The 57,671-nt window shown below is 40.6% G+C and carries 57 protein-coding genes and 1 riboswitch (2 of these 58 only partly in view); of the genes, 21 read left to right on the top strand and 36 right to left on the bottom strand.

Annotation, left to right across the window (positions count from 1 at the left end; translation table 11 throughout):
* The 11 genes from pcaF to E0H87_RS10590 all read right to left on the bottom strand — a co-directional run.
* Nucleotides 1-381, bottom strand: the start of a protein-coding gene (pcaF, locus tag E0H87_RS10640) for a 3-oxoadipyl-CoA thiolase (protein ID WP_131323577.1). 825 nt of this gene lie to the left of the window's left edge; only the first 381 of its 1,206 coding nucleotides appear in the window; the start codon lies at nt 379-381; the stop codon falls past the left edge of the window.
* A gap of 517 nt (nt 382-898) precedes the next feature.
* Entirely contained in the window at nt 899-1,552 is a 654-nt protein-coding gene (locus E0H87_RS10635) for a 3-oxoacid CoA-transferase subunit B (protein ID WP_131323576.1), read from the bottom strand.
* A 13-nt stretch (nt 1,553-1,565) separates the two neighbouring features.
* The gene (locus tag E0H87_RS10630) at nt 1,566-2,246 is read right to left on the bottom strand and encodes a 3-oxoacid CoA-transferase subunit A (protein WP_131323575.1); all 681 of its coding nucleotides are present in this window, start codon (nt 2,244-2,246) and stop codon (nt 1,566-1,568) included.
* 27 nt (nt 2,247-2,273) lie between these two features.
* On the bottom strand, nt 2,274-3,500 hold the full coding sequence (gene benE / locus E0H87_RS10625) for a benzoate/H(+) symporter BenE (RefSeq protein WP_131323574.1): 1,227 nt from the start codon (nt 3,498-3,500) through the stop codon (nt 2,274-2,276).
* A 52-nt stretch (nt 3,501-3,552) separates the two neighbouring features.
* On the bottom strand, nt 3,553-4,338 hold the full coding sequence (benD, locus tag E0H87_RS10620; RefSeq protein WP_131323573.1) for a benzoate diol dehydrogenase BenD: 786 nt from the start codon (nt 4,336-4,338) through the stop codon (nt 3,553-3,555).
* Between the two features lie 293 nt (nt 4,339-4,631).
* The gene (gene benC, locus E0H87_RS10615) at nt 4,632-5,648 is read right to left on the bottom strand and encodes a benzoate 1,2-dioxygenase electron transfer component BenC (protein WP_131323572.1); all 1,017 of its coding nucleotides are present in this window, start codon (nt 5,646-5,648) and stop codon (nt 4,632-4,634) included.
* Between the two features lie 90 nt (nt 5,649-5,738).
* Entirely contained in the window at nt 5,739-6,248 is a 510-nt protein-coding gene (gene benB, locus E0H87_RS10610) for a benzoate 1,2-dioxygenase small subunit (protein WP_131323571.1), read from the bottom strand.
* Complete coding sequence (benA, locus tag E0H87_RS10605) at nt 6,245-7,642, bottom strand: benzoate 1,2-dioxygenase large subunit (RefSeq protein ID WP_131323570.1); 1,398 nt, start codon at nt 7,640-7,642, stop codon at nt 6,245-6,247. Before benA ends, benB begins: the two co-directional genes overlap by 4 nt.
* 83 nt (nt 7,643-7,725) lie before the next feature.
* A complete protein-coding gene (gene catA / locus E0H87_RS10600; protein WP_131323569.1) occupies nt 7,726-8,646 on the bottom strand; it encodes a catechol 1,2-dioxygenase in 921 nt (306 codons plus the stop codon).
* A 133-nt stretch (nt 8,647-8,779) separates the two neighbouring features.
* Nucleotides 8,780-9,070: a muconolactone Delta-isomerase gene (catC, locus tag E0H87_RS10595; RefSeq protein ID WP_131323568.1), complete on the bottom strand. Its 291-nt coding sequence runs from the start codon at nt 9,068-9,070 to the stop codon at nt 8,780-8,782.
* A 15-nt stretch (nt 9,071-9,085) separates the two neighbouring features.
* A complete protein-coding gene (locus E0H87_RS10590) occupies nt 9,086-10,195 on the bottom strand; it encodes a muconate/chloromuconate family cycloisomerase (RefSeq protein ID WP_131323567.1) in 1,110 nt (369 codons plus the stop codon).
* A 115-nt stretch (nt 10,196-10,310) separates the two neighbouring features.
* On the opposite strand from E0H87_RS10590, the gene E0H87_RS10585 reads away from it, so the two are divergent.
* Nucleotides 10,311-11,225 (top strand): LysR family transcriptional regulator, encoded by a 915-nt coding sequence (locus tag E0H87_RS10585; RefSeq protein WP_131323566.1) that lies wholly within the window; start codon nt 10,311-10,313, stop codon nt 11,223-11,225.
* 13 nt (nt 11,226-11,238) lie between these two features.
* On the opposite strand, the gene E0H87_RS10580 is transcribed toward E0H87_RS10585, so the two are convergent.
* Together E0H87_RS10580 and E0H87_RS10575 are read right to left on the bottom strand one after the other, a co-directional pair.
* Complete coding sequence (locus tag E0H87_RS10580; RefSeq protein WP_131323565.1) at nt 11,239-12,150, bottom strand: alpha/beta fold hydrolase; 912 nt, start codon at nt 12,148-12,150, stop codon at nt 11,239-11,241.
* 17 nt (nt 12,151-12,167) lie between these two features.
* Nucleotides 12,168-12,710 (bottom strand): PadR family transcriptional regulator, encoded by a 543-nt coding sequence (locus E0H87_RS10575; protein WP_131323564.1) that lies wholly within the window; start codon nt 12,708-12,710, stop codon nt 12,168-12,170.
* Nucleotides 12,711-12,845: 135 nt separating this feature from the next.
* Between E0H87_RS10575 and E0H87_RS10570 the strand changes: the two genes are divergently transcribed.
* The 4 genes from E0H87_RS10570 to E0H87_RS10555 are packed head-to-tail and all read left to right on the top strand — an operon-like array spanning nt 12,846 to nt 17,198.
* Complete coding sequence (locus tag E0H87_RS10570) at nt 12,846-14,873, top strand: NADPH-dependent 2,4-dienoyl-CoA reductase (protein ID WP_131323563.1); 2,028 nt, start codon at nt 12,846-12,848, stop codon at nt 14,871-14,873.
* 51 nt (nt 14,874-14,924) lie between these two features.
* On the top strand, nt 14,925-15,332 hold the full coding sequence (locus tag E0H87_RS10565) for a nuclear transport factor 2 family protein (protein WP_131323562.1): 408 nt from the start codon (nt 14,925-14,927) through the stop codon (nt 15,330-15,332).
* Nucleotides 15,333-15,368: 36 nt separating this feature from the next.
* Nucleotides 15,369-16,091 (top strand): SGNH/GDSL hydrolase family protein, encoded by a 723-nt coding sequence (locus tag E0H87_RS10560; RefSeq protein WP_131323561.1) that lies wholly within the window; start codon nt 15,369-15,371, stop codon nt 16,089-16,091.
* 12 nt (nt 16,092-16,103) lie between these two features.
* Nucleotides 16,104-17,198 carry a YheT family hydrolase gene (locus E0H87_RS10555; RefSeq protein WP_131323560.1) on the top strand — a complete coding sequence of 365 codons (1,095 nt, stop codon included), beginning with the start codon at nt 16,104-16,106 and terminating at the stop codon, nt 17,196-17,198.
* A gap of 74 nt (nt 17,199-17,272) precedes the next feature.
* Here the strand turns inward: E0H87_RS10555 and E0H87_RS10550 are convergent, their stop codons facing one another.
* A complete protein-coding gene (locus E0H87_RS10550) occupies nt 17,273-17,680 on the bottom strand; it encodes an internalin (protein WP_131323559.1) in 408 nt (135 codons plus the stop codon).
* Between the two features lie 227 nt (nt 17,681-17,907).
* Here E0H87_RS10550 and E0H87_RS10545 point away from each other — a divergent pair, with 227 nt between their 5' ends.
* The 7 genes from E0H87_RS10545 (at nt 17,908) to E0H87_RS10515 (ending at nt 25,819) form a co-directional block, all read left to right on the top strand.
* Nucleotides 17,908-19,545 carry a CTP synthase gene (locus E0H87_RS10545; RefSeq protein ID WP_131323558.1) on the top strand — a complete coding sequence of 546 codons (1,638 nt, stop codon included), beginning with the start codon at nt 17,908-17,910 and terminating at the stop codon, nt 19,543-19,545.
* 38 nt (nt 19,546-19,583) lie between these two features.
* Entirely contained in the window at nt 19,584-20,441 is an 858-nt protein-coding gene (gene kdsA, locus E0H87_RS10540; protein WP_131265296.1) for a 3-deoxy-8-phosphooctulonate synthase, read from the top strand.
* Nucleotides 20,442-20,485: 44 nt separating this feature from the next.
* A complete protein-coding gene (gene eno, locus E0H87_RS10535) occupies nt 20,486-21,775 on the top strand; it encodes a phosphopyruvate hydratase (protein ID WP_131323557.1) in 1,290 nt (429 codons plus the stop codon).
* Nucleotides 21,776-21,792: 17 nt separating this feature from the next.
* On the top strand, nt 21,793-22,194 hold the full coding sequence (ftsB, locus tag E0H87_RS10530) for a cell division protein FtsB (protein ID WP_131323556.1): 402 nt from the start codon (nt 21,793-21,795) through the stop codon (nt 22,192-22,194).
* Nucleotides 22,160-22,876, top strand: coding sequence for a 2-C-methyl-D-erythritol 4-phosphate cytidylyltransferase (gene ispD, locus E0H87_RS10525; RefSeq protein ID WP_131323555.1), 717 nt, complete (start codon nt 22,160-22,162; stop codon nt 22,874-22,876). The genes ftsB and ispD overlap by 35 nt, the downstream gene beginning before the upstream one ends.
* 125 nt (nt 22,877-23,001) lie before the next feature.
* Nucleotides 23,002-24,138 (top strand): rod shape-determining protein RodA, encoded by a 1,137-nt coding sequence (rodA, locus tag E0H87_RS10520; protein ID WP_131323554.1) that lies wholly within the window; start codon nt 23,002-23,004, stop codon nt 24,136-24,138.
* A gap of 208 nt (nt 24,139-24,346) precedes the next feature.
* Nucleotides 24,347-24,435, top strand: a riboswitch (glycine riboswitch).
* A gap of 142 nt (nt 24,436-24,577) precedes the next feature.
* A complete protein-coding gene (locus E0H87_RS10515; RefSeq protein ID WP_131323553.1) occupies nt 24,578-25,819 on the top strand; it encodes a D-amino acid dehydrogenase in 1,242 nt (413 codons plus the stop codon).
* Between the two features lie 62 nt (nt 25,820-25,881).
* Here the strand turns inward: E0H87_RS10515 and E0H87_RS10510 are convergent, their stop codons facing one another.
* The gene (locus E0H87_RS10510) at nt 25,882-26,532 is read right to left on the bottom strand and encodes a hypothetical protein (protein WP_131323552.1); all 651 of its coding nucleotides are present in this window, start codon (nt 26,530-26,532) and stop codon (nt 25,882-25,884) included.
* 101 nt (nt 26,533-26,633) lie between these two features.
* Here E0H87_RS10510 and ispF point away from each other — a divergent pair, with 101 nt between their 5' ends.
* The gene (gene ispF, locus E0H87_RS10505) at nt 26,634-27,125 is read left to right on the top strand and encodes a 2-C-methyl-D-erythritol 2,4-cyclodiphosphate synthase (RefSeq protein WP_131323551.1); all 492 of its coding nucleotides are present in this window, start codon (nt 26,634-26,636) and stop codon (nt 27,123-27,125) included.
* Here ispF and E0H87_RS10500 read toward each other — a convergent pair.
* The 6 genes from E0H87_RS10500 to E0H87_RS10470 form a co-directional block, all read right to left on the bottom strand.
* Nucleotides 27,113-27,637 (bottom strand): protein tyrosine phosphatase family protein, encoded by a 525-nt coding sequence (locus E0H87_RS10500; protein WP_131323550.1) that lies wholly within the window; start codon nt 27,635-27,637, stop codon nt 27,113-27,115. The two genes, ispF and E0H87_RS10500, sit on opposite strands and share 13 nt — an antisense overlap.
* 61 nt (nt 27,638-27,698) lie before the next feature.
* Complete coding sequence (locus E0H87_RS10495; RefSeq protein ID WP_131323549.1) at nt 27,699-28,790, bottom strand: 3-deoxy-7-phosphoheptulonate synthase; 1,092 nt, start codon at nt 28,788-28,790, stop codon at nt 27,699-27,701.
* Between the two features lie 126 nt (nt 28,791-28,916).
* Nucleotides 28,917-29,807 carry a sulfite exporter TauE/SafE family protein gene (locus tag E0H87_RS10490; protein WP_131323548.1) on the bottom strand — a complete coding sequence of 297 codons (891 nt, stop codon included), beginning with the start codon at nt 29,805-29,807 and terminating at the stop codon, nt 28,917-28,919.
* Nucleotides 29,808-30,232: 425 nt separating this feature from the next.
* A complete protein-coding gene (locus tag E0H87_RS10480; RefSeq protein WP_131323547.1) occupies nt 30,233-31,789 on the bottom strand; it encodes a PepSY-associated TM helix domain-containing protein in 1,557 nt (518 codons plus the stop codon).
* A 3-nt stretch (nt 31,790-31,792) separates the two neighbouring features.
* Entirely contained in the window at nt 31,793-32,086 is a 294-nt protein-coding gene (locus tag E0H87_RS10475) for a hypothetical protein (protein WP_131323546.1), read from the bottom strand.
* Nucleotides 32,087-32,148: 62 nt separating this feature from the next.
* Complete coding sequence (locus E0H87_RS10470) at nt 32,149-34,320, bottom strand: TonB-dependent siderophore receptor (protein WP_131323545.1); 2,172 nt, start codon at nt 34,318-34,320, stop codon at nt 32,149-32,151.
* A 221-nt stretch (nt 34,321-34,541) separates the two neighbouring features.
* On the opposite strand from E0H87_RS10470, the gene lpxB reads away from it, so the two are divergent.
* A complete protein-coding gene (gene lpxB, locus E0H87_RS10465) occupies nt 34,542-35,711 on the top strand; it encodes a lipid-A-disaccharide synthase (RefSeq protein WP_131323544.1) in 1,170 nt (389 codons plus the stop codon).
* A gap of 17 nt (nt 35,712-35,728) precedes the next feature.
* Here lpxB and E0H87_RS10460 read toward each other — a convergent pair whose 3' ends face one another.
* Nucleotides 35,729-36,652, bottom strand: coding sequence for an AraC family transcriptional regulator (locus E0H87_RS10460; RefSeq protein WP_131323543.1), 924 nt, complete (start codon nt 36,650-36,652; stop codon nt 35,729-35,731).
* A 187-nt stretch (nt 36,653-36,839) separates the two neighbouring features.
* Here E0H87_RS10460 and E0H87_RS10455 point away from each other — a divergent pair, with 187 nt between their 5' ends.
* Complete coding sequence (locus tag E0H87_RS10455; RefSeq protein ID WP_131323542.1) at nt 36,840-38,057, top strand: alkane 1-monooxygenase; 1,218 nt, start codon at nt 36,840-36,842, stop codon at nt 38,055-38,057.
* A 75-nt stretch (nt 38,058-38,132) separates the two neighbouring features.
* Here the strand turns inward: E0H87_RS10455 and E0H87_RS10450 are convergent, their stop codons facing one another.
* From E0H87_RS10450 to E0H87_RS10430, 5 genes are all read right to left on the bottom strand, one after another.
* Entirely contained in the window at nt 38,133-38,618 is a 486-nt protein-coding gene (locus tag E0H87_RS10450) for a GNAT family N-acetyltransferase (RefSeq protein ID WP_131323541.1), read from the bottom strand.
* Between the two features lie 81 nt (nt 38,619-38,699).
* Nucleotides 38,700-39,899, bottom strand: a complete 1,200-nt coding sequence (locus E0H87_RS10445; protein WP_131323540.1) for an acyl-CoA dehydrogenase family protein — start codon at nt 39,897-39,899, stop codon at nt 38,700-38,702.
* A gap of 22 nt (nt 39,900-39,921) precedes the next feature.
* Nucleotides 39,922-41,208: an acyl-CoA dehydrogenase family protein gene (locus E0H87_RS10440; RefSeq protein WP_171458372.1), complete on the bottom strand. Its 1,287-nt coding sequence runs from the start codon at nt 41,206-41,208 to the stop codon at nt 39,922-39,924.
* A 232-nt stretch (nt 41,209-41,440) separates the two neighbouring features.
* The gene (locus tag E0H87_RS10435) at nt 41,441-42,814 is read right to left on the bottom strand and encodes an ABC1 kinase family protein (RefSeq protein ID WP_131323538.1); all 1,374 of its coding nucleotides are present in this window, start codon (nt 42,812-42,814) and stop codon (nt 41,441-41,443) included.
* 147 nt (nt 42,815-42,961) lie between these two features.
* On the bottom strand, nt 42,962-43,264 hold the full coding sequence (locus E0H87_RS10430; protein ID WP_131323537.1) for a hypothetical protein: 303 nt from the start codon (nt 43,262-43,264) through the stop codon (nt 42,962-42,964).
* Nucleotides 43,265-43,546: 282 nt separating this feature from the next.
* Between E0H87_RS10430 and prmB the strand changes: the two genes are divergently transcribed.
* The 3 genes from prmB to E0H87_RS10415 all read left to right on the top strand — a co-directional run bounded on the left by prmB (nt 43,547) and on the right by E0H87_RS10415 (nt 46,361).
* Nucleotides 43,547-44,557, top strand: coding sequence for a 50S ribosomal protein L3 N(5)-glutamine methyltransferase (gene prmB, locus E0H87_RS10425; protein ID WP_131323536.1), 1,011 nt, complete (start codon nt 43,547-43,549; stop codon nt 44,555-44,557).
* A 12-nt stretch (nt 44,558-44,569) separates the two neighbouring features.
* A complete protein-coding gene (aroC, locus tag E0H87_RS10420) occupies nt 44,570-45,664 on the top strand; it encodes a chorismate synthase (protein WP_131323535.1) in 1,095 nt (364 codons plus the stop codon).
* A 160-nt stretch (nt 45,665-45,824) separates the two neighbouring features.
* Nucleotides 45,825-46,361 carry a GNAT family N-acetyltransferase gene (locus E0H87_RS10415; RefSeq protein ID WP_131323534.1) on the top strand — a complete coding sequence of 179 codons (537 nt, stop codon included), beginning with the start codon at nt 45,825-45,827 and terminating at the stop codon, nt 46,359-46,361.
* Nucleotides 46,362-46,402: 41 nt separating this feature from the next.
* On the opposite strand, the gene E0H87_RS10410 is transcribed toward E0H87_RS10415, so the two are convergent.
* From E0H87_RS10410 to E0H87_RS10375, 8 genes are all read right to left on the bottom strand, one after another.
* Nucleotides 46,403-46,702 (bottom strand): cyd operon YbgE family protein, encoded by a 300-nt coding sequence (locus tag E0H87_RS10410; protein WP_131323533.1) that lies wholly within the window; start codon nt 46,700-46,702, stop codon nt 46,403-46,405.
* A gap of 3 nt (nt 46,703-46,705) precedes the next feature.
* On the bottom strand, nt 46,706-46,807 hold the full coding sequence (cydX, locus tag E0H87_RS10405) for a cytochrome bd-I oxidase subunit CydX (RefSeq protein WP_002120988.1): 102 nt from the start codon (nt 46,805-46,807) through the stop codon (nt 46,706-46,708).
* Between the two features lie 23 nt (nt 46,808-46,830).
* Nucleotides 46,831-47,976, bottom strand: coding sequence for a cytochrome d ubiquinol oxidase subunit II (gene cydB / locus E0H87_RS10400; RefSeq protein ID WP_131323532.1), 1,146 nt, complete (start codon nt 47,974-47,976; stop codon nt 46,831-46,833).
* Nucleotides 47,973-49,553, bottom strand: coding sequence for a cytochrome ubiquinol oxidase subunit I (locus tag E0H87_RS10395; protein WP_131323531.1), 1,581 nt, complete (start codon nt 49,551-49,553; stop codon nt 47,973-47,975). The genes cydB and E0H87_RS10395 overlap by 4 nt, the downstream gene beginning before the upstream one ends.
* Nucleotides 49,553-49,744, bottom strand: coding sequence for a cytochrome oxidase putative small subunit CydP (gene cydP / locus E0H87_RS10390; protein WP_016167794.1), 192 nt, complete (start codon nt 49,742-49,744; stop codon nt 49,553-49,555). Before cydP ends, E0H87_RS10395 begins: the two co-directional genes overlap by 1 nt.
* A gap of 526 nt (nt 49,745-50,270) precedes the next feature.
* A complete protein-coding gene (locus E0H87_RS10385) occupies nt 50,271-50,888 on the bottom strand; it encodes an OB-fold-containig protein (protein ID WP_131323530.1) in 618 nt (205 codons plus the stop codon).
* Nucleotides 50,889-50,903: 15 nt separating this feature from the next.
* A complete protein-coding gene (locus E0H87_RS10380; RefSeq protein WP_165493960.1) occupies nt 50,904-51,212 on the bottom strand; it encodes a Rieske (2Fe-2S) protein in 309 nt (102 codons plus the stop codon).
* 14 nt (nt 51,213-51,226) lie between these two features.
* A complete protein-coding gene (locus E0H87_RS10375) occupies nt 51,227-52,234 on the bottom strand; it encodes an adenosine kinase (protein ID WP_131323528.1) in 1,008 nt (335 codons plus the stop codon).
* Between the two features lie 148 nt (nt 52,235-52,382).
* Between E0H87_RS10375 and E0H87_RS10370 the strand changes: the two genes are divergently transcribed.
* The 3 genes from E0H87_RS10370 to E0H87_RS10360 all read left to right on the top strand — a co-directional run bounded on the left by E0H87_RS10370 (nt 52,383) and on the right by E0H87_RS10360 (nt 57,090).
* Nucleotides 52,383-52,832, top strand: a complete 450-nt coding sequence (locus tag E0H87_RS10370) for a GNAT family N-acetyltransferase (protein ID WP_131323527.1) — start codon at nt 52,383-52,385, stop codon at nt 52,830-52,832.
* A 154-nt stretch (nt 52,833-52,986) separates the two neighbouring features.
* Nucleotides 52,987-55,926, top strand: a complete 2,940-nt coding sequence (locus E0H87_RS10365; protein WP_131323526.1) for an insulinase family protein — start codon at nt 52,987-52,989, stop codon at nt 55,924-55,926.
* Between the two features lie 24 nt (nt 55,927-55,950).
* The gene (locus E0H87_RS10360; protein WP_131323525.1) at nt 55,951-57,090 is read left to right on the top strand and encodes a phospholipase A; all 1,140 of its coding nucleotides are present in this window, start codon (nt 55,951-55,953) and stop codon (nt 57,088-57,090) included.
* A 184-nt stretch (nt 57,091-57,274) separates the two neighbouring features.
* On the opposite strand, the gene E0H87_RS10355 is transcribed toward E0H87_RS10360, so the two are convergent.
* Nucleotides 57,275-57,671: the end of a TrkH family potassium uptake protein gene (locus tag E0H87_RS10355; protein WP_131323524.1), read on the bottom strand. 944 nt of this gene lie beyond the right edge of the window; the window shows 397 of its 1,341 coding nt (coding positions 945-1,341); its start codon lies off the right edge, out of view — the gene reads right to left on this strand; the stop codon is at nt 57,275-57,277.

Below are 57,671 nucleotides of genomic sequence, written 5' to 3'. Positions count from 1 at the left end.
CATCACAAAGGGAGCACGAGACATGCTTTCCACACCACCTGCAATGATCAGATTCGCTTCACCGGCTTTAATCGCACGCGCTGCCATCGCAATCGCATCTAAAGATGAACCACATAAACGATTCACAGTTGTGGCAGGTACTTCGACAGGTAAACCTGCTAATAATGCTGACATACGTCCCACATTGCGGTTGTCTTCTCCCGCTTGGTTGGCACAGCCGTAGATCACATCATCTACCTGTTTCCAATCGACGCTTGGATTACGTTGCATCAGGGCTTGAATTGGCAATGCACCCAAGTCATCGGCACGGACTGGGGCTAAACCTCCAGCATAACGACCAAATGGGGTACGGATGGCATCGATGATATATGCGTCTTTCATTTTTAATCTTGTCCTTTGAAACGGGACTCTGCTGATAGATAAACTGTATCTAGTCACAACAGAGTCTTACCGTGTTCAGTTAAATGCCAGTAGCTCGTTTTTCCTTTGCGTAGGCAAAGCAATGCCTCACTTTTGACAGGGCAAAAGTGACAAAACCCTTTGTTACTCAGACACAACATCCCTGTTGTGCTGAGCAACGAGGCGACATCCTTGTCGCTAATTATGTGAGCAAAGACAGTTTTAAAATTCTTTCCCAGCATTTGCTCATGCTCAACGTCATCAACAACCTGCATAAATCCTGATCAGGATTGTTTTTGCAATCCAATTGGATAGATGTCCATAGTGAACAGGTTTTGTTGATGACAAAGTTTTCCTTGCGTGACGTTGTCACTCATTTTTTAAAAAAGTAACAAGAACGAGCTGTTGGACTTTGAATCCCCCTTAGTCCCCCTTTAATAAAGGGGGAAACTCCTCCCTTTTAAAAGGGTGAGAAGCACTGCTTCGCAAGAGGGATTAATTATCCTTGTGTCGCATCCACCAACGGAGCACCCGTCATCGCCTGTAATTCAGCAAAGCTTAGACCGTCGACTTTCTCAATCACTTTTAAGCCTTCCGCAGTGACATCTATCACACACAGATCGGTATAAATACGGTCAACACACTTTTGTCCTGTGGCGGGGTAAGTCAGCTCTGCCACAATCTTTGGTTCACCGTTCTTGGTGACATGATCTGTGGTGATAAACACTTTTTTAGCGCCGACCGCCAAATCCATCGCGCCACCTACCGATGGAATTGCATCAGGTGCGCCAGTATGCCAGTTGGCCAAGTCACCATTGGCTGCCACTTGAAAGGCACCCAGAACTGCAATATCTAAATGCCCACCTCGCATCATGGCAAAAGAATCACCGTGATGGAAAAAGCTACCGCCTTTTAACATGGTCACATATTCTTTACCGGCATTGATCAGCTCAGGATCTTCTTCACCTGCGGCGGGTGGTGGACCAAAAGCCAATAAGCCATTTTCAGAATGCAGGAAGATCTCTTTGTCTGAAGGTAGATAGCTGGCAATCTTGGTCGGTAAGCCAATACCTAAATTGACATAAGCCCCATCAGGAATATCTTGTGCGACACGTTCAGCAATCTGGTTGCGGTTGAGTTTTTGATAGCTCATGATGTTCTCCCGATTACACAGCAACTGGTTCAGGTTGAACCTGCACCACGTGTTGAACAAAGATGCCTGCGGTGATGATGTGTTCAGGGTCTAAAGCACCCAGTTCCACCACTTCAGAAACTTGAGCAATGGTCACGTTTGCTGCCATCGCCATAATCGGGCCAAAGTTACGTGCCGATTTACGGTAAACCAAGTTCCCCCAACGGTCGCCTTGCTGGGCTTTAATCAAAGCGAAGTCAGCTTTGATTGGGTATTCCAGTACATAATCTTTACCGTCGATGTGACGGGTTTCTTTGCCTTCGGCCAATAAGGTACCAAAGCCTGTAGGGGTGAAGACTGCGCCGAGTCCCATGCCTGCGGCTTGAATACGACAGGCCAAATTGCCTTGAGGCACCAGTTCTAATTCGATTTTGCCTGCACGATAGAGTTCATCGAAGACCCAAGAGTCGGACTGACGCGGGAATGAACAGATGACTTTTTTGACGGCACCAGCCTTCAACAGTTTCGCCAGACCATAGTCGCCATTGCCTGCATTGTTGCTGACGATGGTGAGGTCTTTACGTCCAAGCTTGATCAGCCCGTCAATGAGTTCAGCAGGTTGTCCTGCTGTACCAAAACCACCGATCATGATGGTTGAGCCGTCCTTTATTTGCGAAAGTGCTTCTGTTAAAGAAGCTGAACTTTTATCAATCATAATATTGTCCTAGGCACAGCGTACCTATTAACTTTTGGAATTTGGATTGGGGCTTGAAGCTAAAGCTGAAACTTTAGGGCTGCGTTTGGTCAAAATCAGATGTGCAGTTAAACCAATAACGATGCCCCAAAACACGGAACTTAGACCTAAAAAGTGCATGCCTGAAGCTGTGGCTAAAAAAGTCATTAGTGCGGAATCTCGTTGAGACTCTTCTTCCATGGCTACAGCGATATTGGTTGAAATGGCACCCAATAAGGCCAATCCAGCCAAAGCGGCAACAAGCTCTTTCGGCAGCAAGCTGAATAACAGAACGATACTGCCTGCAAACAAGCCACCTAAAATATAAAAAATGCCGTTAGCAATCCCCGCGATATAGCGTTTTTCCTTTAACTCATGTGCATCCTTGCCCATGCAAAGTGCAGCAGTAATGGATGCCAAAACAATGGTGATACCCCCGACACAGGCAACAGCTAAAGAGACAATACTGGTGGTGGTGATAATCTGCTTGGCAGACATGTCGTAACCACTTAGTTTCATGATGGCCATGCCCGGTAAAAATTGTCCTGTCAGGCTAACTAAAATCAGTGGCAGAGCAAGGTTTAGGGTAGAGTGCCAAGTCCACTCGGGGCTAATGAACTGAGGAATGGCAAGTTGGAAATCTAAACTTACCGCATTCATTTCACCAAGCCCAAAGCTCAAGGCAACACCTGAAAGCAACACCCAAAGCATGCTATAACGTGGGGAAATTCGTTTTGCGACTAAAAAAACAAACAACATGCTAAATACAATAATTGGCATACTGTTAGTTGCGCTAAACAACCCTAAACCAAACTGAAATAAAATCCCCGCCATCATCCCCGCAGCAACAGATTGAGGAATCCATTTCAATAATTTATCGAAGTAACCACTAACCCCAATCAGGAAAATCACCACAGCAGCGGTGATATAGGCGGCAACCGCTTCATTCAGGCTAATACTCGGGAACAGAGTAACCAACAAAGCCGTACCCGGTGCAGACCATGCGGTAATCACAGGGACTTTAAACTTAATGGAAAGGAATATCCCTGCCACTGCTGCTCCAATAGAAATACCCCAAATCCATGAAATCATCATGGTTGGGGAAACCTGAGCTTTTTGTGCAGCCTGAAAAAAGATAATGAGTGGTCCTGAATAGGAAATCAGTACAGCCAAAAATCCTGCGACAGTGGCTGAAATAGACCAATCTTCTTTCAAAGTTTTAAACAGGGTAGCCATTGATTGCCTCCATGCAGACATGATCCTGTATATAAAGTAATGTGGCGGCCAATTAGCCTTGATCACCACCGCCGACTGGAACAACTGTACCTGTCATATACGACGAATCATCTGAAGCAAGGAATACAATTGCATTCACTTGTTCCTGAATTGTGCCGTAACGGTTCATAAAACTACGGTCAATGGTTTGATCGACCACTTGTTGCATCCACGACTTTTCATTTTCAGACAGTGGATTTGCATTGCGCGGCACTTTACGTGGTGGTGCTTCTGTTCCACCTGTCGCCACTGCATTCACTCGGATCCCATCTTTGGCATGTTCAAAAGCTAGTGATGCTGTAAGGGCATTGACCCCGCCTTTGGAAGCCGAATAGGGCACTCGGTTAATGCCACGAGTCGCAATAGAAGAGACATTTACAATCGTACCTTTCTGATTTTTAATCATTTCAGGTAAAACTGCGCGGCAGCACCACAGCGTTGGGAACAATGAGCGATTCACTTCTTTAATGATTTCTTCTTCAGAAAACTCTTCAAAGGGTTTCATCCAAATTGCACCACCGACATTATTGATGAGTACATCAATACGGCCATAGACTTCAAGTGCTTTTTCTACAACACGTTGTGCGCCTGCGAAGGTTTCAAGGTTGGCTTTGACTGTTATTGCATCACCTTGATGTTCTTCAATCTCTGCTAATGTTTCATCGACATAATCAGATAAATCAGCTAATACAACTTGGGCACCTTCTTCAGCCACTTGGAGTGCAACACCGCGACCAATGCCTTGAGCGGCACCAGTCACAATGACTACTTTGTTTAAAAATCTTTGATTTGACGTCATTTTTTGAACTCGCTCATCATCAAATATAAAGATGAATGCTTTAATTTATACTATTTGGCACACTGGGATCTTAATATCTAAACATCAATTACCAGATTAGCTTTCGGTTGGACTGACTTTTTCTTTTGGGAAAAGTAAGCAAAACCATAACCATTCGCAAAACTCGTCAAAAAGTTGTTGCTGGACAGATTTCTCGCAGAAAGAGCCGTTTTACTCAGCCGTTCTGCTTTGAAAAATTGCGAATGGCATTTTCGCGTATCATTTTTTTGATCACTTAAATATTGGGTGATGTATTAGTTTGCAGAGAATTTTTCAAACAGGAAGTTTGCAGGCTTTACGCCTTCGCTCTCTAACCAACCACGTACAGCATCAACCATAGGGACAGGGCCACAAAGGTAGACATCGACGTCCCCACCATTGAGCCATTCATTGTCAATATGCCCCGTCACATAACCTTTACGTTCATGTGCAGAGTCTGGGCTTGCAACAACGGTACGGTATTCGAACCATGGGAGTTTGGCTTGCAGGGCATCCAGTTGTTCTAAAGCGACTAAGTCGAAGTCATTGGTCACACCAAACACCAAACGCACAGGGTGTTCAGCGCCTTTTTCTTCTAACACTTGCAGCATTGACATAAATGGGGCAATGCCTGTACCGCCTGCGAGCATCACCACAGGACGAACCACATTACGCAAATAGAAGCTACCAAATGGACCTGTAAAAGTCATTTTTTCGCCCGCTTTGGCAGCACCACTTAAAAAGCTGCTCATTTTTCCATTCGGCACATTACGTACCACAAAGCCCGTTAAACGGTTGCCCGGTTTTGAGCTAAATGAATAGGAGCGAGTTTCTGCTGTCTCTGGGATGCCGACGTTGACATATTGACCAGCAAGGAAGTGAATGTCAGGTTGACCTTCATCAAGCTGAATATCAAAAGTAATGGTCGATTCTGATAAGTTTTCAACAGCGACTAAAGTACCTTGGTACTGGTGAATTTCGGTTTTACAGACTTCAGATGAAGCTTGAATTTGGAATACGGCATCCGAGGTTGGGCGGCATTGGCAAGCCAAAATATAGCCTTGTTCCGCTTCTTCTGGTGTTAACGCATCTTCAATATACGTTTCTTCAGGCATGTCATAACTACCAGATTCGCAAAAAGCGCGGCAAGTCCCACATGCACCATCACGGCAGTCTAGCGGAATGTTAATTTTTTGGCGGTAAGCGGCATCTGATAAAGACTCACCTTGAGTCACGGTAATAAAACGCGTTACGCCATCTTCAAATTGAAGTGCAACATTGTGGTTTGACATGGCTGAATATCCTTTAAAAACGTTGAAACTTGGAACTTTCAGCCAAAACTCCATTTGGCTGAAAGCATACTAAGGATGTGTGGTTAAAATTTAGAGGTGATAAACATCAATCACTTGGTTGATGTAATCGTTTTTCAGGACCACGTATTTACTTAAAATTTGTGGTTTTTCACCTGAAAAATCGATTTCATAACGCGACATCCCAAAGTAGCTATAACTGGTTTTGTAGCGGAAGCTCAGCGTATTCCAGTTAAAGCGGACGGTAACTTTATCGCCATCACGCTCAATCACTTCGATATTGTTCACATTGTGACAAGTACGCGTGTCTGGCATGGTTGCAGAAGAGCGCTCAGTTTTAATGCGGAACACGCGGTCTTCTAAACCTTGACGGTCTGGGTAGTAAATCAGTGAAATTTCAGACTGCGGATCCGTAGTCAGGGTATCGTCGTCATCCCATGCAGGCATCCAAAACGATGCTGAAGGGGCATAACATGCAAGCCAATCGTCCCATTGTTCATCATCTAAAAAACGTGCTTCTTGATACAGGAACTGACTGACTTGTTCGAGGCTAACGGTATTGAGTGTTGTAGGAGCATTCATGCCACTTCTCCTTGTTCATTTGCAGTTTCAACAGCCAGTGCTTTTTCATTGGCTATTGCAATTTTCATCATGTCTAACCAGTGTTGGTGCTGTGCAAGGTAGAGGCCTTCATCTTCGGTTTTTACGCCTGAAAGTTTTGGTTTTAGACCAATTTCATTGGCAGCATCATCTGGGCCATGAATCCAATGTTTTGAACCGCGGCACATATCATTCCATTCCAGTTCAATGCCTGCGTAGCCCGCTTGGCATGCACGGAATTCTTCTAAATCATCGGGTGTAGCCATGCCTGAGGCATTGAAGAAGTCTTCATATTGGCGAATACGGCGTGTACGGGCTTCTGCGTTTTCGCCAACAGGCGCAATACAGTAAATGGTGACTTCGGTTTTATTGACTGAAATTGGGCGCAGTACGCGAATTTGCGAACCGAATTGATCCATCAAATAAACGTTTGGATAAAGACAAAGGTTACGTGAGCGTTCAATCATCCACTTGGACATTGCTTCGCCAAATTTTTCAGAATATTCGTCGGCTTTCGGGAAGTTTGGACGGTCTTCAGGGTTAGCCCATTGTGTCCAAAGCAGCATGTGGCCATTGTCAAAACCGTATGAGCCACCGCCTTGTTTACCCCAAGCGCCTGCGCTCATGGCACGGATGTTGTCACCCGCTTGTTTTTCTTTACGCTGTTGAGTGGTCGCTGCATAGTTCCAGTGCACCGCAGAAACGTGATAACCATCTGCACCATTTTCCGCAGTTAGTTTCCAGTTGCCTTCATAGGTGTAGGTAGATGCACCACGTAAAACCTCAAGACCTTGTTCAGACTGATCCACAATCATGTCAATGATTTTGCTGGTTTCGCCTAAGTATTCTTCTAAAGAGGAAACATCTGGATTTAAGCTACCGAACAAGAACCCTTTATAGTTGCCAAAACGTGCGACTTTTTTCAGATCGTGTGAACCTTCATGGTTAAAACAGTCTGAATAGCCTGCATCTGCTGGATCTTTAACTTTTAACAGTTTGCCTGAGTTGTTAAATGTCCAACCGTGAAAAGGGCAAGTATAGGTTGCTTTATTACCACGTTTATTACGACAAAGCTGTGCACCACGGTGTGAACAGGCATTGATCATGGCATTGAGTTCACCATTACGGTTGCGCGCAATTAGAATCGGCTGACGGCCAATATACGTCGTGTAATAGTCATTGTTATTTGGAATTTGGCTTTCGTGTGCCAAGTACACCCAGTTGCCCTCGAAGATATACTTCATTTCTAGGTCAAACAGGGCTTGATCAGTAAAGACTGAACGATGAAGCTTGAATTCGCCAGTTTCGAAGTTATCGACAAGTAATTCATCGATACGATCAAGATGGCTGGTATTAATAACTGGGATACGAGGCATGTCCGTTCTCCGAGGTTCCAAATGTGGGGAACTCACCGAAATGACGTTTAATTTAGAGGTCATTTCGGTTCCTAAAATGTGGTTTAAGCGCTAGCGCGACGACGATCAACTTCGGTAGAAGGAGCGCCTTGCAGATCTTTAACGAGTTCAATATTGAATGTGATGTGTTTGAACGGATGATTTAAACCACGACGGGCAATTTCAGCTTCATCAGTGATCTCTACCGCAGTTGCAACCAAACCATCGCGGGTTGCAAAGGCAAAATCGTCCCAAAGGTATTGATCACCTTCAATATTGAATTGCGTGGTGAGCTTGCGATAGCCAGGAGCAGAGACAAAATAGTGCACATGTGAAGGACGGTTGCCATGACGACCTAACTTGTTCAATACAAATTGAGTTGTACCTTCTGGTGGGCAACCATAGCCAACAGGCATGGTGGTTTGTGCGACATAGTGACCATTAGCTTCGGTTAAAATACTGCGGCGTAAGTTAAAGTCAGATTGCGACTTATCGAAGAACGAGTAATTGCCTAGGCTGTTGGCATGCCAAACTTCAACTTTTGCACCTTCAATGATCTGACCATCAGTGTCAGTCACTGTTCCTTCAATAATGAGCGTCGGAATTTTGCCTTCTTCAGAACCATCGTCCATACGGGCAAAACCAGTAGATTCAGGCGCACCTGCAACATACAGTGGACCTTCAATAGTACGTGGCGTACCTCCAGTAATCCCAGCTTTGGCATCCGCTTCATCGGCGCGAAGGTCTAAATAGTGTTCTAAACCTAAGCCAGCAGCTAAAAGACCCAATTCATTGGCTTGACCCGCATCGGTAAAATATTCTAGACCTTTCCAGAGTTCAGATTGGCTGATGTCGAGGTCTTCAATGGCTTGGAACAGATCACCCACTAAACGTACAACAATTTGTTGTACACGTGCATCGACAGGACCAGTCGCAGTGTCGACATTCATTTCTTTTACGAGGGCATCAATTTGTTGACGGTTCATACTATAGCTCCTTAAGTATGTTTTCGTGGCTGGCACATGCTTGATTACATCAATGCACTGGCTGGCCACATTCCTTGTGAATACAGGTAGTTTTTACAATTTGGAAAGCGTACTTTCCTTAATCTTTTATTTCTTAGCGATCATCTTCACGAATAGAAGAGGGATGTCGGTTTAAAGGCATCACTTCAATGTTCATATACGGGTACAGTGGCAAAGCTTGCAAAATGTTGTGCAGCTCTTCGTTACTGTCTACATCAAAAATACTGATGTTTGAGTATTGACCTGTAATACGCCAAATGTGGCGCCATTTGCCTTGCTGTTGCAGTTCTTGTGAATATGCTTTTTCAACCGCTTTAATTTCATTTGCCTGTTCTATTGGCAGATCCCGCGGCAGGTTTACATCCATTCGTACGTGGTAAAGCATGTGGAATTCCTTTAATTACTGGCGACGCATACCGTCAATTTTGTCTTCATCAAGTTCAATACCCAGTCCTGCTGTGGTTGGTAACATCAGCTCGAAGTTTTGATATTGCAACGGAGTTTTTAAAATCTCTTCAGTCAGCAACAGTGGACCAAACAGTTCAGTGCCATACGCTAAATTATGAAAGGTAGAAAAGACTTGCGCCGATGCCATAGTGCCCACAGGCCCTTCAAGCATAGTGCCACCGTAAAGATCAATTCCTGCCAGTTTGGCAATTTTTCCAACTTCACTGGCTTCGACTAAACCGCCAGATTGCGCAATTTTTACGGCAAAGACCGATGCACCATTACGTTTTGCTAAGCGATAAGCACTGTCAGGCCCCATCAACGATTCATCCGCCATAATGGCAATATCAAAGCGACGGGTAAGACGTTGCATGGCATCAATGTTGTCGATGGCACAGGGTTGTTCAATTAAATCCACACCACCATCTTGTAACTGTTGAATGCCTTTAATGGCTTCAAGTTCTGACCAAGCACGATTTACATCGACACGAATAGAAACGTCTGAGCCTAAGGCTTGTTTAATGGCCAAAACATGTTCAACATCTTCTTCCACGCGACGTGAACCAATTTTTAGTTTGAAGGTGTTGTGACGTTTGCAGGCAATCATCTGCTGTGCTTCTGCAATATCTTTTTCGGTATCACCAGAAGCCAATACCCAAAGTACGGGCACACTATGTCGTAAACGCCCACCAAGCACTTCACTGATGGGTAAGCCTAAACGTTGCGCTTGAATGTCAAAAAGAGCAGTTTGAATGGCATTTTTAGCAAAGCGGTTGCCATTGATATTGCGTTTGATGGTTTGTATGGTTTGAGCCACATTCAAACCTGATAACGATTTGAGTAATGGGGCAAAATAAGTTTCAATATTGGTTTTGACACTTTCAGGGCTTTCTTCGCCATAGCCTAAGCCACCAATCGTGGTTGCTTCACCCCAACCAGTAAAGCCATCTTCTGTGGTGACTTTTACTAGAACGAGGGTTTGAGTTTGCATTGTTGCAACCGCCATTTTATGTGGGCGGATTGTCGGTATTTCTACAAGCAACGTTTCAATCGATTTATACATCTTTCGGCTTCGCTATCTTGATTTGTCTAAGTCATGTGATATACCTTAAAAGAATGATTTAAACCTGTCGAAGATCATTTTGGCATTTTTTTATATTTAAAAGGTATGAAGTCTTATGGAACTTAGACACCTACGCTATTTTGTAGCGGTTGTAGAGGAACAAAGTTTTACCAAAGCAGCAGAAAAACTGTTTATAGCCCAACCTCCATTGAGCCGGCAGATCCAAAACCTTGAAGCTGAGCTCGGAATTCAACTTTTTGAGCGAGGTAGTCGACCATTACAGACCACGCCAGCGGGTCAATTTTTCTACCAGCATGCAGTTAAACTTTTGTCTAATGCGGAAGAAGTAAAGTCGATGACCAAACGTGTGGGTATGGTCGAGCGCACGGTAACGATGGGATTTGTGGGGTCATTGCTCTATGGTTTGTTGCCAAGAATTGTGTATTTATTTCGTCAGCAGCAACCTCAGCTTAAAATTGAACTGATTGAAATGAGCACCAAAGACCAAATTCAGGCGCTTAAAGAAGGGCGGATTGATGTTGGTTTTGGGCGCTTAAGAATTTCTGATCCTGCAATTCGTCGTGTGTTATTGCGTGAAGAACCCTTAATGGTCGCCGCTCATAGTAGTCATGCTTTAGCATCGCAAAAACAAGGGGTATACCTTGCAGATTTAGTTGAAGAAAGTTTGTTTTTATACCCAAGTCATCCTAAACCTAATTTCTCGACCCAAGTCCGCAGCCTATTTTCAGAGTATGGTTTAGAACCACGCAGTTTACGTGAAGTGCGTGAAATTCAGTTGGCACTAGGCTTGGTGGCTGCGGGTGAAGGGATTTGTATTGTGCCTGAAAGTGCTTGTAGCATTCAGTTTCCTCACCTCAACTATATTCCGTTGTTAGATGATGCCGCCGTTAGTCCAATCTTCCTCGCTATTCGAAGTATGGATGAAAGCGAAGATATCCGCTCGCTATTTGATTGCATTTATCAAGTATATGATCTTGAAGCAATTAAATACGATCGAGCGGTGCTTTAATTGTAAAGTACGGCTATTGATGATGATTCAAAAGGAAGCGGGAAATTTCTCGCTGAAATTTGAAGGGTTCATTAATTAAAATGGCATGACCTGACCGTTCAAAAATGACTTGCTTGGCATTTTTGACACTATTCGCGATAATTTTTTGTCCTTGAGATGGGTAAAGTGCTGAATTTTCCCCAATAAAAAAAGTCGTTGGACAGTCTAACTCTGCTAAAGATTCTCGGTAATCTTCATCATGATACAGATAGTTATTGATATACCATGCCAGATAGTCGAGACGGTGTACGGGTAACAGGTGCTTTTGCAATTTATCATATTTTAAAGCCGTGTTCCATACAAGGGGACTCAAGCCACGGTTGTTTTGTAATAATATGAATTTACTCCATATTTTAATAAATTCTTGACGTGAAGCAGGCTCAAGGTCTTCCAGACTTTTTACTGGGGGTAAGGCAGAAAAAAATAGTGAAATTTCAGCCAAGAGCTTTTTAAAATTGGAGTGTTGCTGACTAAGTAGACCATACGGCCAATGGGTATCGACTGTAATTTTAGGTGCTTGGTCAATATGTAAATAACGATTGATATATTGTTTAAGATTTCCATATTTCATGCCATGCATGGCAGTTGTTGCTCCCATTGAGAAAGCAATGACGGCAAAATTAGGATACTTTAATTGTTGGATGAGTGCCTCTAAATCACGCCAATGGCTAGAAATAGCATCTATTTCAGGTATACGGCAGGATTTGGAGCGACCAAACCCACGCCAATCTGGAATAATAAATTTAAATTGTTTACTGTTTTGAATAAGGAAGGGCATCCACTGCCAACTTTGCATGCCTAAACCTGATAAGACTAACACAGGTTTACCCTGACCAAATTCACGAACGTACAATTGTTCCTGATCGGGCATTTGATAATAAGGCATGGTAATTTCTCTATTTTTTAAGATTGTTCAAATTTTTTCAGACCTGTAATCATGGCTTCAAGCCATTCAATCCAGCCCACTTCTAAATTAATGCCTAACTGTAAAATCATTTTATGAATATATAAAGTCCGATTTTCATTTTCTGTAGCTGAGAAGTCTTTACTAAAAATTTGTTGGTAAATTTGCAATTTTTCTTGATGCAGAATGAGGTGTCTTTCTAACTCGGGCAATACGGTTGCATCACCGACTTGGGCTTCTGCTCTTAAACGCACCATCAGTTCTTCACGCAGTTGTGCTGGCGGGCTTTGTTTGACCATCCAGTCCGCCAATTCAGTACGACCCAATTGTTCCACTTGATAGGTTTTTTTTCTGCTATTGGAACTTTCATCTTCAAGGGTGGAAATCCAGCCTTTTTGCTGCATGGCACTGAGTTCACGATAAATTTGTTGATGTGTTGCATTCCAGAAGAACCCCATAGAACGGTCAAAACGCCGTGCTAATTCAATGCCTGTACTGGGTTTTTCAATTAAGCTGGTAAGAAGGACATGTGCTAAAGACATAAGCTAGCATCAACAAATTTAAGATAAAGATATTATGCAACATGTTGCATAGATTTCAAAATTAGATTATAAATTAGTGCAACAAGTTGCATAAAAGCAAAATTTAGCCAGCACATCGCAAGCCATGGAGGTCTCATGTCCAATTATCCACATTTACTCGCCCCATTAGATTTAGGATTTACTACGCTTAAAAACCGTGTACTTATGGGTTCTATGCACGTTGGTCTTGAAGAAGCACCAGGTGGTTATGACCGTATGGCAGCATTTTATGCTGAACGTGCAAAAGGCGGTGTTGGACTGATTGTGACGGGTGGTATTTCACCCAATGATCATGGTTTGACTTTTAAAGGTGGTTCTAAGCTCGATACCCGTGAAGAAGCAGAACACCATAAAGTGATTACTCAGGCAGTTCATGACGCTGGCGGTAAAATTGCGTTGCAAATTCTACATACTGGACGCTATTCATATCAAAAAGATATTGTTGCTCCATCTGCAATTCAAGCACCAATTAATCCAAGTCGTCCTAAAGAGTTAAGTTCTGCTGAAGTACAGCAAACGATTGATGACTTTGTAAACTGCGCCAAACTTTCACAATACGCAGGCTATGATGGCGTAGAAATCATGGGTTCAGAAGGTTATTTAATCAATGAGTTTATTGCTGCGCGTACCAACCATCGTGATGATGAATGGGGCGGTAGTTATGAAAAACGGATTCGTTTCCCAATTGAAATCGTAAGACGTACCCGTGAAGCAGTTGGTGAAAACTTCATCATTATTTACCGTTTATCTATGCTGGATTTGGTTGAAGGCGGTTCGAGCTTAGATGAAGTCATTCACTTAGCCAAAGAAATTGAAAAAGCGGGTGCAACCATTATCAATACAGGTATTGGCTGGCATGAAGCGCGTATTCCAACCATTGCGACCAAAGTACCTCGTGCGGCATTTACGTGGGTCACCAAAAAATTAAAAGGTAGTGTGAAGGTGCCTTTGGTTACATCGAACCGTATCAACACACCTGAAATGGCAGAGCATGTATTGGCAACGGGTGATGCGGATATCGTCTCTATGGCGCGTCCAATGCTGGCAGACCCTGAGTTTGTTCTTAAAGCCGAACAAGGTCGTAGTGATGAAATTAATACCTGTATTGGTTGTAACCAAGCTTGTTTAGATCACATTTTCTCGATGAAAATTGCAACATGTTTAGTGAATCCACGTGCATGTTATGAAACAGAGTTAATCTTCACAGAAGCTGGTCAAGCAAAAAATATTGCGGTGATTGGTGCGGGTCCTGCGGGTTTAAGTTTTGCAACTTATGCAGCAGAACGTGGTCATAATGTCACTATTTTTGAAGCGGCGAACCAAATTGGTGGTCAGTTTAATATTGCCAAAACGGTTCCAGGTAAAGAAGAGTTTTATGAAACCCTACGTTACTTCAAACGTAAAATTGAATTGTTACAACCGAAGATTAAGCTGCAATTGAACCATAAAGCGACGTATGAAGAACTCAGCCAAGCTAACTTTGATGACATTGTAGTAGCAACAGGTGTAACTCCACGTGAGTTGAGCTTTGAAGGGATCGATCATCCAAAAGTATTGAACTACATTGAAGTATTAAGAGAGCGTAAGCCAGTAGGGAAGCGTGTCGCGGTGATTGGTGCAGGCGGTATTGGCTTTGATACGGCTGAATACTTGAGCCACGAAGGTGAAAGTGGCAGTTTAAACCCACAGAAATTCTACGATGAATGGGGTATTGATACGCATTACAACGATGTGGGTGGTTTAAAACAACCACAAGTAGAAGCTTCTGAGCGTGAAATTTTCTTATTACAGCGTAAACCGACATCTGTAGGTGCAGGTTTGGGTAAAACGACGGGCTGGATTCACCGTACAGGATTGAAAAACCGTGATGTACAGATGATTGCGGGCGCAAGCTATGAAAAAGTTGATGACCAAGGTCTGCACATTATTGTTAATGATAAATCAATGGTTCTAGATGTAGATAATGTGGTGATTTGCGCAGGACAAGAACCTTTCACAGCAATGTTTGATCAACTTAAAGCTGATGGTAAAGCCGTACACTTAATTGGTGGCGCAAAAGAAGCAGGTGAATTGGATGCGAAACGTGCAATTCGTCAAGGTGCTGAGCTTGCAGCAGTAATTTAAAATAAAGGGGACCTATGGGTCCTCTTTTCATCAATTAAGGAGAACACAACAATGCAATTAAAACAAAGCCAAGATGCATTACATAAATGGCACCATATGGTTGCAACACGTGACATGGACTATTTAAATGAATTGTTAGCAGACGATGTGGTATTTAGATCTCCTGTTGCTTTTCATCCTTATGAAGGTAAAGCAGTGGTACAGTTTATTTTGAGCAATGTGATTCAGGTGTTCGAAAACTTTACTTATCACCGTGAATTTTTGACCGAAAATGCACAATCTGTTGTTTTAGAGTTTTCAGCCAATGTTGGGGACAAAAAATTGAAAGGAATTGATATGATTCAATTCAATGAGCAAGGTCAAATTGTTGATTTTGAAGTCATGATTCGTCCAAAAAGTGGTTTAGAAGCATTGGCTGCTGAAATGGGGCAGCGGATTAAACAATTTCAACCCGCTTAATTCATGCTTATTCACTCAATTACTGAGATTAAACAGATGTGGTTAAAACTTTCGACCTTCGCCTTATTGCCTGTGTTGGTGTTTCAAGGAGTAAAAGTTCGTAACAATACGCCACGCCTTTTAGAAGCCAGTGGTGATCGAGAGGGAATAATCGGTCAAGGGCAACCATTGTCTTTATTAATTTTAGGAGATTCGGCGGCAGCAGGCGTAGGGGTTGAATCACAAAATGAAGCTTTGTCTGGTGCGATTCTTCAAGCATTGCAAGATGATTATCGGATTCTCTGGAAACTACATGCGAAGACGGGTGATACAACGCCTCAAGTCATTCGGGCAGCACAGCATTTAGCACCACAGCAGTACGATGTAGTCGTCACATCGGTGGGGGTAAATGATGTTACCAAACTGACTTCCGTCAAATCTTGGTTGAAGCAACAACAGCATTTATTTGAGGAAGTACAGAATCGGTTTCAGCCGAAATTGATTATTGTCACTGGCGTCCCACCGATGCAACATTTTCCTGCCTTACCGAATCCATTGGCATGGTTATTGGGTCAATATGCAGCTGCAATGAATCAGCAATTGCAACAATGCTTAGATAAGAAAAGTCAGTTTAAGTTTCTACATTTCGATATTCATGCCTTTCAAACAATGAATTTGCCGATGGCGAGCGATGGTTTTCATCCAAGTAAAGAAATTTATGCAGTTTGGGGGCAGCAGATTGCAACATTAATACAGCAAGCTTTCACTCATGATCAGTAGTGGTAAATCGATATGAGCATATCTACTTTAAATAAAATTAAAGTTCTGGGTTCGGAGTGGTTTGATTCAGTCATTGGTGCTGAACAACCCAAACTGTACTATAGCCCACAAGGGCAAAGTAAAGCGGTTCTAGAACAGTTACCTCAACTTCAGCAGAAATATCGTCCAACCCCGTGGTTGTCAAACAAACATGCCCATTTATTATATTTTGATGTAATTAAGAAGCGAACTATTCAACTTAATTATGATCGAATTGATCAATTAACCATGCAAGATGGTGGCGTGACTGCGGTAGCTTGGTATGGTTTGGAATTACCACCACAAACTCCAACGATTATTCTTCTACATACGATTACGGGTAATTTGGCCAGTATGAGGGAGTTGGTTCGAGATCTGCATCAATATACGGGTTGGCGTATTGCTTTGTGTTTGCGCCGTGGTCATGCAGATTTACCTTTACCTGTGCCTAAAATGAGCTTGTTTGGTTTCACTGCCGATTTACGTGAGCAAGTTGCCTACATTCAACAACAATTTCCAGCGTCACCTTTATATGCAGTGGGTTCGTCCGCAGGTACAGGGTTATTGGTTCGTTATTTGGGCGAGCAAGGTAAGGACACACCTTTTAAAGCAGCCTTCGCATTATGTCCTGGCTATAATACAGAACTTGGATTTGAAAATATCCATCCGTTTTATAGTAAAGTCATGACCAAAAAACTATTCAAGACTTTTATTCATCCTTATTTGCCCACTTGGAAACCTGTAAATTCATTGTCACAGGTATTGGCGGTCAAAACACTTGCAGAATTTGAGAAAAGTTATTTCGAATTGGCAGGTTATCACGATTATGCAAGTTATACCCAAGCCATTAATCCTATCCACGTGTTTGAGAACGTCAAAATTCCATTGATGGTTCTAAATTCTGAGGATGACCCTGTTTGTCATATCAAAAACTTTGATCCGTATAAATCAGTGGTTCAAAGAATGGAAAATATTATTGTTGTGACAACCAAAAAAGGCAGCCATTGTGGTTTTTATGAGGGGATGACTCAAACCCGATCATGGGCTGCAAAATTAATAGCAGATTATTTAAAGTTACATGCAGATTAAAGCATTGATGGTTTTTTATCGAGCATTAAAAAAAACCAGTTCATTTGAACTGGTTTTTTTTAATAAATTCTAAATTATTTGTTGTCTAATGCAGGCGTTGCGGCAGCAATGGCAGCAGCGACGGCATCATCTTCAGACTGAGCTGTTGTATTTGGTTTTGGCTGTTGTACTGCTTGAGCAGGTTTCTCTTCAGCTTTAGGGGCTTCAACAGTTTGCGTTGTGGTTGGTTTCGGCGCTACTTCACGACGAATTTCAGTCGTAGTATTTGGCGTTTGCTCACGCACAACTTCAACTTGAGTTGGAATAACCACTTCCGCTTCAGGTTTAGATGCTTCTAAAGGTTGGAACTGTGCTTGTTCAGTCGGTTCAGATGCAGCTTGAGCTGTTTCAGCTTGCTCATCTTTAGGTTCTTCTTTTTTCACACATGCGGTAAGTAATAAACCCAATGCAAGGGCACCACAGATTAAAAGTTTCTTATTCATAATTGCACAAAATAAAGCATAAATAGAGTGCGCATAGTATAGCAGTAAAATGACAGATGAAAAATCCTGAGATTCCCTACTAAATTTTTATCGGAAATGCTGATAGAATAGCCAATTGTTTATTGATCTATGAATTGCTGCTAAATGACTTTGCTTTCTAGGTACAGAGTAAAGTAAAATCGCACAACATTGTAGGCCGATTTAGGCTCCATTGTACGAGAAACTTAATGACCCATTTTATTTTCGTTACTGGTGGTGTAGTTTCATCACTAGGTAAAGGTATTTCAGCTGCTTCAGTTGCTGCACTTTTAGAAGCCCGTGGTTTAAAAGTCACCATGGTCAAAATGGATCCATACATTAATGTCGATCCAGGGACGATGAGTCCATTCCAGCATGGTGAAGTTTTTGTCACAGAGGATGGTGCTGAGACTGACTTGGATTTGGGTTATTACGAACGTTTCTTACGTCGTGCGAAAATGACCAAACTCAACAACTTTACTTCTGGTCGTGTTTATCAAGACGTACTCAATAAAGAGCGTCGTGGTGATTACTTAGGTGGTACTGTTCAAGTAATTCCACACATTACAGACAATATTAAAGAACGTGTTCTTCGCGCTGGCGAAGGTTATGACGTTGCCATCGTAGAAATCGGTGGAACAGTAGGTGACATTGAATCTCTCCCATTCATGGAATCTGTACGTCAGTTGATGGTTGAATTAGGTCACAAACGTACCATGCTTATGCATTTAACGTTGTTGCCATATATCAAGTCTGCGGCTGAGTTAAAAACCAAACCGACTCAACACTCTGTAAAAGAGTTGCTATCTATTGGTATTCAACCAGATATCTTAATCTGCCGTACTGAATACGATGTCGATGCGGATACGACACGCAAAATCGCATTATTCACTAACGTGGAAGCGCGTGCGGTTGTGGTGTGTAAAGATGCAAAAACGATTTATCAAATTCCTCGCACATTCTATGAGCAAGACGTTGATGATTTAATCTGTGAGCGTTTTGGCTTTAATGATTTACCTGAAGCTGATCTTTCAGATTGGGACAATGTGGTAGAAGCATTATTGAACCCTGAATACACAGTTCGTGTTGCAATGGTGGGTAAATATGTTGAACTTCCAGATGCGTATAAATCTGTAAATGAAGCTTTATTACACGCTGGTATTCAAAATCGCGTTAAAGTTCAAATCGATTACGTGAATGCTGAAGACCTTGAAAGCCAAGATGTAGCAACAGCATTAAAAGATGCAGATGCGATTCTTGTGCCAGGTGGTTTTGGTGAGCGTGGTACTGAAGGCAAAATGAAAGCGATTCAGTATGCACGTGAGAACAATGTGCCATTCCTTGGTATTTGTTTGGGTATGCAGTTGGCAGTGATTGAATTTGCTCGTAACGTTGCGGGTATTGCAGATGCGACTTCTACAGAGTTTAACCGTTCAACTAAATCACCATTGATTGGTTTGATTACAGAATGGTTAGATGAACGTGGTGAAGTACAACAGCGTAGCCTAGAGTCCGACCTTGGCGGCACAATGCGTTTAGGTGCACAAAAATCTGAACTGGTTGAAGGCACAAAAACACGTGAAGTGTATGGCAAAGCTGAAATTGTAGAGCGTCACCGTCACCGTTATGAAATGAACAACCGTTTCATTCCAGCACTTGAAGCTGCGGGTATGAAAATTTCGGGCTATTCACCTGTACAGCACTTAGTAGAAACAGTTGAAATTCCTCAACATCCTTGGTTTATTGCTGTACAATTCCACCCGGAATTTACAAGTTCTCCACGTGATGGTCATCCATTATTTGCAGGTTTTATTGGTGCAGCGAAAGCAAAACATCAAAAAGCTTAAGAATAAGGTATGTCTAGGACTAAACTAGGAAAGTTTAAATGTCACAATTAAAACCACAAGAAATTGTACGTTTAGGCGATATACAAATGGCAAACCACTTGCCATTTGTACTATTCGGCGGCATGAACGTATTAGAGTCAAAAGATTTAGCTTTTGAAATTGCAGAAACTTATGTTGATATTTGCAAGCGCTTAGACATTCCCTATGTGTTTAAGGCAAGTTTTGATAAAGCGAATCGTTCGAGCTTAAATTCATTCCGTGGTCCTGGTTTGGAAAAAGGAATTGAATGGTTGGCGGACATTAAAAAGCACTTTAATGTGCCAATCATTACTGATGTGCATGAGCCGTATCAAGCTGCGCCAGTGGCTGAAGTTGCAGATATCATTCAGTTGCCTGCTTTTTTAAGCCGTCAAACTGACTTGGTTGAAGCAATGGCAAAAACAGATGCCATTATTAACATCAAAAAAGCACAATTCCTTGCTCCGCACGAAATGCGCCATATTTTGCATAAGTGTTTAGAAGCAGGAAATGACAAGTTGATTATTTGTGAGCGTGGTTCGGCATTTGGTTACAACAATTTGGTTGTAGACATGTTGGGCTTCGACATCATGAAAGAAATGAATGTTCCTGTGTTCTTTGATGTGACCCATGCGCTTCAAACCCCGGGTGGTCGTGCAGATTCAGCAGGCGGTCGCCGTGCACAAATCACGACACTTGCTCGCGCAGGTATGGCAACAGGCTTGGCGGGTTTGTTCTTGGAAGCACATCCAGATCCTGAAAAAGCCAAATGTGATGGTCCATGTGCCTTACGTATGTCGCAACTTGAGCCGTTCTTAGCACAGCTAAAAGAATTAGATACCTTGGTAAAAGGTTTCGCAAAATTAGATACTCATTGATGCCTTCTAAAGCATCTCGTTATTAATCAACTGAGGAATTATTCATGAGCCAAATCGTTGACATTCGTGCACGTGAAATTTTGGACTCTCGTGGTAACCCAACCATCGAAGCAGACGTTATCCTAGAATCTGGTGTTGTAGGTCGTGCATGTGCACCATCTGGTGCTTCAACTGGCTCTCGTGAAGCTTTAGAACTTCGTGACGGCGATAAAGCGCGTTATTTAGGTAAAGGCGTTAAAACTGCTGTAAACAATGTAAACACCGCGATTCGTGCTGCATTAGTTGGTAAATCAGTATTTGAGCAAAAAGACATCGATAACACGATGATTGCACTTGATGGTACTGAAAACAAAGAAAAACTAGGTGCAAATGCAACTTTAGCAGTTTCTTTGGCTGTTGCTCGTGCTGCCGCTACTGAAAAGAAAATTCCTCTTTTCCAATATATCGCAGATCTTCGTGGTCAAACGACATTAAGCATGCCTGTACCTATGATGAACATCATCAATGGTGGTTCACATGCAGACAATAACGTTGATATTCAAGAGTTCATGATCGAGCCAGTTGGCTTCACTTCATTCTCTGAAGCGTTACGTGCTGGCGCTGAAATTTTCCATTCTTTGAAATCAGTTTTAAACAAAAAAGGTTTAAACACTGCTGTAGGTGATGAAGGTGGTTTTGCACCGAACTTACGTTCAAATGAAGAAGCGATCACGGTTATTCTTGAAGCAATTGGTCAAACAGGTTACAAAGCGGGTTCTGATATCATGCTTGCGCTTGACTGTGCATCTTCAGAATTCTACAAAAATGGTCAATACATCCTTGCAGGTGAAGGCAATAAAGCATTCACAAGCAACCAGTTCTCTGACTATTTGGCAAATCTTGTAAACCAATACCCAATTATCTCAATTGAAGATGGTTTAGATGAGTCTGACTGGGAAGGTTGGTCTTACTTAACGTCAATCCTTGGTGACAAAATCCAATTGGTAGGTGACGATTTATTCGTTACGAATCCTAAGATTTTACAACGTGGTATTGATCAAAAAGTAGGTAACTCTATTTTGATCAAGTACAACCAAATTGGTACATTGACTGAAACTTTAGATGCAATCTACCTTGCGAAAGCAAATGGTTACACGACTGTAATCTCTCACCGTTCTGGTGAAACTGAAGATTCTACAATTGCGGATCTTGCAGTGGGTACAGCAGCGGGTCAAATTAAGACGGGTTCACTTTGCCGTTCTGACCGTGTTGCAAAATATAACCAATTGCTTCGTATTGAAGAGTTGACTAATGCAATCTATCGCGGTAAAGCTGAGTTCAAAGGTTTGAACTAAGCGATTGAATGCTATCTATGTTAAATGTATTTGACTCTTTTGCGAGTAAATTACTATTGGGCCTTGCGATCGTACTGATCGCAGGGTTTCAGTATTTATTTTGGTTTGGTGAGGGTGGTTACCATGATCATCAACAACTGACCCAAAAAATCCAACAACAAACAGAAATTAATGATGAGCTTAAAGAGCGTAATCGCGTTCTTGCCGCTGAAGTTTATGATTTAAAAAATGGTGTTGAAGCCATAGAAGAACATGCACGTTTAGATTTAGGTTTGGTTAAACCGCGTGAAACTTTTGTGCAAATGAGTACCATCAGTACTCAATATAAACCTATTTATATTGATCCTAACGCTAAAGCAGATTTACGTACCAATGAAGATGATAATGCCATCCCACCAGAGCCAGTTAATGACCAATAAGCTTTGGGTGGTGATTCCTGCTGCGGGTTCTGGACGTCGTTTTTCTCAGTCTGAATTAAAACAATATCAATTGCTTGATCATAAAACTGTATTAGAGCATACAGTGGAGAGATTAAACGGTTTAGCACTAGCAGGTTATGTACTTGCTGTTGCACAAGATGATGATGTGATTTCAACTTTAGCTTTGGCTGCTCCAGAAAAGGCACATTTTTGTGTTGGTGGTAACGAGCGAGTTGATTCTGTACTGAATGCTTTAAATTATCTGACTCAAATTGCAGATGAAAATGACTGGGTGTTGGTGCATGATGCGGCACGTCCTTGCATCAGTTTAGCTGTGTTAAATACATTGGTTTATAAAGCGATTGAAACGGATCAAGCCGCTATTCTTGCTATTCCAGTGCGCGATACGTTAAAACGCGTGGAAACTGAAGCCATCATCAGTCAGACAGTAAGTCGTGATTTATTATGGCAAGCTCAAACGCCACAAATGGCAAAATTGGGTATATTAAAGCAAGCGATTGAACTGGCTTTGCAAGATCAGCAAGTGATTACCGATGAAGCCAGCGCGCTAGAATATGCAGGACATCCTGTGCAAGTGGTTCATGGGCGCTCGGATAATATCAAAATTACCTATCCAGATGATTTGCAGTTGGCGCGTTTTATTATTCAATCACAAAGCTAATTTAACAATTTCTGCGCTTGCAGTGAATGGTTACGAAATAATTTTCCTGAACGCGGAATTAAGCATTCACTCTATCGCAGTTTAAATTTATACTCTGCTCACTTTTAGCTGTATTGCCTCATCAAATGATACCTTCTCAACAGTATCGTTTCTTACGCCAATCCTTACGTGATGGCCGAAGTATTAAGGACGATTCTTCAAAATGGCACCGTTTGCATCTAGATCCTTGGTTATTAGGATTATTGATCGTAAATTCTATTATTGGTTTAATGGCGGTTTATAGTGCCACTGCTGAAGATATGGGAATGGTACTGCGTCAAGCCACAAGTTTTGGTGTAGGTTTTATTCTGTTATTTCTTTGTGCGCAAATTCCACCGAAAGTTTATCAGGCGACTAGTCCGTATTTCTATTTGATTTCAATAGTGTTATTGATTTTGGTGCTTGTAATTGGGGATACTCGTTTAGGCGCTAAGCGTTGGTTGACTGTACCGGGTATTGGCAGTATGCAACCCAGTGAATTTATGAAGTTTGCGATGCCGTTAATGATGGCATGGTATTTTGCTAGAAAGCCATTTCCACCCCAATTGGTTCATATTTTGGGGGCACTGGTCATCATGTTTGTGCCTTTTGTATTGGTTGCCTTACAACCCGATTTATCCATTGGTTTGATTATTCCAGGGATTTTTGTTCTTTTTCTGAGTGGTATGTCTTGGCGTCTTATTCTAGGGGCTTTGACCGCCTTGGCTGTTGCTGCACCCGTGTTATGGATGTATGTCTTACAGGCTTACCAAAAGAAGCGGGTATTAACCCTATTTGATCCAGAATCTGATGCGCTAGGAGCGGGTTGGAATATTATTCAGTCGAAAATTGCGATTGGTTCTGGTGGCTTAATGGGTAAGGGGTATTTGGAAGGAACACAGTCGCATTTGGGCTATTTACCCGAGCACCACACTGACTTTATTTTATCGACCTATTCGGAAGAATTTGGATTTTTCGGGGTCATGTTTCTGTTCGCATTGTATGCGGCGATTATTTTCCGTTGCATGATGATTGGACTTAATTCCTTTCATAATTATGGTCGTTTACTGGCAAGTGCAATCGGTTTAACCTTCTTTTTCTTCGTATTCCTAAACTCGGGCATGATTAGTGGGATTCTTCCTGTGACAGGTGATCCATTGCCTTTGATGAGTTATGGGGGGACTGCCGTTATTGCACTGCTTGCGGGTATGGGAATTGTTATGTCAGTCCATACGCACCGCTAAAATGCAAAAGCCTCATTATTTGGGGCTTTTTTATGGGTTAAAATCATTTCTATTGACATGATTTAGATAAAATAGAATCACATATTTTCATTTTAAGTATTTGATTTTTATTATAATAATAAATATTAAAATTCTTTCTTATAAATAATTACTAAATTTGTATATTTGGTACTCGCAAATGGTATATATATTGCTCATATTATAATAAGCAATTATTGCAGGAGAGAAGCACAGTATGTGCTCGCCGAAGGAGCAACGACCCCGGAAACTCTCAGGCAGAAGGACTGTAATAATTTCAAAATCTGGAGAGAAGTGCATAAAGATAAAATAGGCACTCACCGAAGGGGATGGTTGTATGCTGCATACGACCGAAGCTCTCAGGTACCAATGACAGATGGGGCATAACACAAGGAATGCATGCATTTCCAAGGAGTGCTTTATGCCACATATTATTGTTATTGGCTCTGGAATTACTGGGGTAACTTCAGCCTATGAATTATCACAATTGGGCTACGATGTAACCGTTATCGATAAACATCTTTATCCTGCAATGGAAACTTCATTTGCCAATGGCGGGCAGCTTTCGGCGTGTAATGCAGAAGTCTGGAATCAAAAGTCGACTGTATTGAAAGGCATTAAATGGATGTCGCGTAAAGATGCCCCTTTGTTGCTGAATCCATCTTTTGATGTGCATAAATATGCGTGGTTGGTCGAGTTTTTGGGCAATATTAAGCACTATGAAGAAAATACCCGAGATACGGTAAAATTGGCATTATTGGCGCGGACACGCTTATTTGATATTGCGGAGCAGGAACATATTCAATTTGATTTGGAAAAAAGAGGTATTTTGCATTTTTATCACAATCAAAAGGATTATGAAGTTGCAACCCGTGTCAATCAATTGCTTTGTACAGGTGGTTTGGAGCGCCATGCAGTAACCCCTGAAGAAGTGAAGCAGATTGAGCCTAGTTTAACGGGCGATTACTATGCTGGTTTTTATTGTCCAGGTGATGCCACAGGTGATATTCATAAGTTTACCAATGGTCTTGCCAAGGCAACAGAAAAATATGGCGTGAAATATCGTTTTGGCTTAGAAGTCACAGATGTACAACATCATGAGAAAGGCGTGACCGTCATTTGTAAAGCCAGCACTGAAAACATGAAAGAAGACCAGGTATCAGAATATTTTGAAGCCGATGCTGTGGTGGTTTGTGGTGGTGTGGGCAGCTATCAATTGGCGCATTTACTGGGTGATAAAGTGAATGTTTATCCTGTAAAAGGCTATTCAATTACCATTAATCTGGATGATGAGCAGAGTGTACAACATGCACCATGGGTGAGTTTGTTGGATGAAAGTGCCAAGATTGTCACTTCACGTTTAGGGGCTAATCGATTAAGAATTGCAGGTACAGCAGAGTTTAATGGTTATAACCGAGATATTCGTTCCGATCGGATTCAGCCTTTGGTGGATTGGGCGAATAAAAACTTTGATATTTCTACGCAGAGTGTCGTGCCTTGGGCGGGATTGCGTCCAATGATGCCAAATATGATGCCAATCGTTCGACGTGGACGACGTGACCGCGTATTTTATAATACAGGGCATGGACATTTGGGTTGGACTTTATCTGCTGCAACAGCGGTGATGATCAGTCAAGAAATTGCATCGGCTTATCCTGCTTAATACGGCAATATTGAATCAAAAGCACAGAAGTATATCTGTGCTTTTTTATTTTTGAATGGTCTTTAATCATAAAGACGATAAACACCAGTAAATCGCTCACAGCCTTTTTGCTGGGTTTTAACAGTTAAAATGGCTTTGTAATAATCAAATTGATATTTACAGTCATGTTCATTGTCGACAATATTTTGTTTTTTTTCTGGGGTGGTGTAAGCCAAGAAAGGGATGGTTTGAGTTTCTTTCTTGTTGTTTGGGTTGCGGTAGGCAATTCCTTCAATTTTAATACTGTCTTTACCAAGCTGATGAACTTGTAAATGAATCGGATGTTGCGCAAGTTTACCTTTTTCGAATTTTAAATAATGTTGAGTCAAACTCTGATTCAATGAGGTGTAAAAATTCAGATCATCGGTACGAAGCTCAAATTGCTGCGTAAAACAAGATTCTGTTTTGCATTGTTGTATACGGTTAAGCCATACACTATGTGTATCATCTAATAATCGTAAGGGTGCATCACTGATTAAAAATGCAGTGAGATATTGGTTTTTGAGTTTCTGACGTTGCTGCTCGAAACTGCTAGAACACATCGTTTTTATTGCAGCAGTATCAGTTTTACTACAATCAATTTCCTGAGCGTACGTCAGGCTAGTGTACATACAACCAATACCAATGAAAGATGCTATAGTTTTAAGGAATTTAATGTCTGTATTCAACAACATGATGACTTATACTTTCACAACACTGTGCTAGTGTAACTATAACGAAGTCGAAACACTGAATACAAGATTTCAAACATTTATTTCTGAGGGAGCGTAACTGAATGGTCGCAAATATTCGAATTGGTCAAGGAATGGATGTACACGCTTTTGAGGAAGGCGAATTTGTTACTTTGGCTGGCGTTCAAATTCCACATACACACGGTTTAAAAGCACATTCCGATGGGGATGTGGTGCTGCATGCACTCTGTGATGCATTATTGGGTGCACTTGCACTAGGCGATATTGGACAACATTTTCCAGATACAGACCCAGAATTTAAAGGGGCGAACAGTCGTGCGCTGTTAAAACATGTCTATCAGCTTATTTTAGATCGTGGCTATGTTTTGAATAACGCGGATATGACAGTCGCCTGTGAGCGTCCAAAGTTAGCGAAGTATAATTTAGAGATGCGTCAGTCTGTCGCAGACGTATTAGATGTGGATGTTACTCAAATTAGTATTAAAGCAACAACCACAGAAAAGCTTGGTTTTACTGGCCGTCAAGAAGGTATTTTGGCAACGGCTACGGTTTTGATTAGCCATCAAGCAAAATGACCTGCACCCATTAGTGACTGTTGTAACTCTTTGGTAGCTTTACGACCTTGAAGTTGTAAGGCTACAGCATGAATCAGTCCTGTCCATGTCTCATTTGGTTCCCAAACTGCATGTAATAAATCTTGAGCGCTGGCGATATCCATATCCATATAATATTGGCGGTAAAGATAGATTAGGCTACTCACACGAAGGTTGTGGGTGCAATGCACCCAAACCATCTGCTCTTGAATCAGATGATCCAACATGTCTAAAACTAAGAGGCATTGCTCATCAGAAGGTGTGTCCCAAAGAATAGGAATATGAACGTAATTTAGCCCTAGCTCTAAACAAATACGGTCTTCATTCAGAAGGTGGTTTTCTGCATCATTTAAAGCTAGATTAATAACAGTTGTGACGCCATATTCTTTGATGTGTTTTAACTGTTCAATTGTCGGTTGCCCAGAACTAAATAAATGTTCATGGACAAACTGGAAATGGTCAATGTGACTTAAAGCGTTTTCAAGTTGATTCATAACGGTGACTTTTCATTGGCAGTAAAACAAAACGCCATCCTTGGGGATGGCGCTTGGATGCTTAGCGATTTGGTAGTACATCTTTCAAAGCATTGTGCATTTCAAGCAATACTTTTTCTGTTGTATCCCAGTCAATACAGCCATCTGTGACTGACTTACCGTATTCTAAATCACATAAGTTTTCAGGGATATCTTGACGTCCACCTTTTAAGTGACTTTCGACCATAATGCCGACAATGGATTTATTCCCATCCAAAATTTGTTCAGTAATATTTTTTAGAACAAGAGGTTGCAAGAACGGGTCTTTATTCGAGTTGGCATGACTGGTATCAATCATGATTTTGGTGCTAACTTTAGCTTTCGCTAATGCATTTTCAGCTTCAGCTACTGAGCCTGCATCGTAGTTAGGTTTTCCATTACCGCCACGTAATACCACGTGTGCATAAGGGTTGCCACTGGTGCGAATCACAGAAACTTGACCAAGCTCATTTAAACCAAGGAAGCTATGACCATGTTTAACTGATTGCATAGCATTCGTTGCAACCGTTAAGCCACCATCTGTACCATTTTTGAAACCTACAGGAGATGATAAGCCAGAAGACATTTCACGGTGAGTTTGGCTTTCTGTGGTACGTGCACCAATCGCAGACCAAGAAATTAAATCTTGATAATACTGTGGTGAGTTCGGATCGAGTGCTTCAGTAGCACAAGGCAAACCTTTTTCATTCAATTCCAACAGCAATTGACGACCAATACGTAAACCTTTCTCAATATTGAAAGAGTCATTCATATCTGGATCGTTAATTAAGCCTTTCCAACCTACTGTGGTGCGCGGTTTTTCGAAATAAACGCGCATCACGATATAGAGAGTATCTTTAACTTGTTCACTGAGTACTTTTAAACGATCCGCATAATCATGTGCAGCAACTGTATCATGAATAGAACAAGGACCAATTACGACAAAAAGACGCTTATCTTTGCCATCTAAAATATTGCGAATGGTGTCGCGACCTTTAAGTACGGTTTGATATGCATTTCCTGTTAATGGCAATTCTTTTTTTAGTTCTGCTGGAGTTACTAAAGGTTGAATGCTTTTCACATTTAAGTCGTCAATGTCTGATTGAGTAATAGGGGTTGGCTGTTGTGTATTCATTGCTGTCACTAGATCGATCATACAAGAGTTTTTTTAGTTGCTTGAATATAACACGATTTAATTATTCTTTTACTATACAAAAGACCAATAAAACCGTGAAATAATCCAATTATCCACAGAGATAGTTTAAATGCTGTGTGATTTTTCCACAGTATAAACCATTGCAGTGGTTGGTTTTTGAACAGGTTTTGCTTTTACTGGATGAATGATAAAATTCACACCTAAGGCAAAAAGCGTAATACCTAAAATTTTACGAATAATTTTTTCGGGTAATCGAGAACTGATCAAGGTGCCGATAATAATCGCCGGAATTGAACCAACCAATAACCAGCCTAAAAGTGTGAAATCGACATTACCAGAACTCATGTGACCAAGACCAGCCACAAGGGTGAGTAGGACAGCGTGTACTACATCTGAACCAATGATACGAATCATCGGTAAATTAGGGAACATAATAACCAGTGCCATAATACCAAATGCACCTGCACCCACAGAGGATAAAGTCACAAATATCCCAAGTATTACACCCATGAGAACGATGTAAGCCCGTTTATCTTTGGCTTGAAAATTTACTTTTTCCAAGTCTTCGGTCATGTCCAATTGCGCATCTTTACGGAATTTATTGAAGAAGCGTTCAATATGCCCACGGAAGATGATAGATACCCCAGTTAAGGTCAACATAAAACCTAAAACCATGGTCAGCACAGCTTTATAGTGTGTGGACTGACTTAAATAATTGTCGAGTACCCAATGTGTTGCAAAAGATGCTGGAAGGCTGCCGACAGCAAGCCAAATTACGATGGGCCAGACAATATTCATTTTCTTGGCATGAACCATCGAGCCGCAGAATTTCGAAATCGATGCATACAATAAGTCGGTTCCGATGGCGATGTGTGGCTCAATTTTAAACAGGCTAATGAGGATAGGGGTCATTAAAGAACCGCCACCTACACCGGTAATACCTACACAAAACCCAACCAAAACGCCTGCAAGAATATATTCAAGAGAACCAAACATGTATAGAAGCCAAATATGATAAACCATGCATATGTTATGACTTTTTGAGATAAGTGTTTGTCTTGATAAGTGATTTACTTATGCAAAAAAACGCTAAAGCCATCTTTAGCAGTGTATAAAATGATGTAAATACCAAATTTAGTTTTTTGTAGGTTTATTTTTTAAATCATTGATATACATGATTAAAATAAAAGCTACAGGGCTAGCAAAGATCCACCAGCTGATCAAACCAATTGATATTCCGTAATGAACAATTAAAACGACAGCAGCACTAAAAAATAGAAGATATGCCACACACCGACTAATCAATGGAAATTGCGTCAAAATATGCAACGAAGATTGCTTGGTTTTCGCAATTTGTTTGCTGCTGAGTAAGTGTAAGATCCAAAGCCCTAAAAGGATAAATATCAAACTAAATATAATCATCAAGATGCATTTCCCTGTTGTGCCGAAGAAAGTTTTTTGATGATTTTTTGCTTAGCTGTTGTTTGGATTGGATGAATATTTTTAAGAATAAAATAGGCGAAAACAGCGAGTGAAATAAAAAATAGATCTACCCGGAAGAAAGCCCAGTAGCTCCTAAGACTATCAATATACTGGTGCTGAATTAAGTAAAATAAATCAAAAACAGGTAGACATGCAGCCAAGATAATTAAGCAGATCAATTGAGACCGCCACAGCCATTGTTTTGGCGTGAAAAATGCTGCGACCAAACTTAAGCCCCAGAATATAAAGAAATTGTAAATTTCATAATTGGGCATATCAGCGGTGATATAGACCAAACGATTGGTATAGAAATAACCCATCATGGCAAGGGGTAAACCCACAAAAGTTGCGATATTCAGTCGGTCAACAAGATAATGACCCAAGTGGAACTGCTGAGTTTTATTTTGAAGTTGTCGTTTTAAACTCCATAACAATAGCCCTGATGCAATCATGCAACAACCAAGCAGCCCTGAAAAAAACAAGGCCAAACGTAATAAGGGTTGAGCAAAGGTCGCCATATGTAAACCGTAGACCCCAAAACTCAAAGTCGCAACAGCACTATGATTACGTGTTGCTGCTGTAATAAAAGCATCGTGCCCGCGTAAGGTTATTTGCGGTTGATTACCTGTAATACTATGGTCTTGCAGTTGAGTAAAGGTGTACAAAGCTTGATTGGTATTTGGATTTTGTACCGAAATTGAACGCAATTCTTGCTTGCCCCAATGCTGTTCGACTTTTTGCAGTAATTCAGACATGGGCAAATTGGCTTGAGGTACTAAGGTATTATTTTGCTCAACCACATTGGTTCGGATTTCAGTAAAATACTGATAGGGATTCTCTGGGTAAAGCGCTTTCATTCCCCAAGGCAAATACAGATAAAAGAAAATTGCTAAACCTGTAAAGGTAATCATCAAGAAAAAGGGCAGTGCAATCACGGAGGATACATTATGAAAATCAAGCCAAGAACGTTGCGATTTAAAGGTTCGAAGGGTAAAGAAATCTGTGAAAATCTTTTTATGGGTGATAATGCCTGAGATTAAGGCAATCAACATAATAAAAGCCGCGATAGAAACAGCAACTCGTCCGATATCAACGGGTAGACCAAAAAGTTGGTAATGGAAGTGATAGAAAAACTCACCACCTTCAGTAGCAGAAAGACTCAGTTCTTTTCCTGTAGTTGCATCTAAAGTTTTACGTTCATAGCCGCCATCTGCTTTTTGCCAATAAATGTTATTGACTGGTGATTCGGGAGTCGCAATGCCAATAAACCATGATTTCGCATCGGGTGCATGAGTTTGCAAATAACCTATCGCAGACTGAATGGCAGTTTGTTGTTGAATCTCATATTTTGCCAGTTGGGGTTGCATCCATAAGTTAATTTCTTGACGATAATACGACGCCGTTCCCATCAGAAATATTGCGAATATGACCCATCCGAGCAGTAGCCCTGTCCAAGAATGTAACCATGCCATCGATTGTCGAATACCTTTGTGCATGAATTAACCCATTCCTAGAAATAATAAAAGAACAACAGCACATGAGGCTATGCTCACGAAGGTGAGCTTTATAAGCGATTGAATACAGAAACTAATAATCACAAAAAAAACATAAAAAATAAGGCTGATGAACGCCGCCAGAAAGATTGCTTCTGCTTTGGCTAAACTCAGATGGAACAGATGGGTTAAAGCCAAACTGAGTAAAGCTGTACAAATAAAACCGAGTATGAAGGCTATAACAAAACGATACAGCACTTGAATACGGTAGGTCAGAGAAAGGGATTGTGCTTTACTCATAAAATGAATCGCTATGGAACTACAAAAAAACCAAGCCTGATGCTTCAGACTTGGCGGGTTCATTAATACTTAAATTTTACAGACATCATATAGTTTGCTGGCTCACCATAAAATGCTTGTCCATCAGGGAAGCTATTCAAGTACTTTTTATCGGTAATATTATTACCGTTGACTTGTAAGCTCACATGTTGGTTGACTTCATAGCTTGCCATCAAGTTGATGAGCGCGTAATCATCCTGAGTGATTGTACTGTTTAAATTTGAGTCGTAGAGTTTAATATTATCTTGCCATTGAAAACCAGCACCAACTTTCAATTTGGGTAAAGCAGGTACTGTATACGTCGCTAATAGATTAATGGTTTGATTTGGATTGTAGGTTCTGGCTGCACCACCATTCTTTAAATCTTTAAGGCTAAATTGCGTATATCCAAATGCCAGATTCATGTTGTCTGTTAATTGACCAGATAACCCTACCTCTACACCTTGAGAGCGTAAGTCACTGGTTTGTACAGTACGGTTTAGTGGATTGCCATCTGAGCTGCGCAGTGGATAGTTATTTTGATCTGTTCTAAATACCGCAAGTGTTCCAGTTAATTTGTCGTCTAACCATGAGCTTTTAAAACCAGCTTCATAGCTTTCACCTTCGACTGGTTTGAGCGCTTGCCCCGTGGTTTCTTCTATACCCGTTTGTGGTCTGAAAATAGATGTATAGCTCATGTAACCCGTATATTCTGGTGTGAAATTATAAGTTAATCCTGCATATGGGGAGAACTTACTTTCATCATAGTTCATGGCAGAGCCATAACTTATGCCTTTACTCGAGGCCTCAACATAATTGCCACCTAAAATGAATTTTAAATTATCGGTTAAATGTAGACGTGTGGCTGCATAGAAAGAGTTGATATCTTGTTTATAGTCGGCTGCATCAGAAAAGTCAGACCATGTGACTGATTTGGGTGTCCAGCTTGCCCAATTGGTTGTGTATTGTGTTGTATATGAAACACCATTATAAACACTGGTTACATTATTGATATTACTATCATTAATAAAGCCGCTAGATTGCTGATCATTTTGTTCAGATTGAATGCGGCTGTATCCGAAAGTAGCTTCGTGTTCTCGATTAAATAAGTCGTAACTTCCTTCAAAATTTAGGTCGGCAAGATGTTGACGTAGATGTTCTTTACCACCCCATGCTGTGAGGGAAACTCCTGAACCATTGGTTTGTGGATTGCCGTAATAATAGAGTAAACGGCTATTATGTTCTAAATCATTGTAGTTATAGGTAAGTTTAGCAGCCCATTTATCTCCAAGTTTTTGTTTTAACTCTATAAAGGCATTTTGAGCAGTATTGTCCCAATGTGCCCAGTCTGGGTTTGGATTGTATTTTTGGTCATAAGACAGTTGTTGACCATTTGCTCCAAGTAAAGGTAAAGCTCCCCAGTTGTTTGCATTAGGTTTATTCTGATTTTGGCTATAACCAACAGTTAACAAGGTCGTATCTGTCAGATCCGCTTCAATAACTCCTGCAAAACCATTTTTTTCAGAAGAATATCGATCTAAATAAGAATCCCCCGTTTGTTCATAGCCCATTAATCGGCCACGAACGCGTCCATCTTGAGTAAGGGAGCCTGAAATATCTGCTTCATAACGTTCAGTATTCCACGAGCTATAACTCATTCCTGCATTGGCTTGAAACTCTTTGGTTGGGCGTTTGCGAATATTGTTAATTGTCGCGCTAGGGTCACCAAAGGCATTGGAAAGGGCATCGGCACCTTTAATCACTTCAACTCGATCATAAAAGAAAGTATCAGGATTGGTATTGTTATAGTTCCAGTTAGAAAGAGGGAAGCCAATACTGTCAGTCAGAATATTAGAGATTTCAAACCCGCGTGCCATATAAGTGGTTCGTTCAGTTTCCTGATTAAGAACCGTCACCCCTGGTATATTTTTTAATACTTCGCGTGTTGAATTTAAGCCGAAATCATCAATTTGCTGACGTGTCACTACATTTACAGTTTGTGGTGTTTCCTGTGTATCAATATTCAGTTTGGTGGCGCTATTACTTTTTTTAACCTTGTACGCCTTGGTATTTTCGGAGCTTTGATTGGTTGTTACATCGGCTCGTAGCTGAATAGTAGACAGCGTTGCAACATCATCTTGGGCAAAACTAAGATTGATATGAGCAATGGTAAGAGCAAGTAAGGAATACTTAAATAACGCGGGGGACTTTAACATGATGATTAAAAATGTAAATGATTCGCATTAAGTTTATTTTTAAATTTAAGAATGTTCAATTGTGTAACTATTGTAAATCTAGATGAATTAAAAAGACTTCATGGTCAAATTAGATTTAGAAAGTGATGTAGTTTTACGCTTTAGCCATTTTCCTAAATTTTTCAAATGCACTGCCTATGCTAGAATATTGAGACGTTTAACTTTGAACAGAGCATAAAATCTTGAACAACAAAAAACTAAGAATTGGCATCGTCGTTGGTGAAGTTTCAGGAGACACCTTGGGTGCTAAATTAATCCGCAGTTTTCGTGAGCAAGGTATTGATGCTGAGTTTGAAGGAATAGGCGGTCCTCAAATGATCACGGAAGGCTTTCAAAGTGATTATCCGATGGATATTTTATCGGTCATGGGCATTGTTGAAGTCTTAAAAGATATCAAAAAATTATTTGCAGTACGTGATGGTCTGGTCGAAAAATGGTCTAAAAAGCCTGTAGATATATTTATTGGCATTGATGCGCCTGATTTTAATTTGCGCTTATCGAAAAGTTTGAAGCAAAAGCAATTACCGATTAAAACTGTGCAATATGTCAGCCCTTCGGTTTGGGCGTGGCGACAGGGGCGTGCACATGGAATTAAGGCAAATATTGATTTGGTGCTGTGTTTATTCCCATTCGAAAAAACATTTTTTAAAAAATTTGATGTGCCTGCTGCCTTTGTCGGTCATCCTTTAGCGAGTGAATTACCTTTAAAAAATGATTTGATTGAAGCAAAGCAAGAACTCGGTTTAGCAACGAATCAAAAGCATATTGCATTATTGCCAGGCAGCCGCCGTGGTGAAGTCGAACGCTTAGGTCCATTGGTCCTCAAAGCAGGGGAAATTCTGAGCCAAAAATATCCAGACTACGAGTTTCTTATTCCAGCGATTAACGATGCACGTAAACAGCAAATTGAACATTTACTGCAACATTATTCCGATGCTTTCCGTGCCAAAGTGCATTTATTAGAAAATACAGACACGGAATCTAAAATTGGTCGTCAGGTGATGAATGCTGCCAATATCGTCGCTCTGGCTTCTGGCACCGCAACTTTAGAAGCGATGCTGTTACATCGTCCGATGGTGACTTTTTATAAGCTCAATTCTTTAACTTATTTTATTGCTAAATTGTTGATTAAGATTCCTTATTATTCTTTGCCAAATATTATTGCAGGGAAAAAAGTGATTCAGGAATTGATTCAGAATAATGCAACTCCTGAAAATTTGGCGCATGAAATTGAAAAACTGATGAATATCGAAGTGGCGCAAATTCAGGTTATGCAGCACATTACCATGCATAAACAGCTACTTTCGGGCAATAGCGAAGATCCTGTACAAGCGATTTTAAGCTTACTCTAAGTTGTTGTTTGGAGACGCTATTTCATAAATTGTTGGCGGTATTGAGTGGGTGTGAGATCAAATTGCTTTTTAAAGGTTTGACTGAATGCCGTTTCGGAGGCATAGCCCACCAAGTGAGCAATTTGCTGAATCGTGTATTGTCCTTGTCTTAGGTATTGTGATGCAATGCGTAGTCGATGTTGCTGCAAATAGGCGAGAGGCGTTTCACCAATAATTTGACTAAATAATTGAGCAAATTTGGAACGCGACATATAGCATTGTTCTGCGAGGGTTTCTACCGTCCATGCGCGTTGCGGTTGTCCATGAATGGCTGCTAAGGCATTGGATAATTCTGGGTGAGAGAGTGCTGCTAACCAGTTGTTGCTATCACTCAACTGTAAAATGTAATCGCGAACGCATTCTATAAAAAAAATACTGACCAAATGATCTAAAATTTTGTCACGACCGGGTTGGACTTGTAGCGTTTCTACCGCTAAAAACTGCAAGCCAATCTGTAGCCATTCAGGAATCGTTTGCCCATTCATTTGGTGTAAATGAATAGATTGAGGTAAGGCATTGAGCAGCGGTCGCGCCATAATACTGTCCATATGACAGCGGATTGCCAAAATCACGGTTTGCTTTCCGTCGCCAGAGCCAAACTCAATACTTTTTTCACCTGTTTCATCGAAACGATGGGTAATATTTAATGTGTCAACCAAAGGGCTTGGCGTATTAAAGGCAGTATGACTGCGACCAGAAGGGATTAAGATTAAATCGCCAGCACGGGCTTGAACTTGTGTAGTTGCATCTAATTGAATGAAGGCATGACCTGCAACCATCACATAAGCCACCATGGCACTTTGGTCTTGATATTGAAAACACCAGTCTCCTTGCGCTTTCAAATACATGTATTCCGATTTGTTTAGATGAATATCATCAAAAATTTTACTTAGTGCATCCATGTCTTTTCATTCTTTCTTATCTGCTGAAATATACAACGATGAGCAGTTTGTCATATGTGTTTATAGGTCATTGTTTATCAAGTTGAGCCAAGGACGATTACATAGTTTTTATGGACGGTTACTACTGTAGCTCGAGGACGAATTAAGAAAATATATACATAACAAGAAAAGAAGGAAAGGTTTGCAAATGAATGCAACAGTCAAAGTAGTAGAACAGGATTCAATCCTACTTCAAGCCAAATCTGGATTGGCTTTAGATAAAAAACGTTATTTATGGGCAATCAGTCCCGCTTTACCTGTGATTGGTATGGGAATTTTAGCAGGCTATCAGTTTGCACCACGTCCATTAAAAAAGGCATTTGCTCTAGGTGGCCCCTTATTGCTGCATGTCATTATTCCAACCGTTGATGCATTGATTGGTAAAGATCAAAACAACCCTTCTGCTGAAGATGTGAAATTATTAGAACAAGACCCTTATTATGCGCGTTTGGTAAAAACTTTTATTCCACTTCAGTATGCAGCCAATGTTTATGCGTGTTATTTGGTGGGACGTAAAGACACGTCTTTATTGGATAAAATTTTACTGGGCGTTTCTATGGGAGCAATTAACGGCGTTGCGGTCAATACAGCCCATGAATTAAGCCATAAGTCGGATCGCTTGGATCATATTCTGTCACATTTGGCCTTGGTCCCGACAGGCTATAACCACTTTCGCATTGAGCATCCGTATGGGCATCATAAGCGTGCGGCAACACCAGAAGACCCTGCATCCTCGCGTATGGGAGAAACTTTTTATGAGTTTTTACCTAGAACTGTGATTGGCTCGTTTAAATCTGCAATTGAAATTGAAAGTAATCGTTTGAAGCGTAAAGGCAAGACGTTTTGGTCTAAGGATAATGAGTTGTTACAAGGCTGGGGGATGAGTGCTACTTTTCATGCCAGTATGATTAAAATATTTGGCGCAGGTATTACGCCATATTTACTCACACAATCTTTATATGGCATTAGCTTGTTTGAGATAATTAATTATATTGAACACTATGGTTTGTTGCGCCAGAAAGATGAAAATGGCAAATATGAGCGAACCATGCCTGAGCATAGTTGGAATAACAATAACATTGTGACCAATTTGTTCTTATATCAATTGCAACGCCATTCAGATCATCATGCTTATCCAACACGACCATTCCAAGCGCTGCGACACTTCGATGAAGCACCAGAGCTGCCAAGTGGCTATGCGAGTATGCTTTTACCTGCGATGATTCCACCTTTATGGTTCAAAATGATGGATAAGCGCGTATTTGAACATTATGGCGGTGACTTGAATAAAGCCAATATTCATCCTAAGCGTAGAGCGAAGATTTTTAAGAAATTTGGTGTGATAGACAAATTACTGAACTCATAATGATTTATACACCATTTAAAATTGAGTAAGAAATGACATCAATTCAATGGGATTGATGTCATTTTTGTGCGTATTTTAAAGTATTTTTTCCATCCAAATTTCACAGGCATGGCTATGACCTGTATGACCTTTGGGTGCGGATAAGTGTTGAAAGCCCAACTTTTCATAAAGTTTGACAGCTTGCCATAAAGATTCGGTTGTTTCTAAATAACAGGAACGATAGCCCCGAGCTAAAGAGAATGTGAAGCATTGTTCTAAGATTTGTTTGGCAAAACCTAAACCCCGAATTTCAGGCAAAAAGTACATCTTTTGAATTTCAAGTGTTGCATGATCACCACTAAGCGGCGAAAGCCCACCACCACCTAAAATTTGACCTTGTGCATTTTCAATTACCCAATACTGTGCATTGGGCTGAGTATAGACTTGATATAAATTGTCTAAAATAGGGTCTGCAACAGCAAAGCCAGATTCAGGTGCAAGACCAAATTCTTTAGATACTTCACGAATAATGTGGGCAATTGCAGGATTATCTTGTTCTTGGAGCGGGCGAATTTGAAACATTGGATAAGCAAAGTATTTAAATGATGGATTGTTATAGCAAATAATCCATCATTTGTAAGGGTGTTTTTAAAGGGATAGAACTTACTTTAACTCACTTGAACTTTTACCCAGTTCACGCCGTGCAATAATCAATTGCTGGATTTGCTGCGTACCTTCAAAAATGTCTAAGATTTTAGAATCACGTGCCCATTTCTCTAAAAGCTCTGTTTCGCTATAACCAACAGAAGCGGCAAGTTCCACACACTTTAATGTAATGTCATTGCCAACACGACCTGCTTTGGCTTTTGCGATAGAAGCCTCTTTAGAGTTTGGTTTTTTATTGTCTGCCATCCACGTTGCTTTTAACATGAGTAGACGTGCGGCTTCCCATTCTGCTTCCATTTTATAAATCTGGGCTGCTAGGTTGGAACATTGCAAATAAGGGGTGGCATAGTTTGAATCAAGTTGATCCTGAAAAATTTCTTTGATGCGTTCTAAAGAGGCTTTGGCACATCCAATAGCCATGGCAGCGACCAAAGGACGCGTGTTATCAAAAGTTTCCATCACCCCAGCAAAGCCTTTTGCGACATCAATTTCGGCATTGCCGAGTAAGTTTTCCGCAGGGACACGACATTGGTCAAAACGAATCACGGCAGTATCAGATGCTTTAATTCCGAGTTTGTGTTCTAGTCGTTCAACTGTCATACCTGCTGTACCTTTTGCGACTACAAAAGATTTGATGGCAGCACGACCAAGTTTTTTATCCAGTGTTGCCCAGACCACAACAGAATCGGCACGTTCGCCTGAAGTCACAAAGATTTTTTCACCATTTAAGATGTAGTCATCACCATCTTTGGTGGCTGTGGTTCGAATTGCGGCAGAATCAGAACCACAATTTGGCTCGGTAATTGCCATTGCCGCCCATGTGCCTTTAAAGCGTTCCAATTGTTCATCGTTCGCAACAGCAGCAATCGCTGAATTGCCAAGTCCTTGACGTGGCATAGACAGTAACAGCCCCGTATCGCCATAACACATTTCGATAATGCCTAATGCTGTAGACATATTGACGCCATTTTTATTGCTGTCGTCTTGTGAACCGCGTTTTCCTACCGCAGCTCCAGCATTTATACCTTCATCACCGTCATTCATACCATCGAGTAAGGAAGCAAGCATATCCAGTTCTTTTGGGTAGGCATGTTCAGCTTTGTCGTATTTGCGTGAAATTGGACGTAATACATTTAATGCAACTTCATGGGCTTGGTCGAGTAAGATTTTAAATTTTTTAGGGTTTTGTAAGTTCATGGCTATTGTCCTGATTATTCTTTTAAGCGTGTAAACCTGAATGTAAGATCGCCGTAGCACGTAAATCACGGTACCAACGTTCTACGGGATGTTCTTTGGTGAAACCATGTCCACCTAAAATTTGCACGCCGTCTGTACCAATTTTCATGGATTTTTCAGCGCAGAGTAAACGTGCAAGATACGCTTCACGATGATAAGGTTTACCTGCTTCTGCCAAACTTGCAGCATTCAACACCAACATACGCATGGCATCAATTTCAATCGCCATATCTGCAATCATAAAAGCTACACTTTGACGATGAGAAATCGGTTCACCAAAGGCGGTTCGTTCGTTGGCATAGCGAATACAGTATTGTTTAACTGCTTCACAAGTGCCTACAGCCATGGCACACCACATAAGATTTCCGAGATCTATAAAAGCTGTGTAATCGAAGTCCTCATCTCCTAAGCGTTCAGCTGGAGTTTGATTAAACTGTAAAGTCATGGTTTCCGTGGCTTTTAAACCCATTGCAGGATTTTTCTGAGCATGAATAGAAGTATCACGTTTCACTACAAATATATCGGGTCGACCTTGAAATTCTGCACTTACAAGAAATATATCGGTAGTTTCACCCAGCATTACCAGTGTTTTTTCACCAGTTAAATAAAATTGACCAGCATTGTTGAGAGCTTTGGTTTTAAGCTGCATTGGATTGAATGCAGGCGTATTTTCTTGAACGGCAAAGCTGGCTCTAACTTCACTATCTTCAGCAAATGCAGACAAATAGCGTTCTTGAATTTGTTCGGAACCCCATTGTGTTATGGCATTAATGACACTAAAGGTTGAGAGCATGCCTGCGGTTAGGCTGAAATCGCCTTTGGCCAAGTGTTCTGCAATTAAGATATGACTGGTGATGTCTTGTTGAGTGGCAACACCACCAAAAGATTCAGGTAATGCATAATAATTTAAGCCTAATTCATCAATGTGCGCCCAGAGTTGCGGAGGGAATTGTTCTTGATGGTCGGCTTGATGGGCTAGCGGATAGAGAACTTCTGTCGCAAACTGACTCATGGCATCACAGGTCATTTGTTGTTCTGGGGTTAAGCTGAGATCGAACAGAGATTTTTGCTGACTAGGTAGGCGCTGCTTAGCATGAGGTTCTGCACTTTTAAAAACTTTTTGCGTTTTACTCAGTGCTTTAAAACTAGTTTTAGAACCTTGGTATAATGATTTTTCTAAGAATTTTCTGAGCTTAAGTTGATCTAGCACGTCGCTTCCAGCAATTTTTGTAATCAGCGATAAACCAAATCCTTGTGCCTTATTGACCATATTTGTCATTATTTTCGTTCCATATGAGCATTATTGCTATTTTTATGCTGACACGACGCTATATAAAAAACTATGTCATTGTTGACATACTCCATTGTCAAAGATAAACGGTAATTTAGGGTGGGGTGTTTTTCTAAGATTTTGATTTATATTGTTATTATTTTTTGTTTAATTTGGGTGATAAGGTGTTTATTGACTAGAATGACAAAGTGGTCATTCTAGTCTGAGCAAATTAAATAAAAGATTTAATCATGTCACGGACATTGGTTTTGGCATTAATCACAGTCATAAAGGTATATGCGCCGATAAATTTACGACTAATAAACATAAACTCTTTCGGTGGAACACTGAAATAACGTGATGCCATTGACTTAGAGGCTTGTTGCATGACACGGCTATGTAACAGGCTTTTTTTCCAGTCATAGCGGTAATGCTCATCCATCACGCCAGCAGGCAAATCTTTGTTATTCGCAGGGCAGCTAAATGCTTCTGTTGCCAATAAGAATACCTTCGCCATATCAGGTTTAATACTTTGTGGAATCGAGTCAAAAAATTCATATCCAGTCATGGCATTCACCATGGCTTGCGGATCATGCTGATAACCAGCATAAATAAGATTGCGAGCGACACTGAGTAAGTGCTGGTCAAATTGGCGAATAGCACCAAAGTCGAGTAAGACAATTTGATCGGGTTGCTGTTCACCATCTCCTAAGCGAACTAAATAGTTGCCAAAATTGGGATCGGTTTGCATTTCGCCCCATTCAAAAATTTCGCGCACCGCAATTTCTAAAGACGCTTCACCTAAAAGATTACGACGATCTTGTGGCAAGGAAAGCATCACGGGGCTGTTAATCGGCACACCACGTTCAAACGTCATGCATAGAATTTGGTCAGTACAAAATTCATCAATAATTTCAGGTACGATGTAACGCGGATCATCTTTCAGTCGTTCAGCAAAACGTCTAGTGGTTGCTGCTTCAATGTCGTAACTTACTTCACGATGCATCATTTCACGGACTTCATCAAACCACTGATCAAATTCTCGGGTTTGTGGCACCATACGCGTCAATTTGAGCATGTTTTTAAACAAGCTCATATCGGAATCAATTGCATCAGCAACTCCTGGATATTGAATTTTCAATACCAGTTCTAATCCGTCTGATTTACGTGTTGCGCGATGAACTTGTGCCAATGAGGCTGTACCCAGTGGCTCATGATCAATGGTCAGTTCATGAATTTTATCACCCAGTTGTTGCTCTAAATGCTGCTTAATTGCAGGCCACGCCAGTGCAACGGTTTGGTTGTTCAGGGTGTTTAGAGCTTGAGTAATTTCTTCTGGCAAGAAATGTTCGCCATATAGCGCCATCATTTGTCCAATCTTTACAATTGAACCTTTCAACTTGCCTATTTCAGCCACTAAATAATGAGCCTGTTCTTTCATGGCTTGTTTACGTTTTTTTTCTTTTTCAGCTTCACTAGAGAACATTGATGTCGCATTGGATGCCGCCCAACGTGTTCCCGCCAGTAAGGATGCTTTTGCAATAGATAAGCGACGATCCATAGAGGAGGTTTTAAGTTGTTTGAGCTTATCATTCTGATCTGACATTCAATGCAATCCTTAATCAGCAATTCACAGAAAAGTTAATTGTAACGGATATTAACGTGTCTTCACGTATTAAAAAAGTTCAACTTGCTGAATGACGCGGTTTTTTTGGAACTGTATCTAAATTTATGCAGAATCAGAGCATTTTGTTTACATGTGAAATTTTATTTTGAGAGATTCTTTGTTTGAGAGTTGTACCTTATGGTTTTGAATATAGGTCGTGATCATGTTTTGCACGCTAATGTGAGTAAAACCATGCGCATAGCCTTTAACAATCACAATACTCGGTAAGCTAAAAAATAAATATTTGGCATCGTCTAAAGTCGGACTATTAAAAACCTGATGTTCAGACAATTGCTGCATTAAAAATAATTTTTCAGAAAGAATATCTGAAGACTCGTTGTTCCAATAGTTTTGGCGCATTGCCATAAGATTGTTGTGTTTATAGCTCATATCAAGAAAAGAAGTAAATAATGAGCTATTTATATGTCTCGAGAGTCCCTAATTCAAGTTGCTTTTGGCAAGAACGATTAAAGTTTTGTATCTGTTTATTCATATTCGAGTTTGGATAATTAAATGCTTCCAATCGTCTGATATAGACAGAATTTGAATAAAATTACAGGTGATTGAAAAATGGAATGAAATAGAGAAGAAACAAAGTTAAGCATTATAAAATCAGGCAAAACAAGGTATCATAAGCCGTTTTTATGATTCTGAACTTTGGAGACGCCTTAAGTGGATCGACCGACTATTAGCCCTGAACATTTACAGGAAGCCGCTGAAACTCTTACCACTATTCGTGATTTTATCCGTTTTGGGGTAACAGCATTACGTCAATACGATGCACATTTAGGTCAAGGTACAGAAGACTTTTTCGCTGAAAGTTCAGCATTGGTATTACAAACCTTATCTTTAGATTGGAAAGCAGATTCCGAAATTTTAGATGCCAAATTATTAGCCAGTGAAAAAGCAGAATTTTTACAGTTACTTGAACGCCGTATTAATGAAAAAGTACCGACTTCGTATTTACTGAATTTGGCATATTTTGATGGTAAACCATATTATGTTGATGAGCGTGTACTGATTCCACGTTCACCGATTGCAGAATTGATTCAAAACCGTTTTGCACCATACTGTTTAGATGAAACCGGTGAAATGCGTGCTGCGGACAATAATCTTCCAGCGAATACTCAACCTAAAACACCGCAACGCATTTTAGATATGTGTACTGGTTCAGGTTGTATCGCGATTGCTTTGGCTTATGCATTTCCAGATTCGGAAGTGGATGCAACCGATATTTCAAAAGAAGCATTAGAAGTTGCCTCAATTAATGCCGAACATCACGACAAACAATATCAAGTTGCATTATTAGAGTCGGATTTGTTTGCGAAAGTTCCTGCTGAAAATCAGTACGACTTAATTGTATCTAATCCACCGTATGTGGATGCAGAAGACATGGCTGATTTGCCTGAAGAATTCCTTCATGAGCCTGAGCTGGCTTTGGCTGCTGGACAAGATGGTCTGGATTTAGTACGTAAAATGTTGGCACAAGCTGCAGATTACCTAACTGAAGATGGTTTGATTGTCATCGAAGTTGGTAATTCTGAATGGGCGATGAAACAAAACTTCAATACCATCGATTTCCATTGGTTGAAATTCCAAAAAGGTGGTTCAGGCATCTTCGCTTTAACAGCTGCACAATGTCGCCAATTCCGTGATTTATTCATTCAATCTGTTCAAGCATAAGGAGTTGTGAACATGGCAGGTAATAGTATTGGACAACTCTTCCGTGTAACGACCTGTGGTGAATCTCATGGTGTAGGCTTGATGGCAATTGTGGATGGCGTTCCACCGGGGCTTGAGCTTTCTGCTGAAGATTTACAAAAAGATTTAGATCGTCGTAAACCGGGAACCTCGAAGTTTGCCACGCAACGTAAAGAGCCTGATGAAGTAGAAATTATTTCAGGGGTTTTTGAAGGTAAAACCACGGGTACGCCGATTGGTTTGTTGATTCGCAATACTGACCAAAAATCTAAAGATTATGGCAATATCGCGCAAACTTTCCGTCCGGGACATGCGGACTACACTTACACGCAAAAGTACGGATTCCGTGATTATCGTGGCGGTGGTCGTTCTAGTGCGCGTGAAACAGCGATGCGTGTTGCTGCGGGAGCTATTGCGAAGAAATACCTTGCAGAAAAATTCGGAATTTTAATCCGTGGTCATGTCACTCAAATTGGTACCGAAAAAGCAGAAAAATTAGATTGGAATGAAGTTCCAAATAATCCATTTTTCTGTGGCGATGTCGATGCAGTATCACGTTTTGAAGCCCTAGTGACTTCTTTACGTGAGCAAGGCACAAGCTGCGGTGCAAGATTAGAGATTTTGGCTGAAAAAGTTCCTGTGGGTTGGGGTGAACCAGTATTTGATCGTTTAGATGCAGATATTGCCCATGCCATGATGTCAATTAACGCTGTAAAAGGGGTTGAAATTGGCGATGGTTTTGCAGTCGCTGAACAGTTTGGACATGAAACACGTGACGAATTGACCACAGATGGTTTCTTGGCAAATCATGCGGGCGGTATTCTTGGCGGTATTTCGAGTGGTCAAACCATTCGTGTTGCAATTGCGCTTAAACCGACTGCAAGCATTACCACACTGGGTAAAACGATTAATATCGATCGTGAAAACACAGATGTGCTTACAAAAGGACGCCATGATCCATGCGTTGGTGTACGTGCGACACCAATTGCAGAAGCAATGTTTGCGATTGTGTTGATGGATCACTTCATGCGTCACCGTGCGCAGAATGCAGATGTGATTGCACCATTTGCACCGATTGAACCAAAATAAATTGCAAAAAACCAGTTCGCTTGAACTGGTTTTTTATCACTTAATTTAAAATAGCCTAAGCATTGTTGATGTAATTATAATTTCATAAGAAACATTTAATCATTAGATTTAAGTTAATTTTTACACCTAAGTTTTAAATAAGTATTCAAGGGTAGACTGTATGCAGCCATTAAAATTTCGTAAAGCAGAATTAAATGATGTGGAGCAATTGCTATATTTAATTAATCAGGCGTATCGTGAAGATACTGCTCGAAGTTGGACCAATGAAGCCAAACTTGTGTCAGGATCGAGAATTGATGAACAACAATTGCAACAGGCTTTAGTAGATCAGAATTTCCATTTATATGTTGCCGAAATTGACAATGATCTATCTACCTTATCAATAGTTGCTTGTATTGGTTTGACTTTTAATCACAACGAAGTCGAAATTGGAACTTTTTGCGTAGATCCGATCTTTCAAAACACAGGAATTGGTAAAACAGTATTATCTTTTGCAGAAGCACAGGCATTGTTGATTCAACCCAATCTGGATGTATATGTGATGTTTGTATTGGATATACGTACCGAATTATTGGCCTATTATCAGCGTCGTGGCTACAGGTTGACTGAACAAAAAATATCTTATCCTTTAGAGGCGAATGTAGGTCAGCCATTAAAGCAGATTGAGTTGCAGCAAATGCTCAAGAATATTAAATAAACAACGACAATAAAAAAGCCCTCATGAAGAGGGCTCTAAAATTAGGCGAGGAACCAAGTGTAATATCCCCATAACATCAGGGGCCAAGCAATGAAAGGGCTAAATAGCCACTTCCAGAGCCAGAAGCGAGGGATGAATCCTACGCCGTAAATGAAACCACCTGAAATGCCAATCATGATAAACATCATCGCACGGTGACTATATTCACCATTGGCATCAAGCATCGCACTTGGGTGGATTAATAACACTGCTGCGAGAGGCAATGCCAACAAAAAGGACACTGCCATTACAAACTTATTGGGTTTTTTCGGCTGTTCTGTTGTCATTGCTACTTCAGTCATGTTTTATTCCTCATCTAAATCTTGATGATGTTCGATATATAGGGCACTGAGTACACCAGCAAAGCATGCCATCAAAATACCGAGAATCCATGCAAAATACCACATAATTTATTCTCCTAAGCATTGCCTTAGTAAAGGCTATGTGAATTTTCTTGAATATGTTTCTTGGTAATAACGCCCCACATTTTGTAGTAACACCAAGTGGTATAGCACAAAATAAGTGGTACAAAAATACATGCTGCAACTGTCATAACAGTAAGCGTAGTTTGACTTGAAACCGCATCCCACATAGTTAAGCTTGCAACAGGTTGAATGCTTGAAGGCATTAAGAATGGGAACAAAGCGAACCCTGCAGTTAAGATTGCACCCACGACCGCTAAGCTTGAACCTAAGAAGCTAAAGCTCGCTTTATTTTTGCCTGCTGCAAGTACCACAATCAAACCACCTAAGATCCCAGCAATTGGAGCAATCATGGTGATTGGATAAGTCGAGTAGTTGTTCATCCAACCGTGATTGGCATTGGTTAAGACTTCTTTTGCCAATGGATTAGCAGCACCGTTGGTGTCAAATGGAGTTACTAAGGTATAGCCTTCGATTCCACCAAAGTACAACCAAGCACCAGCACCCAAGAAACAAATGAGATAAACGATGCCCATGAGTTTGGTTACTTGCGCTGAACGTTTACGCAAATCACCATCGGTACGGAGCATAAGCCATGCACCACCATGTGCACACAGCATAGACAAGCTGACTAAACCACAGACTAAAGCAAATGGGTTAAGTAGGGCAAAAAAGCTACCTGTATAGGTTGAGCGAACAGTGTCATCCAAGCTAAATGGTACACCTAAGAACATGTTGCCAAATGCCACACCAAAGACCAGAGCAGGCACAGCACCACCTATTGCTAAACCCCAATCCCAAGACGTACGCCATTTTGTATTTTGCAGTTTAGATCGGTAATCAAAGCCAACTGGTCGCAGAAATAAGGCAAATAAAACCAGTAATAATGCCCAATACATGCCTGAGAAGGCTGTTGCATATACCATTGGCCATGCAGCGAATAAAGCCCCGCCTGCGGTAATAAACCAAACCTGATTACCATCCCAGTGCGGAGCGATCGTGTTGATGGCTGCACGGCGTTCTTCGTCTGTTTTACCTACAAATGGCATGATTGCCATAGAGCCCATGTCGAAGCCATCGGTGAGGGCAAAGCCAATAAGAAGGACACCGACCAGAACCCACCAGATAATTTTGAGTAATTCATATTCGATCATGCTTGAGTCTCCTCATTGCGAGCTGCTTCAAGTTTTTCAAAATGGTATTTACCAGTGTGAAGCGAACTTGGGCCAAGGCGTGAGAATTTGATCATTAAATACATTTCAATAATCAAAAGTACGGTATAGAACGCAGCTAAAGCAGCGATAGAACCCCATACATCACCAGTGCTTAAGCTCGATGCTGACAAGTGTGTTGGTAAAACTTCACCAATAGTCCACGGTTGACGGCCCACTTCGGCAACATACCAACCTGTTTGCGCAGCAACCCACGGAAGAGGTAGAGCGAAAAGTGCGAACTTCAGTAACCATGGTTTGTTTTCTGCATTGCGTTTTGCTACTGCAAAGGTTGCTAGTGCAAATAACAACAGCATAAGGAAACCAGACACAACCATGGCACGGAATGCCCAGAATAAGCTTGGTACGTGTGGAATCGTGTCTTTTGCAGCAGATTTGATTTGATCTTCAGATGCATCTACAACATTCGGCGTGTATTTTTTCAAAAGCAGACCGTAGCCCAAATCTTTTTGAGAATGTTCGAAAGCAGCTTTAAGTTCAGGAGATGTGTCACCTGCACGAAGCTTTTCTAGTTGAGAATATGCAACCATGCCATTACGAATACGATCTTCATGTTGAACTAATAAGTCTTTAATACCTGTGACTTCTTTAGTGGTCGAGCGTGTTGCAATAAGACCCATAAGATACGGAACTTTAATTGCATAGTCCGTGGTCATGGTTTCTTTATTTGGAATACCAAACAGTGTAAATGGCGCAGGTGCAGGGTGTGTATCCCATTCAGCTTCAATAGCAGCGAGTTTGGTTTTCTGAACATCACCTAACTCATAACCAGATTCATCCCCGAGCAGAATTACGGAGAGTGTAGATGCCAAGCCGAAAATTGCTGCGATTGCAAAAGAACGACGAGCAAATGGAACATCGCGTTTTTTAAGCAGGTAATAACTTGAAATTGCCAATACAAAGATTGAGCCAGTCACATAGCCTGCCGAAACGGTATGTACAAACTTAACCTGCGCGACTGGGTTGAAAATTAATGCCCCAAAATCTACCAACTCCATACGCATGGTTTCGTAGTTAAACTTAGAACCAACAGGGTTTTGCATCCAGCCGTTCGCAACAAGAATCCAAAGGGCTGACATATTAGAACCTAGAGCAACCAACCACGTCACACCTAGATGCTGGACTTTGGAAAGCCGATCCCAACCAAAGAAGAACAAGCCAATAAAGGTAGATTCTAAGAAGAAAGCCATTAGGCCTTCAATTGCTAATGGTGCGCCAAAAATGTCGCCTACGTAGTGTGAGTAGTACGCCCAGTTTGTACCAAACTGGAATTCCATTGTTAAACCTGTTGTTACCCCGAGTGCGAAGTTAATACCGAAGAGTTTTCCCCAGAATTTGGTCATGTCTTTATAAATTTCTTTACCAGAAATGACATAAGTCGTTTCCATAATGGCAAGAATAAAAGCCATACCAATAGTAAGTGGAACAAAAATAAAGTGATACATCGCGGTCATTGCAAATTGGAACCGCGAAAGATCGACCACGCTTTCAGAAATCATCAACGTGTCTCCTTGATTTGGGATGGACTGCCAGCAATACGCTCAGCAACTTGATTGTCAAAGTTTTTCGGAATAGTCGGTGCATCAAACCAGATGTGTTTAATCGTGAGTAAGATAACAACCTTAATTATTAATATGATTGTTATTTCACGGACTAGGCGTTGATTAAAATCTTTTGGAACTAAGCTCATAGGAATAAGCCTGTTTTGAAACATACTTAATATTATTAAACAATTTCATACAAAAAATAAATAGGGAATACACTTAAAATAAAAATATATTATTATTTTAATTAAAATCAAATACTTGTAACATGTGATGTATCATTTTTATTCTAACATTTAACGTTTTATTTCTGACTAAAACAGTTGTAATTTAATATTATTAAATCCGACTAAAATACTTGTATTAATAAAATGATGAAACCAAGTAATTTGGTCAACTATTTATTCGTCTAATTATTAAACTGTACTAAAAGAATTGGATTAAATTTTAATTTTCTTAATTAATTCTCACATTTTTTATTGTTGATTAATGAATATACACATTGTTAATTGAGCTGAGGAAGATTATTTGTAAATTTTTTTATCCAAAAGGTTTAAAAAGTCATTTAGCTGCGGAGATTCATTTGCTGAGTCATGCTGAGTAAAGCACTGCGGGAGAATCAATGCCAATTAAGGATGAAAAAAATAGGGCAGTAAAAAGCCGACGACTTACTTATTTATGCAAGTCGTTAGTGAAAAGTTCATTTGACTTTGAAATCTTTTTAGCAATGTAATGGGAGTGTTTAATGCGAATTAAAATAATTTGAGACTGAAATTCCAACTCGCCAAATTCTGGTTCAACTTGTACATAGTGCAGTTGACCATATTCATCTCTAACACGAGCTTGGGCAGAGAAACCTGGTCGCGCATTGCCACTGGAAATAGTTGCAAGCCTACCCAACAAATTGGATTGAAGCTGTATTTGCGTAGGTCTAATTACTTGATCTAGGCAATGAATCATAAATACGGTAAAGAAAATTGCGATAATTAATGCGGGAAGAATGACATAATATGCGGGTAAAAAGCTTTCCCGTTGTGCGAAATAACTAAATTGAAGGAAATAGCCTGAAAAGCTGAAGTTCATTAACAGGAAGACCAAAATTAAGATTTTGGAAAATTTTACGTTGAGTAAAGGAGCTTCTGCGAGTTTTTGCGGAATAACACGCTTAAAAAATTGGCTTGGTTGAATATGTAGAAAGTAACCAATGGTTTCTACCAAGCTGAGTAATACAAGCGCTAATAAACTTAAATGAAATGGCATTAAATTTATATCGTGTATTAACTCAAGCATGGCAAATTCCATATATTATTCAGGTAGGTAGATTCCACCATCAGAATGCACAGTTATCTCGATTTTTTCAAGCGACTGACCTAGGCAAGGGCCTGATATGCATTCGCCCGTTTCTATGGTAAAGAGAGCGCCGTGTGTAGAGCATTCAATATATTCTTGATCACGGTCTAGGAACTGATTTTCAAGAAATTCAAGTTCAACTTGTAGATGGGGGCAAACATTCTGATAGGCAAAAAAAGCACCATCGCGCTGTGTAATAAAAATCGTATCACCATTCGGCGTTTCAAAAGCACGTGCTTCACGCTCTGGAATGTCTTCGGTCATACAAAGTTTATGCATTAGGCACATTCCTTCTTTTGAAAATTGGCAAGCAATTCGGAATAGTTTTGATTGCTAAGACGTGGACCAAATTGAGAGACCACTTCACTCGAAATTAAAATGGCGAGTTCAGCCGCAGTTTGTAAGTCTTCACCTGTGTTCAATGCATAAAGGAATGAACCAGCAAATGCATCGCCAGCACCATTGGCATCAACCGCAGTCACTGCACGACCTGCTACTCGAATGGTTTCTTGCTCAGATGAAATAAGTGCGCCTTCTGCACTTAGTGTAATTACAACGTATTTACTATGTAGCTTCAATTTAGCCAATGCATCTTCAACTGTCGTAGTTTCGGTATACATCATGGCTTCTTGTTGATTGCAAAATAGTAAATCTACACCATCATCTAGCAATTCATTTAAGCCATCACGTGCATATTGCACCATGGCTGGGTCAGATAATGTGAGGGCAATTTTAACTTGGTGTGCACGCGCAATTTCACGTGCTTGTTTGACTGCAACACGTGCAGTGGTGCTTGTAGACAAATATCCTTCGATATAGAGCCACTGTGCAGTTTTTAATGGTTCAAAATCAATTTGTTCTGCGGAAAGTTCTGCGGTGATGCCTAAGTAGGTTTGCATAGTGCGTTCTGAGTCTGGGCTGACCAGTACCATACACGTACCTGTTACACCATCACTGACTGATTTAGCAGTGGTCTGAATACCTGCTTCATTTAAGCCATCTAAGTAGATTTTACCTAGCTCATCATTACCTACACGGCAGCCATAAAATGCTGTACCACCAAGTGCACTGAATGCCACGGTTGTATTAGCAGCAGAACCGCCAGAAGCCTGACCTTTATAAACTTCAGACTGTTGCAGCTGAGTATATAAATTTGCTTGTTGATCGCCATCAGTGAGTTGCATGGTTCCTTTTTGCAGGTTGTGTTGCGTAAGAAATTCATCAGAAACTTTAAATTCTTGGTCAATCAGCGCATTACCAATTGCAAAAAGATCAACAGAGGTCATGTCGTTCAATCACATCTAAAATAAAAGGCTAAGTTTACACCAATGCTCAGGATTGCAGAAGTTTTGTGAATAAAATTCAAGATTATGCGTAATTGATTGTGTTTTATTGTTTAATAGGCAAAAACCAGTGTTAGGTAATAGATAAAACATGGACCTCATCATTAAAGAAGCGACACAATTACCCACTCAGATTGATAGTTTACTCAAACTTGCAAATAAAGAAGGATTTAATATTGTTCAACGGTTAATTGAAGAATTTGCGAATGGCAAAAATCGATTTCAGGATGAGGGTGAATTTTTTTTAGTTGCTTATGATGGTGAAAAGCTGATTGGATGCGGTGGATTAAATCAACAACGTGAAGAAGATGGGCAAAAAAGCCGAATTGGTCGCGTAAGACGTTTTTATGTACATCCTAAATATAGACGACATGGCGTTGGAAAAGACCTGTTGGCTTACTTGGAAAATAAAGCTAAACCGAATTTTTCAGCGCTTTGTTTACATACTGATACACGATTAGCCGCGGATTTTTACCAAAAACAGAATTACGTTTGGGTTGAAAATAATCCAAGCTATAACTATTTTAAATATTTAATCTAGTTTTTCAGTGATTTACTTCATTTAACACAATGCACAGTGTGTTACTGTGTATTGTTCCAGACCTGAATAAAATACTCGGGTTTATACGTGAATTATGGCTCAAACTAAAGCTATAATCATTTCAGTTTTATTTAAAAGATTATTAGGAGCGCACATGACTGTAGATGTGACTGAAACCCTTTCCCAAACTGTACATCCAGCGTTTCAGTTGATTCGTCAACACCATGTTGAAGCCTTAGATATTTTAGTGACCGAATACCAGCATAAAGTGACTGGTGCTATACATTATCATCTTGCGACTAATCATGATGAAAATGTGTTCTTGGTGGCTTTTCGTACTCAGCCCATGGATTCAAAAGGTGAAGCACATATTTTAGAACACACAGCATTGTGTGGTTCTGAAAAATTCCCAGTGCGTGATCCATTCTTCTTAATGATTCGTCGTTCATTAAATACTTTTATGAATGCCTTTACTGCTGCGGATTGGACAGCATATCCATTTGCGACACAGAATAAAAAAGATTTCCAGAATTTGCTTGAAGTGTATTTAGATGCTGCTTTTGCTGCCAATTTAAATCCATTAGATTTTGCGCAAGAAGGTATTCGTATTGAGCTTGAAAATGGTGAGCCAGTATATAAAGGTGTGGTTTTTAATGAAATGAAAGGGGCTATGAGCTCACCTTCAGATCAGTTATATCATCAGTTAGCACATCACTTATTCCCTGAAACTACCTATCACTATAATTCAGGTGGCGACCCTAAAGATATTCCAGATTTAACTTACGATGAGTTGGTAAGTTTCTACAAGTCCCACTACCATCCAAGTAATGCAGTTTTCATGACCTTTGGTAATGAATCTGCTTACAACTTACAAGAACAATTTGAAACTTTGGCATTGGCGAAGTTTTCAAAAGGTGAAACGCTCTTTTCTAAAGAAGAGCGTCGTCTGACTGCACCACTTGAAGTGACTGAAACCTATGCGGTAGATGCAGAAGATTTAAAAGATAAGACCTATCACATTATTTCATGGTTATTGCCTAAAGCCAGTGAGATCAAGCTGCGCTTAGGTATGCGTCTTGTAGAAGGTGTGCTGTTAGAAGATTCAGCTTCTCCGCTACGTCACTACTTAGAAACTTGTGGTTATGCACAGTCTACAGGCCCGATTATGGGGGTAGATGATTCTAACTATGAAATGACCTTCTACTGCGGTGTACAAGGTTCAAACCCAGAACATGCGGCAGAGTTTAAAGCCGGTGTGTTTAAAATTTTAGAAGATATTGCTTCAAAGCCAGTTGATCAAAACATGGTCGATGCGATTTTACATCAAATTGAATTACACCAACGTGAAATTAATGGCGATGGTATGCCTTATGGTTTAAGCCTCATCTTAAATGGTTTGGGCAGTGTAATTCACCACAGCGACCCAGTCACTGTATGGGATGTCGATTCAGCCATTGCTGCGGTAAAAGAAGAACTGAAAGATCCGATGTGGTTGTCAAACCTAATCAAAACGCATTTGATTGATAACCCTCACCGTGTACAAATGACTTTAGTCCCTGATGCCAATAAATCTGCGGTGGAAGCGGCTGCAGAAAAAGCACGTTTAGCTGAAATTGGCGCACAGTTAACTGAAGCTGAAAAAGCGGAAATTCAAGCGCAAACAGAAGCGCTGAAAGTTCGTCAGGATACACCAGATGACCTTAATCTTTTGCCAAAAGTGGGTTTAGAAGATGTGCCTGCGGAACTGCAAATTGTACAAGGGCAATTGCGTGAAATTATCAGCAATGGTTTAGACACGCCATTGAATTTGTACCATGCAGGGACTAATGGAATTTATTATCAACAAGTATTGATTCAGATTCCTGATGAAATTGTACAGTCACCTTATTTTAACCTATTGTCTATTTTGTTGGGTGAAGTGGGCGCGGGTGAGTACGATTATTTAGAACTGCAACAGATTCAAACCGCCGTTAGTGGTGGTTTGGGTATGGGAGCATCTTTGCGCTCTAAAGTGGATGATAAGCAAAAGATTAGTGCATGGTTAACCCTAACCACTAAATCGTTGGTACATAATTTAGAGTCTATTCGACTGCTCAAAATTGCATTTGAACAGTTACGATTTGATGAGAAAGACCGTATTATCGAGTTATTACAACAGCGTAAAACACGTTGGCAATCTCGTTTGTCTGGTTCTGGGCATAGTTATGCGATGCAAATTGCATCGCGTCAGCACAGTGCTTTAGCATTGCGAGACTATAACAATACGGGGTTGGGTTCACTGAACTGGTTAAGTGATCTTGTAACGAAAATTGAATCGAATGAAGATGCTTATAATCATTTGATTGCGGAATTACAGCTCATTCACCGTAAGTTGTTGCAAGCACCAAAACAATTCTTGTTGGTGTGTGAAGAACATCAAACTGATCTTTTATTAGAAGAAATTCAAACAGTATGGGATAAACTTGCAGTTGATAAAACGCAACAAGCGTTAAGCAGTGTTATTCCAGAAGTGAAGTCACAAGATCAAGCATGGTTGATTCAGGCGAATGTGCAATTCTGTGCATCTGCATATCCTGCTGTAGATGTTGCACACGCTGATGCAGCGCCACTTATGGTATTAGCAGCGTATTTGCGTAATGGTTTCTTACATAGTGCAATCCGTGAAAAAGGTGGTGCATATGGTGGTGGTGCAAGCTACGATGGTAATGCTTGTTCTTTCCGCTTCTATAGCTACCGCGACCCACGTTTAGCAGAAACTTTCAATGATTTTGAAGCCAGCGTGACATGGTTGTTGAACACTGAACAACAACCCCATCAGTTGGAAGAAGCCATTTTAGGTCTGATTGCTTCAATGGATAAACCGGGATCACCAGCGGGCGAGGCAATTACCGCTTGTTACTCATTATTGCATGCCCGCACACCTGCATTCCGCAAGCAATTGCGTGAACGCTTGTTGGCAGTGACTTTAGATGATTTGAAGCGTGTAGCTGAACAATATTTGCTTAATCAAGAAGCGTGCAAAGCAGTTGTTGCTCCTATGGCGAAAAAAGATGAATTGTTAGCACTAGGCTTCGAGATTTATCAAGTTAATTAATATAATAAGAAAAGAGGTGTATTTATGGCGTTCAAATCATTTGAACGTGGTGTGCTGTCGCTGAGCATTATGATGCTCGGCTCGGCATATACTGCTGCATATGCTCAAGATCCAGCAGAGCAAATTTCACCTGCAAGTCCAGAAGCTTGTATAGGTTTGGAGTCAAATGCAGATCGATTGGCTTGTTATGATGCTTTATTTAAGATACCTGCAACTGAAGTAAAACCAAAGGTTGCGGAGCCTGTCTTAGTCAAGCAAGCCGCAGCGAAGCCAGAACCACAAAGCTCAGAAAAACAAGGCAGCAGTTTTAGCAATTTATTTGCACTGGAAGGGTCTAAAATTGACCCGAATCAGTCTTTGTTGGATAAACGTTGGGAATTGTCGCCTGACAGTAAATTAGGGACTTGGAATATTCGTGCTTACAAGCCTGTATATTTGTTGCCTGTGTTTTGGTCAAGTCGAAAAAATGAATTTCCAGATAGCCCAAACCCACGTAATACAGTGGATGAAGATCAAAATCTAAAATCCACGGAAGCCAAGTTTCAGATTTCACTCAAGACCAAAGCGGTAGAAAATCTATTTGGCAATAATGGTGATATTTGGTTGGGTTATACGCAGTCTTCTCGCTGGCAAGTTTATAACGAAGACGAGTCGCGTCCATTTCGTGAAACCAATTATGAGCCTGAAGCGAGTTTAATGTTTCGGACCAATTATGAAATTTTGGGTCTAAATGCACGTCTTTTTGGGGTTACTTTAAATCATCAGTCCAATGGTCGTTCAGATCCGTTATCGCGCAGTTGGAACAGAGCTATTTTAAATCTGGGCTTTGAGCGTGATAATTTTGCCTTGATGATTCGTCCTTGGTATCGTTTTGATGAAAATGCCAAAGATGATAATAATCCCGACATTAAAGATTATGTGGGACGTGGTGATATTACGGCGTTCTACCGTAAAGATGATCATGATTTCTCTTTAATGCTACGTCATTCTTTGAAAGGCGGTGATGATTCTCACGGTGCAGTACAATTTGATTGGTCTTTTCCTATTCACGGAAAACTGCGTGGCCAATTCCAGTTGTTTGATGGTTATGGTGAAAGTTTGATTGATTATAATCATCGTGCAACTTATGTCGGGTTAGGGGTTTCATTGCTGAATTGGTACTGATCCTTTCTAATCTGAATTTTAAAAAGCCTGAAATGAACATTTCAGGCTTTTTCTTTAATATGGAATTACTTGTAGTTTATTCTCGCCTTGCTTTGCAGTCTTTTTTATAGGTCAGTATTTTTGTGACACATACCTTGGTAATGCTTATTTACGGCATGTTGAGTAAAGATACATTTTTGAACCCTCAACCGATTTGTATATCTGTAGATGGATGTTTTAAGCGTGTTTTTTTAGGCGTGGCAATCATATAGGCTAAAGTGAGTGGACCTAGTCGACCGGCAAACATAAGCAGCATTAAGATAATTTGGCTGGCAGGTTGTAAGTCGGAGGTAATACCACGTGAAAGACCCACAGTACAGGCTGCCGATACGGCTTCAAAGAGTAAATCGAGGAAATGGTGCTTAGGTTCTAAGAGTAATAAGGTCAAAAACCCGATAAACACCAACATGGCTGTAATAGACACTACAGCCATTGCTTTAAATGAAGTATTTTGCGGTATCGAAAAATTAAAAATACGTATTTCATCAGCACGGCGTAAAAAGCTCACTACGCTTAAAGTGACGACAATAAAAGTACCGACT

Source organism: Acinetobacter sp. ANC 4178 (genome assembly GCF_004331175.1).
Taxonomy (GTDB): domain Bacteria; phylum Pseudomonadota; class Gammaproteobacteria; order Pseudomonadales; family Moraxellaceae; genus Acinetobacter.
This window is presented reverse-complemented; position numbering and strand designations above follow the sequence as displayed.

Excerpts from the sequence above, each read along its gene's own strand:
- E0H87_RS10555 (WP_131323560.1), top strand. The coding sequence starts at position 16,104 with ATGAGCATATCTACTTTAAATAAAATTAAAGTTCTGGGTTCGGAGTGG.
- E0H87_RS10440 (WP_171458372.1), bottom strand. The coding sequence starts at position 41,208 with ATGGTCAATAAGGCACAAGGATTTGGTTTATCGCTGATTACAAAAATT.
- kdsA (WP_131265296.1), top strand. The coding sequence starts at position 19,584 with ATGTCACAATTAAAACCACAAGAAATTGTACGTTTAGGCGATATACAA.
- E0H87_RS10495 (WP_131323549.1), bottom strand. The coding sequence starts at position 28,790 with ATGAATACACAACAGCCAACCCCTATTACTCAATCAGACATTGACGAC.
- E0H87_RS10550 (WP_131323559.1), bottom strand. The coding sequence starts at position 17,680 with ATGAATAAGAAACTTTTAATCTGTGGTGCCCTTGCATTGGGTTTATTA.
- cydP (WP_016167794.1), bottom strand. The coding sequence starts at position 49,744 with ATGAGCTTAGTTCCAAAAGATTTTAATCAACGCCTAGTCCGTGAAATA.
- E0H87_RS10430 (WP_131323537.1), bottom strand. The coding sequence starts at position 43,264 with ATGAGCTATAAACACAACAATCTTATGGCAATGCGCCAAAACTATTGG.
- E0H87_RS10575 (WP_131323564.1), bottom strand. The coding sequence starts at position 12,710 with ATGTCTTTAGCACATGTCCTTCTTACCAGCTTAATTGAAAAACCCAGT.
- E0H87_RS10375 (WP_131323528.1), bottom strand. The coding sequence starts at position 52,234 with ATGACCTCTGTTGATCTTTTTGCAATTGGTAATGCGCTGATTGACCAA.
- E0H87_RS10455 (WP_131323542.1), top strand. The coding sequence starts at position 36,840 with ATGAATGCAACAGTCAAAGTAGTAGAACAGGATTCAATCCTACTTCAA.
- E0H87_RS10490 (WP_131323548.1), bottom strand. The coding sequence starts at position 29,807 with ATGTTTGGTTCTCTTGAATATATTCTTGCAGGCGTTTTGGTTGGGTTT.
- E0H87_RS10585 (WP_131323566.1), top strand. The coding sequence starts at position 10,311 with ATGGAACTTAGACACCTACGCTATTTTGTAGCGGTTGTAGAGGAACAA.
- ispF (WP_131323551.1), top strand. The coding sequence starts at position 26,634 with ATGGTCGCAAATATTCGAATTGGTCAAGGAATGGATGTACACGCTTTT.
- E0H87_RS10560 (WP_131323561.1), top strand. The coding sequence starts at position 15,369 with ATGTGGTTAAAACTTTCGACCTTCGCCTTATTGCCTGTGTTGGTGTTT.
- E0H87_RS10380 (WP_165493960.1), bottom strand. The coding sequence starts at position 51,212 with ATGACCGAAGACATTCCAGAGCGTGAAGCACGTGCTTTTGAAACGCCG.
- E0H87_RS10370 (WP_131323527.1), top strand. The coding sequence starts at position 52,383 with ATGGACCTCATCATTAAAGAAGCGACACAATTACCCACTCAGATTGAT.
- E0H87_RS10470 (WP_131323545.1), bottom strand. The coding sequence starts at position 34,320 with ATGTTAAAGTCCCCCGCGTTATTTAAGTATTCCTTACTTGCTCTTACC.
- E0H87_RS10395 (WP_131323531.1), bottom strand. The coding sequence starts at position 49,553 with ATGATTTCTGAAAGCGTGGTCGATCTTTCGCGGTTCCAATTTGCAATG.
- benA (WP_131323570.1), bottom strand. The coding sequence starts at position 7,642 with ATGCCTCGTATCCCAGTTATTAATACCAGCCATCTTGATCGTATCGAT.
- E0H87_RS10510 (WP_131323552.1), bottom strand. The coding sequence starts at position 26,532 with ATGTTGTTGAATACAGACATTAAATTCCTTAAAACTATAGCATCTTTC.
- cydB (WP_131323532.1), bottom strand. The coding sequence starts at position 47,976 with ATGATCGAATATGAATTACTCAAAATTATCTGGTGGGTTCTGGTCGGT.
- E0H87_RS10475 (WP_131323546.1), bottom strand. The coding sequence starts at position 32,086 with ATGAGTAAAGCACAATCCCTTTCTCTGACCTACCGTATTCAAGTGCTG.
- E0H87_RS10450 (WP_131323541.1), bottom strand. The coding sequence starts at position 38,618 with ATGTTTCAAATTCGCCCGCTCCAAGAACAAGATAATCCTGCAATTGCC.
- E0H87_RS10415 (WP_131323534.1), top strand. The coding sequence starts at position 45,825 with ATGCAGCCATTAAAATTTCGTAAAGCAGAATTAAATGATGTGGAGCAA.
- E0H87_RS10630 (WP_131323575.1), bottom strand. The coding sequence starts at position 2,246 with ATGATTGATAAAAGTTCAGCTTCTTTAACAGAAGCACTTTCGCAAATA.
- E0H87_RS10515 (WP_131323553.1), top strand. The coding sequence starts at position 24,578 with ATGCCACATATTATTGTTATTGGCTCTGGAATTACTGGGGTAACTTCA.
- cydX (WP_002120988.1), bottom strand. The coding sequence starts at position 46,807 with ATGTGGTATTTTGCATGGATTCTCGGTATTTTGATGGCATGCTTTGCT.
- ispD (WP_131323555.1), top strand. The coding sequence starts at position 22,160 with ATGCCATCCCACCAGAGCCAGTTAATGACCAATAAGCTTTGGGTGGTG.
- benE (WP_131323574.1), bottom strand. The coding sequence starts at position 3,500 with ATGGCTACCCTGTTTAAAACTTTGAAAGAAGATTGGTCTATTTCAGCC.
- E0H87_RS10635 (WP_131323576.1), bottom strand. The coding sequence starts at position 1,552 with ATGAGCTATCAAAAACTCAACCGCAACCAGATTGCTGAACGTGTCGCA.
- E0H87_RS10480 (WP_131323547.1), bottom strand. The coding sequence starts at position 31,789 with ATGCACAAAGGTATTCGACAATCGATGGCATGGTTACATTCTTGGACA.
- E0H87_RS10360 (WP_131323525.1), top strand. The coding sequence starts at position 55,951 with ATGGCGTTCAAATCATTTGAACGTGGTGTGCTGTCGCTGAGCATTATG.
- E0H87_RS10365 (WP_131323526.1), top strand. The coding sequence starts at position 52,987 with ATGACTGTAGATGTGACTGAAACCCTTTCCCAAACTGTACATCCAGCG.
- E0H87_RS10435 (WP_131323538.1), bottom strand. The coding sequence starts at position 42,814 with ATGTCAGATCAGAATGATAAGCTCAAACAACTTAAAACCTCCTCTATG.
- rodA (WP_131323554.1), top strand. The coding sequence starts at position 23,002 with ATGATACCTTCTCAACAGTATCGTTTCTTACGCCAATCCTTACGTGAT.
- benB (WP_131323571.1), bottom strand. The coding sequence starts at position 6,248 with ATGAATGCTCCTACAACACTCAATACCGTTAGCCTCGAACAAGTCAGT.
- E0H87_RS10445 (WP_131323540.1), bottom strand. The coding sequence starts at position 39,899 with ATGAACTTACAAAACCCTAAAAAATTTAAAATCTTACTCGACCAAGCC.
- E0H87_RS10545 (WP_131323558.1), top strand. The coding sequence starts at position 17,908 with ATGACCCATTTTATTTTCGTTACTGGTGGTGTAGTTTCATCACTAGGT.
- E0H87_RS10385 (WP_131323530.1), bottom strand. The coding sequence starts at position 50,888 with ATGCTTGAGTTAATACACGATATAAATTTAATGCCATTTCATTTAAGT.
- ftsB (WP_131323556.1), top strand. The coding sequence starts at position 21,793 with ATGTTAAATGTATTTGACTCTTTTGCGAGTAAATTACTATTGGGCCTT.
- E0H87_RS10590 (WP_131323567.1), bottom strand. The coding sequence starts at position 10,195 with ATGTATAAATCGATTGAAACGTTGCTTGTAGAAATACCGACAATCCGC.
- E0H87_RS10410 (WP_131323533.1), bottom strand. The coding sequence starts at position 46,702 with ATGACTGAAGTAGCAATGACAACAGAACAGCCGAAAAAACCCAATAAG.
- eno (WP_131323557.1), top strand. The coding sequence starts at position 20,486 with ATGAGCCAAATCGTTGACATTCGTGCACGTGAAATTTTGGACTCTCGT.
- E0H87_RS10460 (WP_131323543.1), bottom strand. The coding sequence starts at position 36,652 with ATGGATGCACTAAGTAAAATTTTTGATGATATTCATCTAAACAAATCG.
- E0H87_RS10570 (WP_131323563.1), top strand. The coding sequence starts at position 12,846 with ATGTCCAATTATCCACATTTACTCGCCCCATTAGATTTAGGATTTACT.
- E0H87_RS10565 (WP_131323562.1), top strand. The coding sequence starts at position 14,925 with ATGCAATTAAAACAAAGCCAAGATGCATTACATAAATGGCACCATATG.
- E0H87_RS10580 (WP_131323565.1), bottom strand. The coding sequence starts at position 12,150 with ATGCCTTATTATCAAATGCCCGATCAGGAACAATTGTACGTTCGTGAA.
- aroC (WP_131323535.1), top strand. The coding sequence starts at position 44,570 with ATGGCAGGTAATAGTATTGGACAACTCTTCCGTGTAACGACCTGTGGT.
- benC (WP_131323572.1), bottom strand. The coding sequence starts at position 5,648 with ATGTCAAACCACAATGTTGCACTTCAATTTGAAGATGGCGTAACGCGT.
- catC (WP_131323568.1), bottom strand. The coding sequence starts at position 9,070 with ATGCTTTACCACGTACGAATGGATGTAAACCTGCCGCGGGATCTGCCA.
- benD (WP_131323573.1), bottom strand. The coding sequence starts at position 4,338 with ATGACGTCAAATCAAAGATTTTTAAACAAAGTAGTCATTGTGACTGGT.
- E0H87_RS10500 (WP_131323550.1), bottom strand. The coding sequence starts at position 27,637 with ATGAATCAACTTGAAAACGCTTTAAGTCACATTGACCATTTCCAGTTT.
- catA (WP_131323569.1), bottom strand. The coding sequence starts at position 8,646 with ATGAACCGTCAACAAATTGATGCCCTCGTAAAAGAAATGAATGTCGAC.